The sequence below is a fragment of the Desulfobulbus rhabdoformis genome (assembly GCF_016919065.1).
GTDB classification, from domain to species: Bacteria; Desulfobacterota; Desulfobulbia; order Desulfobulbales; family Desulfobulbaceae; genus Desulfobulbus; species Desulfobulbus rhabdoformis.
Map to the genome: position 1 here is coordinate 1 of NZ_JAFFQA010000039.1, position 48260 is coordinate 48260.

42 protein-coding genes, 2 tRNA genes and 2 pseudogenes are annotated in these 48260 nt (G+C 51.5%); 29 read left to right on the top strand and 17 right to left on the bottom strand.

The window, feature by feature from the left end; genetic code table 11:
* Positions 1-212: pseudogene (locus tag JWJ90_RS17325) on the top strand (IS256 family transposase); the annotation flags it as partial.
* 203 nt (positions 213-415) lie between these two features.
* Entirely contained in the window at positions 416-748 is a 333-nt protein-coding gene (locus tag JWJ90_RS17330) for a hypothetical protein (protein ID WP_205228476.1), read from the top strand.
* 215 nt (positions 749-963) lie between these two features.
* Here JWJ90_RS17330 and JWJ90_RS17335 read toward each other — a convergent pair whose 3' ends face one another.
* Positions 964-1710, bottom strand: a complete 747-nt coding sequence (locus JWJ90_RS17335) for a TorF family putative porin (protein WP_205228477.1) — start codon at positions 1708-1710, stop codon at positions 964-966.
* Positions 1711-2118: 408 nt separating this feature from the next.
* Positions 2119-3549: a diadenylate cyclase gene (locus JWJ90_RS17340; protein WP_205228478.1), complete on the bottom strand. Its 1431-nt coding sequence runs from the start codon at positions 3547-3549 to the stop codon at positions 2119-2121.
* Between the two features lie 451 nt (positions 3550-4000).
* Between JWJ90_RS17340 and rpmB the strand changes: the two genes are divergently transcribed.
* Both rpmB and JWJ90_RS17350 read left to right on the top strand, forming a co-directional pair.
* Positions 4001-4195 carry a 50S ribosomal protein L28 gene (gene rpmB, locus JWJ90_RS17345; protein WP_205228479.1) on the top strand — a complete coding sequence of 65 codons (195 nt, stop codon included), beginning with the start codon at positions 4001-4003 and terminating at the stop codon, positions 4193-4195.
* Positions 4196-4306: 111 nt separating this feature from the next.
* Positions 4307-4564 (top strand): hypothetical protein, encoded by a 258-nt coding sequence (locus JWJ90_RS17350; RefSeq protein ID WP_205228480.1) that lies wholly within the window; start codon positions 4307-4309, stop codon positions 4562-4564.
* Positions 4565-4587: 23 nt separating this feature from the next.
* On the opposite strand, the gene JWJ90_RS17355 is transcribed toward JWJ90_RS17350, so the two are convergent.
* On the bottom strand, positions 4588-5415 hold the full coding sequence (locus JWJ90_RS17355) for an SDR family oxidoreductase (protein WP_205228481.1): 828 nt from the start codon (positions 5413-5415) through the stop codon (positions 4588-4590).
* A 92-nt stretch (positions 5416-5507) separates the two neighbouring features.
* Between JWJ90_RS17355 and JWJ90_RS17360 the strand changes: the two genes are divergently transcribed.
* On the top strand, positions 5508-8396 hold the full coding sequence (locus tag JWJ90_RS17360) for a M16 family metallopeptidase (protein WP_205228482.1): 2889 nt from the start codon (positions 5508-5510) through the stop codon (positions 8394-8396).
* 40 nt (positions 8397-8436) lie between these two features.
* Here the strand turns inward: JWJ90_RS17360 and JWJ90_RS17365 are convergent, their stop codons facing one another.
* The gene (locus JWJ90_RS17365; RefSeq protein ID WP_205228483.1) at positions 8437-9360 is read right to left on the bottom strand and encodes a universal stress protein; all 924 of its coding nucleotides are present in this window, start codon (positions 9358-9360) and stop codon (positions 8437-8439) included.
* 121 nt (positions 9361-9481) lie between these two features.
* Positions 9482-10450 carry a hypothetical protein gene (locus JWJ90_RS17370; protein ID WP_205228484.1) on the bottom strand — a complete coding sequence of 323 codons (969 nt, stop codon included), beginning with the start codon at positions 10448-10450 and terminating at the stop codon, positions 9482-9484.
* Positions 10451-10645: 195 nt separating this feature from the next.
* Here JWJ90_RS17370 and JWJ90_RS17375 point away from each other — a divergent pair, with 195 nt between their 5' ends.
* A complete protein-coding gene (locus tag JWJ90_RS17375; RefSeq protein WP_338032342.1) occupies positions 10646-11800 on the top strand; it encodes an RtcB family protein in 1155 nt (384 codons plus the stop codon).
* A gap of 47 nt (positions 11801-11847) precedes the next feature.
* Here JWJ90_RS17375 and sppA read toward each other — a convergent pair whose 3' ends face one another.
* From sppA to JWJ90_RS17390, 3 genes are all read right to left on the bottom strand, one after another.
* Complete coding sequence (gene sppA, locus JWJ90_RS17380) at positions 11848-13713, bottom strand: signal peptide peptidase SppA (RefSeq protein ID WP_205228486.1); 1866 nt, start codon at positions 13711-13713, stop codon at positions 11848-11850.
* Positions 13714-13994: 281 nt separating this feature from the next.
* Positions 13995-15926, bottom strand: coding sequence for a hybrid sensor histidine kinase/response regulator (locus JWJ90_RS17385; RefSeq protein ID WP_205228487.1), 1932 nt, complete (start codon positions 15924-15926; stop codon positions 13995-13997).
* Positions 15927-16295: 369 nt separating this feature from the next.
* Positions 16296-18431 (bottom strand): HDOD domain-containing protein, encoded by a 2136-nt coding sequence (locus tag JWJ90_RS17390; RefSeq protein ID WP_205228488.1) that lies wholly within the window; start codon positions 18429-18431, stop codon positions 16296-16298.
* 362 nt (positions 18432-18793) lie between these two features.
* On the opposite strand from JWJ90_RS17390, the gene mtnA reads away from it, so the two are divergent.
* Both mtnA and JWJ90_RS17400 read left to right on the top strand, forming a co-directional pair.
* Positions 18794-19885: an S-methyl-5-thioribose-1-phosphate isomerase gene (gene mtnA, locus JWJ90_RS17395; RefSeq protein ID WP_205228489.1), complete on the top strand. Its 1092-nt coding sequence runs from the start codon at positions 18794-18796 to the stop codon at positions 19883-19885.
* Positions 19882-20517 (top strand): class II aldolase/adducin family protein, encoded by a 636-nt coding sequence (locus tag JWJ90_RS17400; RefSeq protein ID WP_240195011.1) that lies wholly within the window; start codon positions 19882-19884, stop codon positions 20515-20517. The genes mtnA and JWJ90_RS17400 overlap by 4 nt, the downstream gene beginning before the upstream one ends.
* 4 nt (positions 20518-20521) lie before the next feature.
* Here the strand turns inward: JWJ90_RS17400 and feoB are convergent, their stop codons facing one another.
* From feoB to gltX, 6 genes are all read right to left on the bottom strand, one after another.
* Entirely contained in the window at positions 20522-22690 is a 2169-nt protein-coding gene (gene feoB / locus JWJ90_RS17405) for a ferrous iron transport protein B (protein ID WP_205228490.1), read from the bottom strand.
* A gap of 121 nt (positions 22691-22811) precedes the next feature.
* Positions 22812-22988, bottom strand: a complete 177-nt coding sequence (locus JWJ90_RS23975; RefSeq protein ID WP_205228491.1) for a FeoB-associated Cys-rich membrane protein — start codon at positions 22986-22988, stop codon at positions 22812-22814.
* Positions 22989-23042: 54 nt separating this feature from the next.
* The gene (locus JWJ90_RS17415; protein ID WP_205228492.1) at positions 23043-23366 is read right to left on the bottom strand and encodes a FeoA family protein; all 324 of its coding nucleotides are present in this window, start codon (positions 23364-23366) and stop codon (positions 23043-23045) included.
* Positions 23367-24013: 647 nt separating this feature from the next.
* Positions 24014-24256, bottom strand: coding sequence for a FeoA family protein (locus tag JWJ90_RS17420; protein WP_205228493.1), 243 nt, complete (start codon positions 24254-24256; stop codon positions 24014-24016).
* 2 nt (positions 24257-24258) lie between these two features.
* Complete coding sequence (locus tag JWJ90_RS17425; protein ID WP_205228494.1) at positions 24259-25953, bottom strand: glutamine--tRNA ligase/YqeY domain fusion protein; 1695 nt, start codon at positions 25951-25953, stop codon at positions 24259-24261.
* 119 nt (positions 25954-26072) lie between these two features.
* The gene (gene gltX / locus JWJ90_RS17430; protein ID WP_205228495.1) at positions 26073-27560 is read right to left on the bottom strand and encodes a glutamate--tRNA ligase; all 1488 of its coding nucleotides are present in this window, start codon (positions 27558-27560) and stop codon (positions 26073-26075) included.
* Positions 27561-27765: 205 nt separating this feature from the next.
* Here gltX and JWJ90_RS17435 point away from each other — a divergent pair, with 205 nt between their 5' ends.
* The 15 genes from JWJ90_RS17435 (at position 27766) to murA (ending at position 40112) form a co-directional block, all read left to right on the top strand.
* Positions 27766-28020 (top strand): hypothetical protein, encoded by a 255-nt coding sequence (locus JWJ90_RS17435; RefSeq protein ID WP_205228496.1) that lies wholly within the window; start codon positions 27766-27768, stop codon positions 28018-28020.
* Positions 28021-28345: 325 nt separating this feature from the next.
* Complete coding sequence (locus JWJ90_RS17440; RefSeq protein ID WP_205228497.1) at positions 28346-28657, top strand: DUF1844 domain-containing protein; 312 nt, start codon at positions 28346-28348, stop codon at positions 28655-28657.
* Positions 28658-28667: 10 nt separating this feature from the next.
* Positions 28668-29543 (top strand): 4-(cytidine 5'-diphospho)-2-C-methyl-D-erythritol kinase, encoded by an 876-nt coding sequence (gene ispE, locus JWJ90_RS17445; protein WP_205228498.1) that lies wholly within the window; start codon positions 28668-28670, stop codon positions 29541-29543.
* 38 nt (positions 29544-29581) lie between these two features.
* Positions 29582-29656, top strand: a tRNA-Gln gene (locus tag JWJ90_RS17450).
* A gap of 21 nt (positions 29657-29677) precedes the next feature.
* A complete protein-coding gene (locus tag JWJ90_RS17455) occupies positions 29678-30616 on the top strand; it encodes a ribose-phosphate pyrophosphokinase (protein WP_205228499.1) in 939 nt (312 codons plus the stop codon).
* Positions 30617-30672: 56 nt separating this feature from the next.
* Positions 30673-31230: a 50S ribosomal protein L25 gene (locus tag JWJ90_RS17460; RefSeq protein WP_205228500.1), complete on the top strand. Its 558-nt coding sequence runs from the start codon at positions 30673-30675 to the stop codon at positions 31228-31230.
* Between the two features lie 114 nt (positions 31231-31344).
* Positions 31345-31938, top strand: coding sequence for an aminoacyl-tRNA hydrolase (gene pth, locus JWJ90_RS17465; RefSeq protein WP_205228501.1), 594 nt, complete (start codon positions 31345-31347; stop codon positions 31936-31938).
* Positions 31939-32260: 322 nt separating this feature from the next.
* The gene (locus JWJ90_RS17470) at positions 32261-32740 is read left to right on the top strand and encodes a CarD family transcriptional regulator (protein ID WP_338032343.1); all 480 of its coding nucleotides are present in this window, start codon (positions 32261-32263) and stop codon (positions 32738-32740) included.
* Positions 32741-32756: 16 nt separating this feature from the next.
* Entirely contained in the window at positions 32757-33734 is a 978-nt protein-coding gene (locus JWJ90_RS17475) for an RluA family pseudouridine synthase (protein WP_240195012.1), read from the top strand.
* Positions 33731-34351, top strand: coding sequence for a dephospho-CoA kinase (coaE, locus tag JWJ90_RS17480; protein ID WP_240195013.1), 621 nt, complete (start codon positions 33731-33733; stop codon positions 34349-34351). Before JWJ90_RS17475 ends, coaE begins: the two co-directional genes overlap by 4 nt.
* Positions 34352-34745: 394 nt before the next feature.
* Positions 34746-35993, top strand: coding sequence for a transcription termination factor Rho (rho, locus tag JWJ90_RS17485; RefSeq protein ID WP_205228502.1), 1248 nt, complete (start codon positions 34746-34748; stop codon positions 35991-35993).
* Positions 35994-36295: 302 nt separating this feature from the next.
* Positions 36296-36514: a 50S ribosomal protein L31 gene (gene rpmE / locus JWJ90_RS17490; protein ID WP_205228503.1), complete on the top strand. Its 219-nt coding sequence runs from the start codon at positions 36296-36298 to the stop codon at positions 36512-36514.
* Positions 36515-36836: 322 nt separating this feature from the next.
* Complete coding sequence (prfA, locus tag JWJ90_RS17495) at positions 36837-37907, top strand: peptide chain release factor 1 (protein WP_205228504.1); 1071 nt, start codon at positions 36837-36839, stop codon at positions 37905-37907.
* Entirely contained in the window at positions 37908-38774 is an 867-nt protein-coding gene (gene prmC, locus JWJ90_RS17500; protein ID WP_205228505.1) for a peptide chain release factor N(5)-glutamine methyltransferase, read from the top strand. It begins immediately after the preceding gene.
* A gap of 54 nt (positions 38775-38828) precedes the next feature.
* A complete protein-coding gene (gene murA / locus JWJ90_RS17505; protein ID WP_205228506.1) occupies positions 38829-40112 on the top strand; it encodes a UDP-N-acetylglucosamine 1-carboxyvinyltransferase in 1284 nt (427 codons plus the stop codon).
* Here the strand turns inward: murA and JWJ90_RS17510 are convergent.
* Positions 40102-41796: a two-component system sensor histidine kinase NtrB gene (locus tag JWJ90_RS17510; RefSeq protein WP_205228507.1), complete on the bottom strand. Its 1695-nt coding sequence runs from the start codon at positions 41794-41796 to the stop codon at positions 40102-40104. The genes murA and JWJ90_RS17510 overlap by 11 nt on opposite strands.
* 25 nt (positions 41797-41821) lie before the next feature.
* Positions 41822-43210, bottom strand: coding sequence for a sigma-54-dependent transcriptional regulator (locus tag JWJ90_RS17515; RefSeq protein ID WP_205228508.1), 1389 nt, complete (start codon positions 43208-43210; stop codon positions 41822-41824).
* A 387-nt stretch (positions 43211-43597) separates the two neighbouring features.
* Between JWJ90_RS17515 and tatC the strand changes: the two are divergent.
* The 3 genes and pseudogenes from tatC to JWJ90_RS17535 all read left to right on the top strand — a co-directional run bounded on the left by tatC (position 43598) and on the right by JWJ90_RS17535 (position 45989).
* Positions 43598-44382: pseudogene (tatC, locus tag JWJ90_RS17525) on the top strand (twin-arginine translocase subunit TatC).
* Positions 44383-44532: 150 nt separating this feature from the next.
* Positions 44533-45813, top strand: coding sequence for a class II fructose-bisphosphate aldolase (locus JWJ90_RS17530; RefSeq protein WP_205228510.1), 1281 nt, complete (start codon positions 44533-44535; stop codon positions 45811-45813).
* Between the two features lie 99 nt (positions 45814-45912).
* Positions 45913-45989, top strand: a tRNA-Arg gene (locus JWJ90_RS17535).
* 102 nt (positions 45990-46091) lie between these two features.
* Here the strand turns inward: JWJ90_RS17535 and JWJ90_RS17540 are convergent.
* A complete protein-coding gene (locus JWJ90_RS17540) occupies positions 46092-46733 on the bottom strand; it encodes a flavodoxin family protein (protein WP_205228511.1) in 642 nt (213 codons plus the stop codon).
* Between the two features lie 336 nt (positions 46734-47069).
* Here JWJ90_RS17540 and JWJ90_RS17545 point away from each other — a divergent pair, with 336 nt between their 5' ends.
* The 3 genes from JWJ90_RS17545 to JWJ90_RS17555 are packed head-to-tail and all read left to right on the top strand — an operon-like array spanning position 47070 to position 48052.
* The gene (locus JWJ90_RS17545; protein ID WP_205228512.1) at positions 47070-47303 is read left to right on the top strand and encodes a CopG family transcriptional regulator; all 234 of its coding nucleotides are present in this window, start codon (positions 47070-47072) and stop codon (positions 47301-47303) included.
* Positions 47290-47526 (top strand): type II toxin-antitoxin system RelE family toxin, encoded by a 237-nt coding sequence (locus JWJ90_RS17550; RefSeq protein ID WP_205228513.1) that lies wholly within the window; start codon positions 47290-47292, stop codon positions 47524-47526. The genes JWJ90_RS17545 and JWJ90_RS17550 overlap by 14 nt, the downstream gene beginning before the upstream one ends.
* 52 nt (positions 47527-47578) lie before the next feature.
* On the top strand, positions 47579-48052 hold the full coding sequence (locus JWJ90_RS17555; protein ID WP_205228514.1) for a GNAT family N-acetyltransferase: 474 nt from the start codon (positions 47579-47581) through the stop codon (positions 48050-48052).
* Positions 48053-48260 lie beyond the last annotated feature (208 nt).

Here is a 48260-nt window from a genome sequence, read left to right on the forward strand (position 1 = left end):
CAGTACGGCTAAGAACAGATAAGACCCGGGGCTGTGTTGCCCGCCGAACAATCTTGGCCATGGTCTATAAACTGGGAATGAGTGCAGAAAAAAAGTGGCAAAGGCTACGAGGATTCAAGCTCCTTGCAGAGATTATCCGGGGCGTCAAGTTCAAGGATGGGGAGCCTGTCACCCCTTTAACAGAGGACGAACTGAACAGGGCCGTCATTTGAGAGCTATTCTTAAACACCAGACTTGACCATAACTCGCCGGAGGCGTTCTGCCTGCAGTTCAGTCTTCAGTTGCGCAACTTGATTTTGAAGCTGTGTCGTGGTTCCTGGTGCCGAATCGTTCATGGGCCTTTTCCTCCTGCTGGGGGGCAAAGGTTGCGGAAGGTCCAGATGGTAGTGTCGATAGTGGCAAAGGCGGTCACCCAATGTCGTTTGGGCTAACTCAAGGTATTGACTATGATAAGTCAAAAAATTTTAGCACAGTGCTCAGAGAACAACAAGAGGAACCTTATGAAAAAATAGATGGAAAATTAAATACTGTGGTACCAGTCGACACGGTGTTTGACATCTTCAGCCTAATCGGGTTTTGGCTCAAAATTTCCAAGTTAGGGTGGTTGCTGAGGTTGATGGCAGACTTTGATATGAGGCTTGCTGCCCAGGAGCGAGGCTCTGGAGGAAGGGAAGATCTCTTGGGGGAGGCTTGTGAAAAGATAAGGCGGGGCAAGAATACCCCCCTCCCCGGTATGATGGGGGGCTGACCGGGAAGAGGGGGGGAAGATCTAGAGGGAGTTCTGAGTAATTAGGGAATCTTGAATAATTGCTTTTTCTGCCAATCCCGGCGTCATGCTTAAAATTTTATCCTCGGAATATCATCTATATGCCTGCGGTAAAATTTTGCGCAATCCTTGGCCTTGATTGAAAAATCTAATTATTCAAGACACCCATTAGATTATTATTCTAGACTCCCAAAAGCTTAGAAAGTGTATGACAGACTGACGCCACCGTAGAAGGTGGTGTCCACGGCGTCTTCAACCAAAACGTCGTCGTCCATGGACTCGGTAAAGGCAATGTTGGCACCGATACCAACGGCATCTGTAACCTGATAGCTTAAAGAAGCGCTTAAAATATAGTTGAAAAAGCCTCCGTCAGCGTCCTCATCACCTGTGAAGAATTCAGCATCGTCTTCGCTTGCATAGCTGATGGTACCGCCCAGGCTCAGATTGGTTTTGTCATTGATGTCATAGGAGTAACCCAAGTCAAGGGTGGCATAGACGCCGTTGGCTTCGTCAACGTCAAAGTAGACGGTGCCGCCGATGGTAAAGCCATATCCCAGGCCATAACTGGCTCCAGCGTAAATCTCGGTGGTGCTGTCGGCATCCACACCAGGGAAGGTATAGTGAATCACACCAACATTCATGTCAACGGCGCTTAAGGTGAAGGCGTAATTGGCGGTCAGGTCAATCTCAGAGAATTCACCGTCATCAACAGCGCCATCGTAATCATCGACATCAAAATTGCCCCAGACATTAATGGAAAAACCATTTTCTGCGGCAACATCGATGGAGGGCTGGATAACCATGCCATCATTAAAGGTCATGCCGCGCCATACATAGGCGCTATTAATGTCTACGGCAGCGGTCGCCGTTGCTGCTTCTGCCTGTGATGCTGCTCCGGTCAGGGTGAGTGCGGCCAAGGCGGCCATGGAAAATAAACGTTTCATGGTACTCTCCTTTTTCTGTGTCTGTGAGAAATCTTGCTTGTGCAAAACGACTATGTGGCCCATGGCACGCTCTCCAGGCTGTGTACGGCCCTGTTGCGTGATCTTGGGCAGAGTTCAATCTTCATCCTTTGCAAAGATTAGCATTTATGATGCCAGAAAAGTTTAGCTGGATGTTGCCTGAAAATACCTGTGATTTAATAGGGTTAATGCGGGAATGAGAGAGGGAAGGGAGAGAGCTGTTATTTTTTCGTTACAATTTTATTAGTTTTCTTTGAATATTATTACATAAATGTGTTTAGAGCGAGCGAGGGGCTTGCAAAATGATACCTGAACCCGTGGGCAAACACCCGATGTCACGGATTCAGGTTGTTTTTTGGCGGTCGGCACAGCCACAAGGGCCTGCTTCTTTTACTGCACTTCGAGGAATACTTCGACGTCGGGCCAGCGTTTAGCTGCCGGTTGAATGGTGGGGCGTGCAATTATTTTACAGAAAATTTTGCTGTCCGCGGAGATGGACTCGAGATAGATTGGGGTGGTGAGAACCTCGTCGATTTTTTTGCTTTCTCTGGTCACGGGGACTGTCACCAAGACCGATTCGGGGCTGACGGTGATCTTTTTTATTTTCAAACTTCCCGGCAATTTTCCGATAATCTGGGGGCTGATGGCAACACGTTTTTCCATGACCGCTGCCAGTGTGACCTTAAGTTGCTGCGGGGAGGTGTCAAGCAGCGAGACGCTTTTGGGCAGACGAATGTTTTCACTGGTAATGATGATTGTCTGGGTTCCCTTGGCCATTTTGGAGAGATCGATCTTCACGCTGGGCGGATTCATGGCCAGATTGTCGATATCGGTTTTAGGCCCTGTGATATGCAGTTTTACCTCGTTTGCTTTGTCTCCCACCAAGACAAGTTCATTGGCAGGTGATGTGTAGTCAATACTGACCGGCAGGACCCGTTCAACGACTTCCCGCTGGGAAAGCATCAGGGCCGACCAGAAGGCAATCGAGATGACCAGGCTTGCTCCAGCCTGGAGCAAGGTGCGCTTGCGAATTTTAAAGGAGCTGTCGCGACGAAAAATGCCCAGCTGCATCTGGTGGTTGATGATAGCCTGGGCAATTTCTTCGAGCCCCTGTGCCGGTTGCATGCTGCCGTTGGTAAAGATGGAAACCTGTCCTCGTTCCTCGGAAACAACCAGGACAAGGGCATCTGTTTGCTCTGCAAGGCCCATGGCAGCATGGTGGCGGGTGCCGTACTCCTCTGAGATCCTGGTGGAAAGCGACATGGGCAGACGGACCCCGAACTGAGTGAGCCGATTCCCCTCAATGATGACAGCTCCGTCATGCCCCGGTGAGTTGTGGTCAAATATAGAGCAGATCAGGGGCAGAGAAGGAACGGCGTTGAGTTGATAGCCGCCGGAGATCTTATCTTTAATGGGCTCCTTTCCTGGGAACACAAGAATGGCGCCTGAGCGTTCTTTGGCGAGTTTTACCAGGCTCTCTGCAATGAGCGTCTGGAGACCTGTCTCCATATCTTTTAGTCTATGGGGGGGGGCTGAGACTGCCTTTTCCAGTACTTTACGTAGTTCCGGTTGAAAAATGACAATCAGGCCGAGTACGGCCACATGACTCACGTTTTGATAGATCCATTCAATGCCTGTGAGGTTCAGTGCGTTGGCCAGAATGAACACCAGCAGCGCCAGAAGAATGCCTGCCATGATTTTCCAGGTACCGAGGCGAAGCAGGGTTCGATAGAGGAAAAAGAGGCCGGCGCTGATCAGGAGAATATCAAGAACAGCTCTCCAGCTAATATATTCTTGGATAAGAGCAAGGGTAAGCCCCATGATTATTCCTTCATGGTTAACAGGGTCCTGAATCCGTGAGATTCACAGATGCATTGGGGTCAATGTATGCAACGTGACTAAATTAATAATGATTATACCAAAAACCAGTGCTCTGAAGAAGAATATTTCTCGGGCAGACTGAGTGTTTGCGTCAAATGATGAACACGAGGCTACACAGGGGAAGCAGAACCAGAGCAGGCAAGAGAAGGTCGAGAGGTTGCATGCTTACGGAAAAACTTCTGTGCATTGGCGTGTTGCCCCTTGAAAAAGGCTTGATTTTTCATGGCACACGGGTAATATAACCTGTTGTGGAAAAAAACTTATTTGGTAAACTCGCAAAATAATTTTACGCAACAGGCCATCTTGGAGTGAATCCAAGGGGTTGAAGAGCAGGGGACGAACGTTCTCGACGCTTTTTGCGAGAACGATAATTTATTGAGGAGAGAGAAACATGGCCCGTAATTGTGAAATTTGTGGCAAAGGTCCCGCTACCGGCAATAACGTCAGCCACGCTCATAACAAGACCCGTCGTCGGTGGTTGCCAAACCTGCAGAGAGTTCGGATGGTAACTGAGAATGGTGGTACCGTTCATGTCCGTGCCTGCACCCGCTGCATCCGCTCCGGTGCTGTTGTTAAGCCTGCCTGATTTTCCCGGTTGCTGTATTGGAGGGCGAGTTGATCTGTTCATCTCGCCCTTTTTTTATTGTGCTTGTGATACGTAGGCTTTCAGTAACTCTTTAAAAAAACCGAGAAGACTATGAGCGAAGAAAAAATTCGATTTTTATCCTACGAAGATGCCTCACGCCTTGTCGGAGCCATCCAGGAAGAAGAAGATATCGATAGGGCGAACCACCGCATCCTCACCGTCTACAGTAACACAGACAAAGAACTGTGTTGGTATGACTTTGAAGAGGTGATGCGTGATGCCGGAGTGGACGAGGGGGACCCCGAATCCAAAGAAAAGGTCAGCGAGTATATTTTGCACCATTTACCCGACTGGGTTCTTGATATCTGATTGAGCCCACGAAAGCACAGCCCTCATAAACTGCCTGCTGGCAAGGTTGAGGGCTGATCACCTCCCAGGACGAATCCTCCGTCCAACCGCAGGACCGCTCCGGTCATAAAATCTGCATCCCGTACCAGAAAAAGCACCGCTTGGGCTACCTCCTCCGGCGTCCCGGTCCGGCTAAGAGGGGTATGCGTAAGCAGTGCTTGTTGCTGTTCTTGATTGAGAAGGCCCCAGCCTCGAGTTCCCGGTCCGTGCCGTTGATCGATGAGTCCGAGCATCAACTCATTCACTCGTACCATAGGCGCACCCATGCGTGCCCAGGTCTCCGTCAGTGCGGCAATCCCACGGTTCGCAGCGCTGTAGCCATCGTTGAAAAGCAATCCCGCAGGTCCACTGCGTCCGGTCAATGCGGCAATGGAAGAGATGTTCACCACGGCCGATTGCCTGCTCTGCTTGAGCAAGGGCAGGGCATGGTCAAAAACGAGCCACTTGGCCCGCAGGGTGGTGTCCATTTCCAGTTGCCATTGCTCCCGATTAATCTCCCGGTGGTAGCCTCCGTGTAAAATAGGCATGCCGCCCCGCTCAATATTGTTGATAAGGATATCGAGGCCGCCGAATTTTTCCCGGATGGCGGCCATCAAGGTGGCGACATCGTCTGGGTTGCGTAAGTCGGTTTTCAGGGTGAAGTGCTTGCCTGCCTGCGAGGTAAACTCATGCTCCATGGCTTCTACAGACTCGGGCCAGTCAAACCAGGGCAAAGCCAGGTGGGCTCCTTCGTCTGCAAGTGCTCTGGCGATGGCCAGACCTACTCCGCGGGTGGGACCTAAAACAAGCGCCTTTTTCCCTTTCACTTGCACCTTGTTTTCCTCCTCGTACTCACTATAGTTGAGTTAATTTTTTCATGATTCCTTGAGAATCTTACTCTTACACCAAGCAAACAGGTTCGACAATGCGGTATCCACGGCAACAAACTGCGTTTTTTCTTCTTGTCCTTTTGGGGATGCTCTCAGGCTTGCTTCTGCTCTCTCCCCGACTGCAGGCCGCAAACCAAGCCCCCTGTCTCACCAGCGGCTGGCCCCATGAATCAAGTGAGCTACAGCCCGACCCCAGCCTTGTTTTTGGACAGCTGGACAATGGTTTGCGTTATGTTTTGAAGACCAACCATACCCCCAAAAATCGGGTGGCCATGTACTTAAACGTGCAGTCGGGTTCTCTCCGTGAAACCGAGGCGCAGCGTGGCCTGGCGCATTTTCTTGAGCATATGCTCTTCAATGGTACCACCCATTATCCTCCTGGTACCCTGGTTGAATATTTTCAATCTTTGGGCATGGGCTTTGGTGGGGACACCAACGCCCATACAGGTTTTGATGAAACCGTTTACAACCTCCTGCTACCCACCAATGGTAAGGATGTCATAGCGGAAGGATTTCAGGTGCTTGCGGATTACGCCCGTGGTGCTCTTCTGCTGGAGGGGGAAGTCGATAAAGAGCGCGGTGTGATTCTCTCGGAAAAGCGAAGCAGGGATTCAGCAGCGAGCCGTGTCTCCAAAAAACAGATGCAGTTTGATTTTAAAGGTTCTCTGGTCGCAAAGCGGTTTCCCATAGGGCTTGAATCGGTGATTAAACAGGCTGACGCAAAGCTCCTCAGAAGTTATTACGACCGCTGGTACCGACCGGAGAATATCATTGTTGTTGTGGTGGGCGATATGGATCCCTCCATGGTAGAGCCTCTCTTAGCCAAAGCATTTTCCCCCCTGCGCGGAGTGGGAGAGGTCGGGGAGTGCCCCGATTATGGACAGGTGGCTGAGAAAGGGACCGATGTGTTGGTTCTTCCGGAACAAGAGCTTGGCTATACAGAGCTTAGCCTGGGAACAGTCTTTAACGAGCAGCCGCAGGCTGAGACCAAGGGGTGGGAAGAAAAGCAGCTCAAGCGTTATCTCGGGGTACACCTCTTTGCCAATCGCCTCAAAAAGATGGGAGAAGATCCAAAGAGCCCTCTGGCGCAACTCTCCATCCATGGAGGTAACTTTCTCAATCATTACGGGGTTGCCTCGCTTTCGGGCCGGGTCAATAACGGGCGCTGGCGGGAAGGGCTGCAACAGCTGCATACCGCACTTGCCCAGATCCAGAGGGATGGGTTTGACCAGAAAGAACTTGAGCGAGGCAAGCGTGAGATCATGGCTATGCTCAGAAAAGCGGTGCAGACCAGTTCTACCCGAGATAGTCGTGCGTTGGCTGGAGAGATCATTCAAAAGCTCAACAGTCAGGAAGTAGTCCTTTCTCCAGAGCAGGAAATGCAGCTTTATGGGGACACCCTGAAACAGACCACCCTTGATGATGTCAATGAGGTCATGCAGGCTCTCTGGAAGCATCCTCGTCGTCTGATCGAGGTGGTTGGCATCATGCCGCCCGAACTGCAAGGGGGGGGAGCAGATGATTTGGTTCGGGATGCCTACAAGACTGCGATTCAGGTGGCGCCTGCCCCCTGGGTACGTGAAAAAAGTGGTCAATTTCCCTATCTGACACCTCCGGCGGAGTTACCTGGGAGCTGGAAAAAAGAGCAGGGTAATCCTGCTATCGGTGTGCAGAGTTACCGTTTAGGTCAGGGGGTGACCCTGCATATCAAGCCCACAGAATATCAGGCCAATCAGGTGGCGCTCTCTGTTCTTTTTGGTCAGGGAAAGCTCGCCGCACCGCACAAAGGTATGGTGCTGCTTGCCCAAGATGTTGTCAACGGAAGTGGCTTGGGGCAACTCACCAAGGCGCAGCTGCAGAGTCAACTGGCAGGCAGCAACCTGCAGCTTGATTTCAGGATCGGGGCGGAGAGTTTCGCCTTTGAGGGAACTGCCTTGACCGGTGAGTTCGAGCGCCTGCTGCAGCTTGTTTACCATTACCTTAAAGATCCGGCTTTTCGCGAGGATGCCTACCTGCGAAGTCGAGAAAAACTGGAACAGATGTACCGCCAGATGGAGACAACGGTTGTTGGTACGCAACAGACTTTGGGTGAGCGCTATCTTTCCGGTTCCCGGGCCGAGTATACCCTGGCCACCTGGGATGAGGTTGCAGCTATTGACTTAAATCAGATTCAGTCATGGCTTCAACCTGCCTTGTTTGATGCTCCTTTGGAAATCAATGTGGTCGGTGATATTACCCCCCAGCAGGCCTTGGAACTGATCAACCGATATTTTGGCAATGAAAAGCGTATGTCCCCCCCCATAACACGTACGCCGAAAGCCGATTTTCCCTTTGGAGCGACAAAACATATCCAGGTTGTCAGCTCCATAGACAAAGCTCTGATCACCGTGGCCTGGAAAACCAATGATTTTTGGGATATCAGCCGTACCCGTCGTCTCAGCCTGCTGGCTGCCATTCTTGATGATCGTCTGCGGGTCAAAATCCGTGAAGAACTGGGGGCGACCTATTCCCCGCAGGTGAATAGTGCACCCAGTCGGGCACATGACGGTTTTGGTCTGTTACGCAGTAGCCTGATTGTTGCTCCAGAGCAGGCAGAAACGCTTGCCCAGACTATTAAGGAGGTCGCAGACAGTCTGGTACAACAGGGGGTGGGAGAGGAGGAACTGCAGCGGGCGCTGAAGCCGATTTTGACCTCGATCAAGGATATCAAGGAGGATAACCGCTACTGGATGGAGTCTGTGTTGAAGCTTTCAAGCCGCCATCCTCAGCAATTGGTTTGGCCCGAGTCAATTTTAGAGGAGTATGCCGCTATACAGGCTGATGATGTAACGGCGCTCGCTCGTCAGTACCTGCGACCAGAGTTAGCCGCTACGGTTATTATCAGCCCTGTGGCAGCTGGGAAAACGGACAACCTGAATCCTTGAGGTAACGAAGTCGTCGTCCCGGATTCAGGTTGTGAAAAAATTAGCCAGCGAGCCAGACAGCCACATCCTGCGCCTGTTTGATCGTCTTGTCGGAGACGCCTTTGAGCTGGCCTCGGGAGAGGTCACGGCGTCTGCGACCAATGACAATGGTGCCGCAGTTGTTCTGCTTGGCCTGTTTAAGTAGATCGCTGCTGACATCCAAGTGCATCTGAGCAGGAAGCTGTTTGATGCGATGACGGGAGAAACCGTTTTCTGTCAGCAGTTGCGCGTGGGCATAGAAGAGGAAGTTGTCCAGGTCCAGATAGCGCTCGCACCAGGATTTTCCCCATTGGGCATGAAAATCTTCGGCCTTGGCCGGGGCCTGCTTGCCGAATACCGAACTGGAGTGGTAGAGGCAGATCTCCGCGCTGGGGTGATCTTTCAGAATAAAGGCAAGGTGATCTGCCGCCATGAGGGAGGCGGGATGGCTTTGCACGGCCAGGAGAAAGCGGTTGGCCCGGATCGTCCCATCCACTATCCAGAGCGGTGAGCGGTGGCATTTTGCTATCAGGTCGGTTGAGGTGCTGCCAAAAAAGACGTTGCCCACCGAGCCCAGGCCTCTGCGACCAATCAAAACCGCATCATAGTTGCCCCGCTCGGCATCCTCTCGAATGGCATTGCAAATCCCGGAGCTTTGTTTGGTGCGTGATTGAATCTGCTCTTGGGTGAAGCCGTGGCGCACGAGCCGATCAGTTGCGTCTTTCAACCGTTTTTTTGCAATCAGGGTGCGCGAATCGCTGGCTTCTCCCTGGGCTCGGAGCGGATCGACATCGTACATCCAGTCTTTTTCGGAGCTGCCTGAAGAGACCACGTGCAGCAGGTGGATGTTTAGACTGCGATCATGGGCAAATATTTTAGCCAGGTAATCAAGGCTGTTGGAGCTGTAGACCGAACCATCAATGGCAACGAGTATGGTTTTGTTCATTCGGGGCCTCCTGGGAGTATCCAGAATTCGTGGCTCTGATTGTTACCTGAATCCGTTGGGTGGGCACTGAACAACGTATCCCATCAATGATTCAGATGTTATTGTATGTATCAGTTCGATTTTACATACAAAGAGTATAGTATAAAAAGGCGATCAAGGCTATGCTCAGGGCTCGAAAACTTTGGCTGAAAAAAATGAGCTGGGCCGCTAGACCAGGTTTGAAAATACCGGCATAGTAGGGGTACTGGTGGCGGATGGCCCGAATGGGGGAAGAGAGCACATTGCCGATTAAAAGCACAAGCACAATCTCCTTGGCTTCCATGGCGCCACTGGCCAAAAGGGATCCTGCCGCGGCCAGTCCGGCTGTAAATTCTGCTGCCATCTGAAAGGTGAGAATGGAGAGAGCCTGCGGCGTAAGCCAGCTCATCCAGGAGAGGTGCGCTCCTATAAACTGTTCTGCCACCTGAAAAAAACCTGCCTCATTGAGAAAGTAGAAGAGGATGTAAATGGGCACCGTGTAGGTGACGATCTTACGGATGCGGCGTTTAAATCGTTTCAAGGTATTTTTTAAAGCCGTGCGAAATGGGTTTGCAGGATCAGGGGGAAGCTCACCGGCCTGGGGCTCCCCATTTTGGCGAGGCAGAAGGATTCGGCCGATTACGGCAATGCAGAGGGTGCGAAACAGGGCTGCTGATATGGTGAGACCAATATAGACCACGGCTGCCCCTTTGATTATAGGCGCGGCTATGAAAAAGGTCGTTGGCAGGTGCAGGAAATTGGCTGGCAGGCTGTTAAAGAGGTTGGCCAGGATCAGCTCCTTGCGGCTGATCTTCTGTTGCTCGTAGCCCTCGGCCAGAAGCGTGTTGGCCGCCATGCCAGAGAAAAAACAGAGGGAGAACGAGGCCCCGGTGATTGGGGCGAGGTGGCCAAAGCGGGTGAGTGGGCGAGCCACCACGGCCAGCTTTCGGGTGTAGTTAAGGGATTCTATAAACAGGGCGACTAAAAGACCTATGGCAAGGTAAAGAAGAAGTCGCGTCAGCGGCCAGCCAAGGTGTAGCCAGAGGTCCACAAGAGCATCCTGAGTGATCATACCGTCCTCGGAGAATTAGGTGAAAAATCAATGCGCCTGCCTTCGTGCAGAGAGGAGGCGAGTTTATGTTGTGGTTGAATCCGTGAGCATTCTACGTTGCTTAAACCACCCTTTGTCACGGATTCAGGGAGTGGTTTCAAGGCGGCACTATATACCAGGAAACGCAGAGAGCAAGAGTGTGCTGTGCAACAATGTGTGACAACCGAAAAAATCCCCCTGTGTCTCTGGTCAGATGATCTCGACCCCGAGGCCCTGGCCCAGGCTCGGAACCTGGCGAATCTTCCCTGCGCCTTTCATCATGTGGCGCTCATGGCCGATGCCCATGTGGGCTATGGCATGCCCATTGGTGGCGTTTTCGCCACCGTTGATGCCGTCATCCCCAATGCTGTTGGGGTAGATATCGGCTGTGGTATGCAGGCGGTCCAAACCGGTCTTGCCAGGGTGGCGCCCGCTGCCTGCAAAAAGATCGTTACCCAGCTTCGCAAGAGCATCCCTCTTGGGTTCCAGCACCACAAAATACCGCAACAGCAGGCGTCCATGCCTCGTATTCCTGCAGGGCCGGATCTCCCGGTGCTCGTATCTGAGTTTGAGCGGGCCCGGTATCAGCTGGGGACACTGGGGGGAGGCAATCATTTTCTTGAGCTGCAGCAAGGCAGTGATAACCATGTATACCTTATGGTCCACTCCGGCAGCCGCAATCTTGGCTATCAGGTCGCGACCTATTACAACAAGGCCGCCAGCCGGTTGGCAGGAGAACAACAGGAGATGATCCCCAAGAGCTGGCAACTGGCCCTGCTGCCCCTTTGCTCAGATTTGGGGCAACACTATCTGGCCGAAATGGAATACTGTGTTGCCTTTGCCTGGGCCAACCGCAGGATGATGATGCAGATATTCCAGGAGATCGTGACCGATGTCACCGGTTGTGATCAATTTCATGCACCGCTTGATGTGGCCCATAACTACGCAGCTCTTGAAAAGCACTTTGGCTCCCACGTCTGGGTGCACCGAAAAGGGGCCACCCGAGCAGGCGCAGATGAACTCGGTATCATTCCCGGCTCCCAGGGCAGCAGCAGTTTTATTGTTCGGGGGCTCGGCAATCCCCAGTCGTTTTGTTCCTGTTCCCACGGAGCGGGGCGGGTGCTGGGGAGGAAAGAGGCCAGGCGAAAACTGGATTTCAAGACCGAGGTAGCCAGGCTCAATAGCCGCAAGATACTTCATAGCCTGCGCCGGCAAAGTGACCTGGATGAGGCACCGGGGGCCTACAAGGATATTGGCCAGGTCATTGATAACCAGCGCGATTTGATCACGGTGGTTACTCGGCTGGAGCCATTGGCTGTGGTGAAAGGATAACCTGAATCCGGGCCTTGAGGCATGACCCGGATTCATGGACCTGGGGATTACTGAAGATTGATTCCGGAAGAGTGCAGCAGGCTGTGGGCATAGATGCCGTTAGGATCCTGCCTGCGCAGGCAAAATTCCAGAGGGCCATGGATAACCTGGTCCAGTCCGGTGGACCAGGACGCAGAGGGGGCAAATTGTTGCAGCAAAGCCTCTACCGGTTGTTTGGTCTGTTTGAACCGCTCTAAAAACGAACCCGCCTTATCTTCTATCATATACCCGTTTTCCGGATCAACCTTGGCCAGCCTTGCCGCTTCGGCGACGGCGGTCTCAAGATCACCCAGGGTATCGACAAGGCCCAGCTGCTTTGCTGTGGCACCATCCCAAACACGTCCTTGGGCCAGTGTTTCCACCTTTTCCGGAGACATCTTGCGTCCGTTGGCCACAATCTGGACAAATTGCTCATAGCCCTGGTTGACCCCTATCTGGAGAACAGTTTGTTCCGCTGCACTCATATTGGTGCTGAGGTTACCGAATTGGGCGATCGCAGTGGTGCCGATGCCATCGCTATGGATGCCAAGCTTTTTTAAACTTTTTTCCACGGTGGGGATCGCTCCAAAAATACCTATGGAGCCGGTAAGTGTGGTGGGGGAGGCGACAATGCTATCCGCATTGGCTGCCAGCCAGTATCCGCCGGAGGCTGTCATCGCGCCCATGGAGATCACCACCACCTTGCCCTCTTTTTGGATTTGCACCAGTTCCTGACGGATCTGCTCCGAGGCAAAGGCGCTGCCACCACCTGTGTTGATGCGCAGGACAAGAGCCTTGATGCGTGGATTTTTTCGAGCCCGGCGAATTTTTTTGATCAGGTCCTCGGCGCCAATCTGTCCGACAGAGCCTTCTCCCGGCAGTATATTTCCGCTTGCTGAAATGATGCCGATCAAATCTGCCCCCGGGCTGGGGGCGGAGTAGGAGGGGGGGAGGGTCCGCAGGTAACGGCGAAATTCAATATGCTTAAAACTCTCCCCGTCCTTTGAGGGGCCAACCTGGTCCAGGAGCATGGCTTCGAGCTCCTGGCGTGTTTTCAGCCCATCAACCAGGCCGGTGTGCAAGGCCAGCTTTGCTCTACTGCCACCTACTTTGGCGAGCTGGGCAACCATCTGATTGACATTTTCGGTTAAGACCTCGGGATCAAGATTTCGATGTTTGCTGATGTCATCTGTATATATACTCCAGAGTTTATTGAGCCAGAGGATATTGGCAGATCGATCTTCTTCTGACATGCTGTTGCGCAGCAAAGGTTCCACGGCTGACTTAAAAGTCCCCACTCGAAACACATGCATATCAACGGCAAGTTTCTCAAGGAGCTCTTTGTAGTAGAGTCGGTGCACGGAAAACCCACGCAGACTGACGGATCCCATGGGATTGAGATAGACCTTATCGGCCCAGGATGCCAGATAGTACTGGGCCTGGTTAAAACGATCGCCCAGGGCAATCACTTCTTTACCGGACTGCTTGAACCGCTCAAGCGCCTTGCCCATGGATTGAATTTGGTTAAGATCAACCGCTCCCAGACGATTAAGGTTCAGGACCAGGAGATGGATACGTGAATCTTCACCGGCGGCCTGTATGGTATCAAGTATGTCCTGAAGATAGGTTTCTTCGTGCAGAGGGGTCCCGGTCAGCTCGTTGATCATTCGGGTCGCCGGATCCATGGGAGATCGCTGCTCCACAATATCCCCTTCCGGGGTGATGAGCAGGGCACAGCCATCAGGAATCTTGACCTCCGGTTCGTAGAGAGAGGCGACCAGGACCAGAACAATGCACAGGAGAAAAACAAGGTTGGTGAGCAGAGATAAACCAGAACTGAGAATTTTCCAGAACCAGTAAAAGGGACGAGTGCAAAACCATACTATTTTTTTCATGAAACAACCTTTGTCAAAAGGAGAAAGAGGGCTATCTGAAAGAAAAGCATGGTACAAGCATACCATGTTCCGAAATCAATCGAAACAGGGACCACTCTTTAAGTGGAGCATGAGTATAACCTTGTATCCGTGACGGTGGGGGAAACTGAACAATACGTGAAGTAGTTTAAATATCTCTGCCCTATTAACAAACAAGATGCGTTGTTCAGAAACCACCTGCTGTCACAGGTTCAGATGCAACTCTTGAAGGGAAAGGCGCTTGAGGGGAGGAAAGGACGGGGTCAGGTGGGTTCAGAGAAGGTATTGGGGTGCATTTCCATTTTCAGGGCCTGGGCAAGTTCGTGGAGCGAATAGGGCTTTTTTACAAACTGACTGATCCCCAGGTCCATGGCCCGTTGTATGTCTTGGGCACTGGAATAGCCACTGGTGATAACCGCCTTTTGTTGCGGTCGGTGATGGAGAATTTTTTCAAAGGTCTCGCAGCCGTTCATGCCTGGATCCATGAGCATGTCAAGAATCACCAGATCCACAGGTGTGCTTTTGGTGAACTCCACCGCCTCTTCACCGGACGCAACGGTTATGGGGTTGTACCCCAGGCGGCGCAGGAGTCTGCTTGCGATCTCACGTTGGCTTTTTTGGTCATCCACCACCAGGATGGATTCACCTTTGCCCTGAAAGTGTTGTGTCGCAGGATTTTGTTTGATTGGGAGGTAGCTTCCGGATTTTGAAGCGGGAAAATAAAGCGCAAACATTGAGCCTTTGCTGGAGCTGACCACATCGATGTAACCACCGTGGTCATGGACCGTATTCCAGACCACGGCCAGTCCAAGGCCTGTGCCACTACGGCCCATCATTTTTTTGCTGTAAAAGGGGCTGAAGATCTGTTCGATATCGGTACGTGAGATGCCGGGCCCATCATCTTCAACCGAAATCACGATATAGTCGCCCGGTTCAATGGTTTCATACCCCTGGTGTGCTGAGGTCAGATGAATGTTTTTAGTGGCAACGATAATTTGGCCGGTCTTCTGGATAGCCTCAGCCGCATTGTTGACCAGATTCATGATGGATTTGGAGAGGTGGATGGCGGAGCAATTAATCAGTTTAAGTTTTCCCTCAAGGTAAGGCGTGACCTTGACATCAGGATAGCGTTGCCCCATCTCCCGAAATTCCACAGAGTTGAGATATTCGGTGATCAGGGCGTTGGCATTTTGCAGCTCTTTTTTACAGGTGGCGCCACGGGCAACGGTGAGGAGGTCGTTGACCACGGCAGCAGCACGTTTGCCTGCCTCACGGATCATCATCAGTTCTTCCCGTTGTTTGAAATCAGGGCCGAGATCCATCAAGAGTAATTCCGGGTAGGTGACGATGCCTGCCATGATATTGTTCAGGTCATGTGCCACAGAGCTTGCCATGAGCCCTAGTGATTCCATGCGTTTGGCATCAGCAAGTTTCTCCATCAGCGCCATCTTCTGTTGCAAGGCAAGCTCATTTTCTGTGACATCGCGGATGGATGCAACCTGTACCTGACGTCCTCGAAAGTCGATGTGCTTCACCCTAAATTCCACCGGGAATGTGGAACCGTCTTTACGGATGCCCCGTGCTTCAAATGGCCCTATGGTCTCAGGATCGGCATGGTGTTCCATGGCACGAATGGATGAGCGATCCAGGAGGATGTCAAAGATCTGCTGGCCAAGCAGTTCCTCTGCCTGATACCCAAACATGGTGCAGAGTTGGGTATTTGTCTGCAGCAGTTCCCCGCGTTCATAGATGATAATTCCTTCCCAAGTCGCCTGAGCCAACTGGCGAAACCGTTTTTCACTGTTATGAAGATCCCGTGAGAGCTGTTTGTGGCTAATGGCCTGAGCAAGAGTTCGCAGCAGGCGTTGTGGTGAGCAGGGTTTACGCAGGTAATCGTATACGCCCTGCCTGAGCGACTCGACAGCATTGTCGACGGTGGCATTCCCGGTCATGATGATGATCGCGGTATCCGGGTGGTGCTGCCCCAGATGGGCAGCTATCTGGTTGCCACTGATATCGGGAAGATTGATATCGACAAGAGCCGCAGAGAAATTCTGCTCTTCGAGTAGCACTTCTGCCTCTTGACCTGTGTTGGCTATAGCGACTTGATACCCTTCTGATTCCAGCAGGAACTCAAGACTGCTGCAGAAGCGGACTTCATCGTCAACGAGGAGAACTGAATGCAAATTTTGCATGAAGAAATGTAAAAGGAAACCCTGCTATTAAGGAAAAATCATATTGTCACCTGAATTCGTGAGCATTCAGGTGTGTGTCAGTTTCGTTGTTGGTGACATGTCGATTAAAGTGCACTATATCGGCGTGTTACGGGCAATGAAGGTGGCGTGCCTGGATGCCCCAAGGGGGGAAGCTGAATAGGGAATGTGATTATACATAAATCCTCGTTTATTTCAGTGGATCTACTGTTCAGCGATCACACGCCGTCACGGATTCAGGTGTCAGTCAAAAACTACTTCTACGTGTAAATGACTCACAAAATTTATTCAAGCCTGTATGGCATGAAATGTCCAATGAAAAAAATAAAGAAGTGAATGGTTCCAAGGGATTCAGGGCATTTTTAGCGGCAGACACAGAGTGAAAAGCGTCTGGCCGGGTGTTGAGGAGCAGTGCAGTTGTCCTCCCATCTGTTTTGCAAGAGATAAGGCAATCGAGAGCCCCAGTCCACGATGTGCGCTGTTTTTGGTGGAGAACCCTGAATGAAAAAGTTCTTTTTTGTGTTCTTGCGAGATGCCGGGCCCGGTATCTTCCACGTGGATGTACACCTGGTCATCGCGGAGCTCTGTGTGGATCTTGACAGTCCCGCAAGTGTCAACAGATTCAAGTGCGTTTTTTATCAGGTTGTGCACGATCTGCTGCAGGTAGCCGGGATCCACCATGAACTCAAGGGGCTCATCCGGAGCCTGAAACTGCAGTAGGACCTCACCCTTGGCATCAAGCGTTGCCTGAAAGGGCGCGATGATTTTCTGAAGCGCTTGGGTCAGCTCAAGGGAAACCGGGCTGGGGGGTGGATTGCCTGTACTGAGATCTTCAAGGCCGCGGGTAATTCGGGTCAGCCGCTCCAACTCGTCGTCAATGATCCCAACCTCAGCGTTGATTGGGTCGCCCTTTGCAAGTTTTCGTTCCAGAATATGGAGGTAATTGCGGACAATTGCCAACGGGTTGTTGATCTCATGGCCGATTTTTCGTGCAACCAGGGTGGCGGCAGCCAATCGTTCTGAGACGATACGCTGGGTTTGCACTCGACGCATGTTTTCAAGTTGGAGCGCCATGGCAGCCTGCCCGGCCAGCATCTGTAAGCCATCGAGATGGTTTTTCAGTGAATCATAGGCTTTTGCCTTCAGGCCAATGACTAAAAGCCCTTCAAATTGTTCGTGGCAGAGCAGAGGAAAGACTATCATTCCCTCGGAATGCATGAGGTTGAGCAGCTGTGCATCAAAGAGGTGAGCTGGTTTCTCCTGGGATGTCCGGGCTGCAAAAGAGTGTTGCACGTGCCCGCTCTCCATGGCAAGGGCCAGAAGGCTGTCTGGTGAGTTAAGGGCATCGAATTCAAGCTGTCTTGTGTTTGCGGCCAACATGTTCTCAGTAGAGGGCTGAGCAACAAGTGTTCCTTTCTCTCCCCGGGGAAGCAACAGCAGTGTCTTTTTTTCGTTGAATAGAATTTGCACCCCTTGCTCAACAGCAGAGACGATATGTTGCTGCTCCTCTGCTTTGAGTAGGGTTTCCAGGAGTCCGTTGAGTTGGGAAATATCGCGAATGCGGGTAATCAGCCCCAGCGACGTCTCTCTATGGGCTTCCTCTGTTTCCGGGTCGTTGTCATGTGATGTCTTGTTGAGTTTAGGCAGGCGTACACCAAGGTGATCTGCCAGCTCTGCAACCTGTTCATCGATACCGGCAATCAGCGGCCCTATATCCTCAGGAGCAAGGGAAAAGAGGTGTTTTGCTGCCTCCACACATTCTGGAGCGTCTGGGGGATTATGGCTGAGCAGGTCAGCAAAGCAGATAATTTTGGTGAGGGGGAGCGCCTGTCGCACTTCGGCAACACTGTGGTGGTGGTAGCGGATGGCGTCACCAATGAGTGGAGGAAGCTGCCACTCCTCACAGAGCCAAGCACCGGCCTGGCAGTGGTTAATCTGCAGTTTTTCCTCTTCAAGAAAGGCGAGTCGCGCATTGGTACAACGGATTCCTTTTAAGAGGAGGGGGGCATAACTGCCGGGAAAGGCCATCCAGAGCAGCAGCTTTCCAATATCGTGCAAAAGTCCGGCGAGATAGGCCTCGGATGGGTCTGTCTTGGCGTGAACAAGAGCAAGCTTTTGGGCCAGGAGAGCATTGCTGAAGGAGTGGTGCCAAAATCTGTCCATGTTGAGCAGACCATTGGTCTGAACTCGACGAAATACCTGCTGCACAGAAACGGAAATGACCAGATTGCGTATGGAGTCAATGCCCAGATAGACAACCGCCTGCTCAATAGTATTGATGGATTTTCGTGGACCAATAAAGGCGGAGTTGACCAACTGTAACACCTTGGCACTGAGTGCTGCATCTTTGTTGACAATCTGGGCAACTTCCTGAATATCAACGTCCGGAGCCTGGCATTTGTCGAGCAGACGCACCAAAACCTGGGGCATACTGGGCAGGTTGCCGGAAATTTTCAGATTATAGAGTGCGTCGTGTTGGGTGTTCATGGAGTAACAGTCCGGAAGTTCGGAATTTTATAAAATTCTGTCTCTGTATAGCAGAGCAGTGGGCAAAAATCCAGTGTATCAAGACAAGAAACAGTTTTTACATGGTGAAATATCCCCCAGTTTCCAGGCCCGTCTGTCAGCAGGCTATGAATGGCTCTTGGGGACGGGGTAAAATACGCTTGACCCTACTTATTGCTATTCGTTAGGGTTTATCAGTAAATACCCGTTCAATCCATATCCTGAATTTGTGATGGCTGGTGATCGCTGAACAGCAGACTCACGAATTCTGGCAAGTTTTAATGCAATCCCGCTCCTCCTGAGAGCTATGAGAGTGGGGAAAATAATGTAAGGAGAGTCCTACGGTGAAGGTAAACGGCACAGCATATCGGTCTATCTGGCTGGCAGATGATGGGAAAGGGGTGGAAATTATCGATCAGACCCTGCTTCCTTTTCAATTCAAGGTTGTTCGCCTGGATACGCTTGAACAGGCTATGGATGCCATCAGTCGCATGCTGGTTCGTGGCGCGCCCTTGATTGGTGCGACAGCAGCCTATGGGATTTGTCTTGGTTTACGTGCAGATCAAGGTTCAGAAGCGCTTAAAAAAATGGGTGAGCAACTGATCGGTTGTCGTCCGACCGCGGTCAACCTGCGCTGGGCAGTAGAACGGATGCTGCAAGTGCTGCTGCCGCTTGAGGAAGAGCAGCGACTGCAGGCCGCCTACGCCGAAGCTGCAAAAATCTGCGAAGAGGATGTTCTTACCAATGAGTCCATCGGCCGGCATGGGGCCAAACTGATAGCCGAGGTGTATGCCAGAAACGGCGGTAATCCCGTGAACGTACTGACGCACTGCAATGCCGGCTGGCTGGCGACGGTGGATTGGGGGACCGCCCTGGCACCGATCTTTAAGGCCAGCGAGCAGGGGATTCCGGTGCATGTTTGGGTGGATGAGACCCGACCCCGGAACCAGGGGGCCAGCCTCACTGCCTGGGAGCTGGTGGCAGCAGGGATAGACCATCATCTGATAGTGGATAACGCCGGTGGTCACCTCATGCAGCATGGCCAGGTTGACCTCTGTATTGTGGGCACCGATCGCACCACGGCCAGCGGGGATGTCTGTAATAAGATCGGCACGTATCTCAAAGCACTGGCCGCCGCCGATAATGAGGTGCCTTTTTATGTGGCACTCCCCGGTTCGACAGTTGACTGGGGCGTGGATGACGGTGTGGCTCAGATCCCTATCGAAGAGCGCGGGCAGGATGAGGTTCTGCAGCTTATGGGGGTAGATGCCAGCGGTGGGGTAGGCCGGTTTTCCATTGCTCCGGCGGCGACGCAAGCCGTTAACCCGGCCTTTGATGTAACCCCGGCCCGCCTGGTGACAGGGCTCATTACCGAACGTGGCGTTTGCAGCGCCAGTAAGCAAGGGCTTTTAGGGCTCTATCCGGAGAAAGGATGATGGAGCGGGAGACACTCTGCCAGCAACTATTGGCAACTGCCCGCTTGATGAACAGCCAGGGGCTTAATCAAGGGACCTCTGGCAACGTCAGTGCGCGCGCAGGAAATGGTTTTTTTATTACACCATCAGCGCTGCCCTATGACAAGTGTCAGCCAGAGGATATGGTTTTTGTGGACATGGATGGAGTGATTGAGGGAACGCGCAAACCTTCATCGGAGTGGCGCATGCACCGTGATATCTACGCCTCTTTTCCGGATGCTCAGGCCATTCTCCATGCACACAGCCCCTACTGCACCACCCTTGCCTGCCTGGAACGGAATATTCCCGCCTTTCATTACATGGTCGCCATGGCAGGTGGTGATTCCATCCCCTGTGCCCCCTATGCCACCTTTGGCACCCAGGCCCTTTCTGATACTGCGATTGAGGCACTTCAGGAGCGAAAGGCGACCCTGCTTGCCCATCATGGCATGCTCTGTTTTGAAGCAGATTTGGAGCGGGTCTTTGGGCTGGCCATTGAGGTGGAGACCCTGGCCCGAATGTATCTCCAGGCAATTCAGGTCAGCGAACCACCGGTGTTGTCGGATGAGGCCATGGCTGAGGTGCTCGCACGTTTTGGTACGTATAAGCCCTAATATCTTAAAGATAGATAAGCGCTCCCAGCTGGTAGACACCTACAGCCATGATAAAGGCAAAAAAGGTGTTAAATGCCATGGAAAAGGCTGCCCATTTCCAGGAGCCAGCCTCTTTGGCAATGCAGACCACGGTGACAAAGCAGGGGGCGTAGAACATGATAAAGACCATGACGGCCAAGGCTTTGACCGGATTCCAGCTCGAATCTTTGGCCAGACGATCCGAAAGTGAGGTCGAATCGTCTGAATCCACTTCACCCAGGGAGTAGGCTGTCCCTAGGGTGGAGATGATGACTTCCTTTGCCGCAAAACCACCAATCAAGGCAATATTGGTGCGCCAGTCAATACCGGCATACTGGCTGAACTGCTCAAAAGCAACACCAATTCTGCCACCATAGGAATGCTTGAGCCGCATCAGTGCCTGATCCGCATCGATTTTCCCCAGCGCCTGGTTGAGTTCTTCACTTCCAGACGTGTACGTCTTTTCTGCCTGTTGTCGCGCCGCATCAAAATGCGCAAGATCTTGATCGGAAAGGCCGGGGTAGGTCATCATTGCCCATATCAAGATAGAAATACCAAGAATAACAGTTCCTGCCTTTTTCATGTACTGCCAGGTGCGCTCCCAGGTATGTATGAACAATCCTTTAATGGTGGGAAATCGGTAGGGAGGCAGTTCCATGACAAAGGGGGTTGATTCGCCTCTAAGAACGGTCATACGCAGAAGTTTGGCCGCACAGAGGGCTACGATCCAGGCCAGTAACGTAGCTAGAAACATATATCTGGCCTGATGGGCGGAAAAGAAGGTGCCAATGAGCAGGGTCAGCACCGGCAGCTTGGCACCACAGTTCATAAAGGGGACTGTGAGCAGGGTCGCCAAACGCTCCTTGGGAGAGCGCAGGGTGCGGGTTGCCATCACCCCGGGAACGGCGCAGCCCCCGGCAATGCCGCCGGAAACGATAAAGGGCATAACCGAAGAGCCGTGCAATCCAAAAAAATGAAAGATGCGGTCCATCATAAAGGCCACTCTCGCCAGATAGCCCGAGTCTTCCAGCACAGCAATGCCAAAAAACATGAACATGATGATGGGAACAAATCCCATGACACCTCCCATTCCATCCACGACACCGGAGATAAGCATGGATTTGACCGGGCCGTCAGGCAGGAGACCATCGATGGTGGTGTTGATCAGGGAAAAGAAGGAGGCGAGCCAGTCGACCATGACCGTGCTGTAGCTGAAGGTAAAGGTGTACAGCGCAAAAAGCACAAGGGCCATGATGAGCGGGCCCAAGAGCCTGTGGGTCACCACCTTGTCGATCCTGTCGGAGGTATAGAGCCTGTCCCCAACAAACTTTCGGGTGACAACCCCCTTGTGCATAACTGATTTGATGTAGCCGTAGCGATGGTCGGCAATCATCGCCTCGGGGTAAATACCCAGGGTATGCTGCAGGTGGTTGGCCACTTCATCGCAGCGGGCCAACAGCCGCTTGGCTGCCTCGGGGGAGGTCGCCTGAGCCTTTTGTACAATCTGCTCGTCATTTTCCAGCAGTTTAACTCCGAGCCATCGTTGCGGGTAGATCGCGCGCAGTTCGTCAAGAAGCTCGAGATCCTCCCGCATATCGGCAAGGGTTTCATCCACGTCCGAGCCGTAGCGGAGAAATGCCGGTTGTGGGGTGGTGGTGGCCTCCGAAAGACGCAACACCGCATCTAAAAGTTCATCGACTCCTTTCCCTGTACGGGCGATAATGGGAACCACCGTCACTCCCAAGCGTTGCCCCAGTTCCTCGGTATTGATGGCCAGGCCGCGCTTTTCCGCGACGTCCACCATGTTGAGTGCGATAATCAGGGGGACTCCCAGCTCAAGAAATTGACAACTGAGATAGAGGTTACGCTCCAGGTTGGAGGCGTCGACCACATCAACCACCACATCGGGCTTCTCGTTGATGATAAAGTCCCGGGCGACCAGTTCTTCTACCGAGTAGGCCGTCAACGAATAGGTGCCCGGCAGGTCAACCACACGAAGCCCCTTGCTTTTATGAAGACAACAGCCCTCTTTTTGTTCCACCGTTACACCTGGATAGTTGCCGACGTGTTGCCTGGCACCGGTGAGGTGGTTGAAAAGAGTTGTTTTCCCCGCGTTGGGGTTACCTGCAAGTGCAATGGTCAGAGCGGTTTTCATGGATGGTGGAGCTCTACTGGGCAGAGGTGGAGGGGGATAAGGGGCCTTTGATGCGAGTGGACCGAGTTACTCCACGCGCTATGAGACCTTGGCCATCAAAAAAATATAGGGTCAAGTTTGTTCAAGGCCTGTGCATGGGGAAAGGGCTCTTTAAAGACTTGGATTGGGTTTGATCCAGGCAGCCGGAACAACCACAGCCGCAACCAGGCGTCTGGCCAGAACTGAAAGTCTTGTAGAGTCTTCGGCCGAGAAAAAATATGGCTCCTGCCACAATCACAACAACGATGATCTGTTGCATGTGTGCCTCCTTGTACGAAAGTATACAGTAGACAATGACTGAGCAGTCAGGGGATCAGACCGGTGCAACCATGATGGAAGAGGCGGTGGGGGCATCAAGGCTGATAGTGCCACCGTTGACTTTGACCATGCACTGTTGACCGTTCCCCTTGCAGAGCAACTCTAGCTCACGACCAGGGAGTAGGCCAAGGTTGGCCATTCTGGCACAGGTCCGCCTGTCTCCATTGACCGAGCAGACGCGAAAACGTCCGTGGCAGCAGGACTGGGAAAGCGGAGTGCTTGATTGGGCAGCACGACGACCACATCTTTTCCTGCGCCGACATTTTGAAAAAAAATCGGTGAGAAAAAAGCAGGAATCTTTTGTTTCATTTGTAGCCATAGATCGAACAAACGCCCCGTGGATTGGGTCTCGCACTGTGAAGGTTGTTGGAGAAACAACACTTCAAACTCAAAACATCCTTGCGTCGACAGCCGTACAGCAAAGACCGCTCAAGCTACTGAGCAAGAGGACTTGTGTTGGCTGTTTTGACGTGAATCTTCAGGTGCATCTTTGTGTGGCGGGGAGAACCAACTCACCGCCAACTCCCTTGGCAAAACAGTCATTGTTAGTTATCCCAAACAATGCTCACTGTCAACAGCTTTGCCAAGGGGAAGCCAAAAGATTAAGGATTTTTAAGGCAGCTTGAGAGTGCGTATCGAGTGGTATCTTTTAGACATGGCGAAGTTTTATCGTGCTGTGGAAGAAGACGCGCTGGAAAGAAAAAATATTGGAGGAACAGGTAGCTCTGCCTTGGATACATGCAAGCCCATGGTGTGTGTTTTGTTCCTTGGGGCCCTTTTCCTTAAAAAAAGAAGGATGGATGGAAGAAAAGGGGAGAAGGGCAGGGACGAACCTGCCCATATTCATCGAAATCCGATTCCGTGAAGGGGAAACCGCCGCCACGATTTGAGGTACATGCTTGACTCGTGCGAAGGGCACCCTGAAGGGGAGGGGCCTGTTGAGAAGCTGTGAACTGGTTGTACCTCTCAGGGCCCCAGGTCTACCTCGACCTCGATATAATCGGCCTCGTTGTTACGCAGGGTCAGGGTGCCATCGAGCACGCGCAGGGCAACAGGGTCGTTCAATGGGGCTCGCTGCTTGATGGTGATTGCTGCCCCCGGCACCAGCCCCATTTCACGAATACGTCTGCCCAGCTCACCACCGACCTTGACCGCAACAATCGTACCGCTCTGGTTGATCGCCATCTTGCGCAGGTTGATTTTGGCCATGATCAGGCCCCCTTTTTGGTTATTTTAGCCCAGCTGTCGCGCAGGGTGACGATCCGGTTAAAAACCGGTTTGTCGGCAGTACTTTCACGGGCGTCCAGACAGAAATAGCCCTGGCGTTCGAACTGGAAGCGGTCATCGCCAGTAGCCTGGGCAAGACCAGGCTCCAACATACAGTTTGAGAGCACGGTGAGCGAGTCCGGGTTGAGAAATTCCATGAAATGTTTCTCTTTGTCCGCATCGGGATATTCAACGGTAAAGAGCCGGTCATAGAGGCGCACTTCAGCCTGCAGGGCGTGCTCGGCGGAAATCCAGTGAATGGTTCCCTTCACCTTGCGTCCATCGGGGGCGGAGCCGCCACGGGTTTCCGGGTCATAGGTGCAACGCAGTTCAATCACCTGGCCGTCACCGTCCTTGATGACCTCCTGGCAAGTAATCAGGTAGGCATAGCGCAACCGTACCTCACGACCAACACTTAGGCGGAAGAATTTTTTTGGAGCATCTTCCATAAAATCCGAGCGTTCCACGTAGATCTCTCGGCTGAAAGGAACGACCCTTTCTCCCATGTCCTGATTCTGCGGATGATTTTGGGCGACGAGCTCCTCGCTCTGGCCTTCTGGATAGTTGGTTATGACGACTTTCAGGGGATCGAGCACGCCAAACACCCGGGTGGCATGGAGGTTGAGATCATCACGTACCGCATTTTCCAGTACACCCATGTCAATCCAGGATTCCCGTTTGCCTATGCCTATGGTCTGGCAGAAGCTGCGAATCGAAGCCGGAGTGTAGCCACGGCGTCTCAGACCTGAAATGGTGAGCATGCGCGGATCGTCCCAGCCGGAGACATGGCCCTCGGTGACCAGCTGCAGCAGCTTGCGTTTACTGGTGACCGTGTAGTTGATGTTCAACCGGGCAAACTCAATCTGTCGCGGGTGGTTCGGCGTGTTGAGCGTGTCGAGTACCCAGTCGTAGAGGGCCCTATTGTTCTCAAATTCCAGGGTACAGAGTGAATGGGTGATTTGTTCCTGCATGTCGGAGAGACAGTGGGTGAAATCATACATTGGGTAGATGCACCACTTATCACCGGTACGGTGGTGGTTGCTTTTCAAGATGCGATAGATAACCGGGTCGCGCATGACAATATTGGGCGAGGCCATATCGATCTTAGCGCGAAGGACGCAACTGCCCTCCTCAAATTCACCGGCCCGCATACGCGCAAACAGATCGAGGTTTTCCTCAATGCTTCGATTGCGGTAAGGGCTCTCCTTACCAGGCTCGGTGAGCGTACCCCGGTGTTCCCGAATCTCCTCGCCTGATAACTCACAGACATAGGCTTTCCCCCGTTTAATCAGTTCCACGGCAAAGTTATGGAGTTGATCAAAGTAGTCAGAGGCGTAAAAGAGATTTTCTCCCCAGTCAAAACCGAGCCAGTGGACATCGCGTTTGATGGATTCGACATATTCGGTGGACTCCTTGTCCGGGTTGGTGTCGTCAAAACGCAGGTGGCAGCGGCCTTTGAATTCTTGAGCAGCACCAAAGTTAAGGCAGATTGATTTGGCGTGGCCGATATGAAGAAAACCGTTGGGTTCCGGGGGAAATCGGGTCACAATGCTGCTGTGTTTACCTGTAGCCAGGTCTTCGGCGATAATTTGACGGATAAAGTCAAGGGGCTTGCCGGTGGTCTCTTTTTCGGTGGTCATAAGTAGTGTTCCCTAAAAAAACACGAGAAGGAGGGGCGTTTGTATTGTTTGGCTGAGGTGAAGACTCGCTGAGCGTGTCGAGTCTTCACCTGATGGCACGTTGTGCCTTGCAAAACGGCTTAGGCTTCGGTGTACAGATGATCGATATTGCTTAAACGGGCCACGACGCGTTCTTGTCCAAGGGTTGTGACAATATCAAACATGGATGGTCCTGCCAGCTGGCCGGTGAGCACGGTCCGCATGCCGTTGATCAGGATACCGGGTTTAATTTCCAGCTCGTCGGCGAACTCTCTGCAGAGTTGCTCGGTGGTTTCGGCAGAAAAATCGGCAAGTCCTTTGTAGCGCTCTGCCAGTTGGGGCAACCAGGTTTTCAGGTCCGGATGCTTGAGCACATTTTTTTTCAGCGGTTTGGGATCGACCCCATAGTCCTCGGCAAAATACGCTCGGCCCGCTGTGGTAAAGTCCTTGAGTGTATGAAAGCGATCGCGGATCAGTCCCAGCGTATGCAGGTACCAGTCCTTTTGGGTGGTCGCGTAGGCCTCGTCCCAGAGATCTGCCGCTGCAAGCTCTTTTTGCACCATGGTTCCCAGCGCTTCAAGGTCCATGGAGCGCAGGTAATGCTCATTCATGGCGATGAGCTTCGGGTCGGTGAAAAACTTGGCATCACCCGGGCGAAAGTTAAACACCGAGTTGACCCGACTCATGCGTGAAAGATCAAAGGCCTGGATCAACTCTTCGCGGCTGAAGTATTCCTGCTCGGTACCGGGGTTCCAGCCAAGCAGGCAGAGAAAATTACACAGGGCCCAGGGAATAAAACCGTTGTCCCGATAAAACTGGACGGCAACAATTTCTCCGTGACTGCGTTTGGAGATCTTGCGTTTTTTCAGATCCAGGGTCAGCGGCATATGAGCAAAACTGGGCAGAGGCGCCTCCAGGGCTTCGTAGAGCAATACCTGGCGGGTGGTGTTGGTCATATGGTCCTGTCCGCGAATGATGTGGGTGATACGATCACGTATATCATCGACCACGTTGCAGAGCAGGTAGAGCGGCTTGCCATTGGAGCGAACTATAACGAAATCCTCAAATTCACTGTAGGCGCGTTCAATGCGTCCTAAAACCTGATCGTCGTAAAACAGAGTCCCCTGACGCTCGGGCACCTTGAAACGAATCACGTAGGGAATCCCTTGGGCTTCTTTTTCAGCAATTTCTTCAGCACTCAGGTGGCGACAGGTCCCGTCATAGCCCACATCAGATTTTTTTTGAGCCAGGGCTGCTTCCCGTTTTTGCTCAAGTTCTTCCTTGGTGCAGAAACATTTATAGGCCTGTCCGGAGGCCAGTAAGCGGTTAGCCGCGTCAATATGATCCTGGGAAAACTCGGTCTGAAAATAGGGGCCCTCGTCCCAGTCGATCCCTAGCCATTGCATGCCTTCAATGATGCCGTCAATAGAGGCCTGGGTCGAGCGTTCTTCGTCAGTGTCCTCGATACGCAGGATGAGTTTACCGCCATGCTGCTTGGCAAAGAGCCAGTTGAAAAGCGCGGTCCGTGCTCCGCCGATATGAAGATAACCGGTGGGACTGGGTGGGAAACGCACACGTACTTCTTCCATGAACACTCCTTTGCTTGGTTCGTCTAAATGAGAAAGGTAAGTAGCTTGAAAAATTGTTCAGGGTGTCTTGAATAATTAGATTTTTCAATCAAGGTCAAGGCATGTGAAAAATTTTACCGCAGGCATATGCCTGATATCGGAGTCTTCGCTTACCTCCGAGGATAAAATTTTAAGCATAACGAGGTAAGCGCCAGGCTCCGGGAGATTGGCAGAAAAAGCAATTATTCAAGATTCCCTTCAGCCTTGGCTGGCAACAGGGCCGTTTCATCTGAGCAGTTTTTCAAGGTACCCTAAAGCTTCAAGTTCTCTCCTGGCGATTTGCAAAATTTCTATAGAAAGAAAAAGAGGGGGGAATCGTCAAAATCTGTTTACAAATACCTCAATTAACGACAATACCCCTATTATGCCTGACAGGAATGTCGGAGAGCAAACTTTAAAACCTGAAATATATAGCTCCTAAGTGAGCACTCTTCAAGGCCGATGTGAAAAATGCTGGAAAATGTCCGGCTTGCCACATGGTTTACCCGCTGCGGTTTCACGCAGAGGAATTTAGTGTTGAAGTGTGGGGGGGAATATCGTTATAGTCTTCCGGGCTCGTCTGGCTGTTGTCGGTTGATTGGGTCTGGGGGCAAAAGAAGGGCTGGTAACGAGACTGATTCTGTCCTTTGTTGAAGGAATGATGCATGCAAAGTTTTTGTTGTCTGCTCTGTAATGCGTTGAATTAACGAACAGAAACGCCGTTTTTTTTATATGGTTGTGTAAGCGGTGTCAGCGAGAGGAATAGTATGAGCGATAATCTCTCAAATTGCGGCGAATGCCCTGACGGAAAAGTACGTGATGACTCGGGACGTTGTGTTATGCCCGAGGTGACCTTTGCCTCGTTGGTGCTCTCCTTGAATACCTCGGCGCTGTACCACATGGGCGAGCTTCCGCACCCAGAGACCGGGCAGCGTATAGTGGATCGTGAGCTTGCCAAACACACCATCGATACCCTCACTTTGCTGCAGGCGAAGACCAAGGGGAATCTCGACGCGGACGAGCAGGAACTGGTGACCCGAGTGCTGTATGAGCTGAAGATGCGTTTTGTTAAGCTGTAAGCGAGGCTTGATGTCACAGGATTTACTCACTGTTTACGCTCCGGCCAAGGTTAACCTGTCCTTGAAAATTCTTGGGCGGCGCGATGATGGGTATCATCTGCTGGACACGTGCATGCAGAAACTTGGTTTGTATGACACCCTTACTTTGCATCGTGCCGGGCAGGGGATTTGTTTACAATGCCCAGGGGCCGACATCCCAGAAGATGAGAACAATCTGGTCTACAAGGCCGCCCAATTGTTTCTTGACTGGATGGCACAAAAAAAAGGGGTGAGGCCTAGCGTACGTATCGTTCTGGCAAAGGCTATCCCCGTGGCTGCGGGGTTGGGCGGGGGGAGTAGTGATGCCGCTGCAACCTTACTTGGCTTAAACAAATTGCTGGACGGGGAGTGCCCTGAAGAAGAGTTGTTTACCATGGGGCTCTCTTTAGGGGCGGATGTATCCTTTTTTCTTCATCAAGCTCCGGCTGTGCGGGCACAGGGGATCGGAGAGGAGATGGAGCCGATTGCTTCCCTGCGGGATTGTTGGATATTGTTGGTTAATCCTGGTTTTTCCGTTTCAACCCGTTGGGTGTATCAGAATTTTGCGTTGACAGAAAAAGACGAGTCGGGTACTCTGAAAAATTCACAGCAAGTAGTTGGTGGACTTTATGGCACCGACCTGTCTCTGTTGCTGGTCAATGACCTGGAGCGGGTGACGCTTACAGAGTATCCAGCGCTTGAGCGAATCAAAAACGAGATGCTGGGGCTCGGCGCAGAGGGCGCGTTGATGTCGGGGTCCGGACCAACGCTGTTTGGAATTTTTAAGGATCGGCAAAAGGCCGAGGAGGCTGCAAGAGTGTTTAATCAGCAGTTTTCTCAGGTTTTTTTAGTTGAGCCTTTGCAATAAAAAGAGAGCACTGTCCGCTCAGTGTATCAGAAACGGGTTGGGGCGTCGTCAAGCGGTAAGACACAAGGTTTTGATCCTTGCATTCGGGGGTTCGAATCCCTCCGCCCCAGCCAATCGCTAACAATCAGCTCGTCATGCCCAAACAATTGAAGATATTCACCGGGAACGCTAATCCAGCAATAGCTCAAGAGATTTGTAGTCACCTAAACGTTCCTCTCGGCGCAGCCGAGGTGAAGCAGTTTTCTGATGGTGAGGTATCAGTCGAGATCGGAGAAAATGTTCGTGGTGCCGATGTCTTCATCGTTCAGCCAACCTGCTCCCCGGTCAACGACAATCTCATGGAGTTGTTGATTATGGTTGATGCGGTACGTCGTGCTTCAGCCCGTCGTATCACCGCAGTTATGCCGTATTATGGGTATGCTCGTCAAGATCGAAAGGTGCGGCCGCGTACTCCTATCACAGCAAAGGCTGTTGCTGAGATGCTCAATGTCGTTGGTACACGTCGCGTGCTGTGCATGGACCTGCATGCCGGACAGATTCAGGGTTTTTTTAATGTACCGGTTGATCATCTCTACGCTGCTCCTGTTATCCTGAAACACATTCGGGATAAATTTGAAGATGTGGTTATGGTTTCTCCGGACGCTGGTGGGGTGGAACGCACACGGGCGTTTGCCAAGCGACTTGATGCAGGGCTTGCCATTATCGATAAACGTCGAGAAAAAGCCAACGAGTGCGAGGCAATGCATGTCATCGGTGATGTTGCCGGTAAAACCGCAATACTTCTGGATGATATTGTCGACACCGCTGGTACTTTGTGCGGTGGCGCGGACATGCTGAAACAAGTCGGTGCAAAAGAAGTGCATGCCTGTTGCTCCCACGGTGTCCTGTCTGGACCTGCCATCGAGCGAATTACTAACTCCTGCTTAAAATCGCTCGTGGTCACAAACTCCATACCTCTCAAGGCCGAGGCTGCCCAGTGTGAAAAAATCACTGAGCTTTCGGTTGGAGCATTGCTGGGAGAGGCAATTAAGAGAATCCATACCGAGGATTCTGTAAGCTGTTTGTTTGTTTGATTATTAACTGATTATTTACGAATTGTAATAGGACCCGGGGATAGGGGAGGAAAGGTATGATTCAAGTTAACTTAGATTCGGCAGTGCGCACTGTCTTTGGAAAAGGTCCGATGCGCCAACTGCGCATGAAAGAAATGACACCGGCAAATCTTTACAGTGGCGGCGGTCAGCCTGTACCTCTCCAGTTTGACGCAGCGGCACTGTTCAAAGGGTTGCTTTTTATTCATGGTCGTAATGCCGTTGTGACCCTGAAAATCGAAGGGGACAGCAAACCGGAGCGTAACGTTCTGGTTCAGGAGATTCAGAAAGATCCGATAAGCGGTGAGCTTATTCATGTAGACTTTCTGGAGATCGCCTTGGATAAGCCGATGAAATTCACTGTACCGCTTAAATATACCGGTGTGGCGAAGGGTGTCGATCTGGGTGGTGACCTGCAGATTTTTAAAGACACTATTGTGCTGCAGGGATGTCCCATGGATATTCCTGATCTGATTGAAACAGACATCACTCCACTGGAAAGAGGTGGTGCCGGAATCACGTATGGCGATCTGGCCGTCCCCGAAAAGGTTGAGATGCTGGATAACGCTGCAGCTGTCTGCGTGTCTGTCAGTTAAAAGCAGATTCGTTCAGAGCAGTTTGACTGCTTATTGAGTTGTTTGAGCCGGAAATTTATTTCCGGCTCTTTTTTTTTGCCAGGTATCACCCACTCCTTTTTATTTTTTTCATCTATGGCAGACAATCGATTTCTTCTGGTTGGTCTGGGGAATCCCGGCCCGGAATATGAACAGACCCGTCATAATGTTGGCTTTATCTTTCTGGATTATCTTGCCCAAAAGACAGGGTGTCGCATTGAGGGACAAAAAATGGAAGGCCTCTATGCACAGGCCCGAGGTTTTGGGGGGCAACTTTTATTCCTAAAACCACAGACCTACATGAACAGGTCTGGGGGAAGTGTTCGTGCTTTTGCCGACTATTTTAAGATTCCCAAGGGGCGGATTCTTGTTCTGCATGATGATCTTGATCTTGCAACCGGGCGAATAAAGGTGGTGGGGAAGGGAGGGGCTGGCGGACACAACGGTATTCGCTCTATCGCCCAGCATCTAGGCGGTGCTGATTTCGCCCGGGTAAAAATCGGTATTGGTCGCCCTCCACAAAATGAGCAGGGGCGGGGGCAACCTGTGGATCGTTACGTTCTTTCTCGAATGCATAGTGATGAGATGCAGCTTTTTGAGCAGCGGTTTGCTGTCGTTGAAGAAGCTGTTGAGTTGTTTGTTTGTGATGGGATCGATCGGTGTATGAACAGCATCAATGGGCGTTTTTAATCCTGATCTCCTCCTTGAATTTGCCGGGTGAGGAGTGCTTTGCAGCTTGACGACTCCCTCAGGAAAATTTGTTTCTAAAAAGATGGAAGCAATTCTGAACCGGAATCTGCATCTTTTTGCCAAAGGTGATTGCAGAGGTTTCTGGTGTAATCGCCCGGAGATAACCTGTAGAAAATCACTCCTTTTCCATTATTTGCGATACAGGGGGGGAACCATCCTTTGCGATTATTGAAAAAATATGTTATCGTAACACTTTAGATATTTGCAGTCAAATCAGGGGCGAAATGTAGACTGCCTTTTCTTTTTCGTTTTGGAGGGACATGTGTTCTCAGAAGGTGATATGGCTGTCTATCCGGCCCATGGCGTAGGCCTGATTGAAGCTATCGAAACGCAAACAATTGGTGGTATTGACCAGAGTTTTTATGTCATGCGTATTCTTGATAATGACATGACGATTATGATCCCGACCGCCAATAGCGCCAATGTAGGCTTGCGAGCCATAATTTCAGGTGATGAAGTCACGAAAGTTGTCGATATCCTCAAAGAACGTGACGTGAAAATTACCTCACAGACCTGGAATAGACGGTATCGCGAGTACATGGAGAAAATTAAAACAGGTTCCGTCTTTGAGGTGGCTGTCGTACTCCGGGACCTCTTTTTGCTCAAAGAGGATAAAGATCTTTCCTACGGTGAGCGAAAAATGTTGGATACAGCAAAAAGTCTTCTCGTCAAAGAGCTCTCCTTGGCTCAAAAAACAGACGAAGAAAACATCGAAAAACAGATCGAAAAATTATTCTGCTGATAGGCGACTGTAGTTGATGACCGAGTCGTCGGTACCACATTGCATTCCACCCGAGCACCAACGCGAAAACGACCTCTCGAAAACGTTTTTGGTTGCTGCCAGTGAGGCTGGACTCAGGCTAGATCGGTTCCTGACCAGCAACTTTCCGGAACATTCCAGATCATCGCTGAACAAACTCATTGCCTCCGCCGACGTGCGGGTTAATGAACAAACCGTTAAGGCTGGATACCGTCTTCGAGAGGGGGACTCTGTGTGTATTGAGTTCCCCGTCCTCAAGGATGAGCCGCTTTCCCCGGAGAAGATAGACTTCCCTGTTCTCTTTGAGGATGAGCACCTGCTGGTTATCAGCAAGCCGCCTGGATTGGTGGTGCATCCTGCCTGTGGCCATCAATCGGGTACGCTTGTGCATGGTTTGCTTTACCACTGTCACGAGCTCCCCTCGCTTGATGGCGAACGGCCTGGGATTGTTCACCGCCTGGATAAGGATACCTCCGGCATCATGCTGGTGGCTAAGGATGAGTTCTGTTTGCGCACGCTCATGGTTGATTTTAAAGATCGCCGCATTCACAAGACTTACCAGGCCCTGCTGCTGCGCTCTCCGCGCGATCCGCAGGGGCGCATTGTGCAGCCTCTAGGCCGCCATCCCGTTGATCGTAAAAAAATGGCGGTACGTCCAGCTGATGGTAAATATGCTGCGAGCAACTGGCAAATTACTGAAGTGTTTGCCAATGGCTGGTGTTTCGCCCAAATTGGTATTGAGACGGGGCGGACCCATCAGATTCGGGTGCATATGGCTTGGGTAAAGGCCCCCGTGCTTGGTGACCGCCTCTATGGCGGATCGGTGAGCCAGCAAAGTGGGTATCATGTCGGGCGGCAAATGTTGCATGCCAGTATCCTGCAGTTTACGCATCCCATTCATGGCAAAGCCATGTCCTTTACTGCGCCGCTGTGGAATGATATGCAGACACTGCTTGATACTCTGCGGTGTGCATGATGGCAGTGGCTCCCTTTACTCTTGGCATTACCGGCGGCATTGGTTCTGGAAAAAGCGCTGTGAGTCGCCTGCTGGCCAGTTACTGCCTGGCTCCGCTGGTGGATGTGGACCACTGCTGTAAGACACTTCTTGATGTCGGTGAGCCTGGCTGGGTTGCCTTGAGAAAAAATTTTGGTGAGCAGTTTCTTCTGGCCAACAGGGAGGTGGACCGCGTAAAATTACGTGAGAAGCTTTTTGGCGATCATGATTTTCGCCGCCATCTGGACTCCCTGCTCCACCCTCTTGCCCAAGACCTCATGATGCAACGGGTGCAGCAACTTGGAGGAAATTTGGTGCTGGTTGAGATTCCGCTGCTGTATGAGGCGGGGTGGCAGCATGTGGTGGATGCGGTTTTAGTTGTCTTTGCTCGACGTGGGTGCCAGTGTTACCGTATAATGCACCGTGATCAGGTGTCACGGCTCCAGGCCGCTCAGGCAATTCGGTCCCAGATGGATCTGGGAAAAAAAGCTCGGCTGGCCGACTACTGCATTGATAACAGTGGTGCCTGGCAACAGACCCGTGTGGAAGTTATCCGACTCGGAGACGCGCTCTCTGAACGGTTTGCAGGGAGTTTTTAGGAAGAAAGTGCTTGACAGGCTCGGGCTAAACCAATATTTAGCACAGTAACATCTCAACAGATCGATTTCTACCCATCGGTTTCTTGTTCTGATATTTCACGCGAAAAATATAGGCATTTGATTCTAGTTCGCATCGTGCATGCGTGGCTGAATTAAATTGAGTGGAATTTGCACACCTGAGGGATGCTTCTTTCCCAATTTCCAGTTCAGGGATCGGCAAGAATACAAGCAGTTTCCATTGCGTTTCACTGATTACTCCCGACGGATACTTTCAAAATTATGGCGTTGGGTAGAATCTCGCCGTTAATTCCATTATATTTACATTTGATACTGAAGCCGCAGCCTTGACTGCTGCGGTCTATTTGCACTGACCTCATGGAGGGATGATTGGTCAATGAATCCAACTGAGTTGAAAAACAAAAAAATTAAAGAACTCGTCAGCCTCGCTGCTTCTCTCAATATTGAGGGATACAGCAACATGACCAAGCAGGAATTGATTTTTGCCATACTTAAAGAGCAGGCTGATGAGGATGGCAAATTGCGCGGCAGCGGCGTGCTCGAGATCCTTCAGGATGGATTCGGTTTTCTCCGTGCTCCGGACTATAACTATCTGCCAGGTCCGGATGATATTTACGTCTCTCCTTCACAGATTCGCCGCCTCAACCTCCGCACCGGAGACACAATTGAAGGCGAAGTTCGTGCTCCTAAGGATAACGAGCGCTATTTTGCGTTGCTCAAGGTTGATACCATCAACTACGAGCCCCCCGAGGCAGCTAAGAACAAGACCGCCTTTATCAATCTGACGCCACTGCATCCCGATCAGCTGATCGATCTGGAAACGGCTCCGGATAATCTTTCCATGCGGGTGCTCAATATTGCCGCTCCCCTTGGTAAAGGCCAGCGTGGTTTGATCGTCGCCCCGCCCCGGACCGGTAAAACCATGTTGATGCAGAAGATCGCCAACTCCATTGTTGCCAACCATAAAGAGGTTATCCTCATCGTGCTGCTCATTGACGAGCGTCCCGAAGAGGTGACTGATATGAAACGCAACGTCAACGCCGAGGTCGTCAGCTCCACCTTTGATGAACCGCCCCAGCGCCATATTCAGGTCGCTGAAATGGTTATCCAGAAGGCACAGCGATTGGTCGAGCACAAGAAAGACGTGGTTATCCTGCTCGACTCCATCACCCGTCTTGCCCGCGCCTACAACACGGTGACTCCCGCTTCGGGGAAAATTCTTTCCGGTGGTGTGGAGGCCAACGCCCTGCACCGGCCAAAACGATTTTTCGGCGCGGCCCGTAATATGGAGGAGGGAGGGAGCCTGACCATTCTTGCCACCGCCCTGATTGACACCGGAAGCCGTATGGACGAGGTTATCTTTGAGGAGTTCAAGGGGACCGGTAATATGGAGATCGTCCTGGATCGCAAGATGGCCAACCGCCGCATTTACCCCGCCATTGATATTCAAAAATCCGGTACCCGTAAAGAAGACCTGCTCCTGCCCCCTGACGATCTCAATCGTATCTGGATTCTGCGTAAGCTGCTCTCTTCAATGAACCCTGCCGATGCCATGGAATTTTTGCTGGATAAGATGCGGCAGACCAAAAATAATCAGGAATTTTTTGCCTCGATGAACCGTTGATCCGGTATGCGCATCCCCTTGTCGTAGAAAAGAATTTTTCCACATAAAGAATCGTTTTTTTGCGCACCTTGAGCATTTCTTTTGAAAAAAGAAGGGAATCTTTGCTCGGGCAGGATTGTTTTTTCTTTCAAGAAACGGGGAAAAACGTTATATTGTCATTTTTTGGTTAAAAATTATTGTAGGGTTAATGCCATCCTCGCCGCAATACCATCGGAGGGGATGTTTTGTGCATGTTTCAACTCTTTGTTGTTGTGCACTTTTGAGTTTTTACGAGTCCCACTATTTCACCAGGAGTGTCCCAAATGAAAGCCAATATTCATCCGGAATATCATAAAATCAAGGCAGTTTGCGCCTGTGGCAATGAAATCGAACTCGGCTCTGTAGATACCGAGATGCGTGTGGAGATCTGTTCTGCCTGTCATCCATTCTTCACCGGTAAACAGAAGCTGATTGATACCGCAGGACGTATCGAGAAATTTAAAAAGAAATACGCTGGATACCAGGCAACCAAGAAAAAATAATTTTTGGCTGGAATTTCTTTTTCTCCCTCCTGACCCCCATTCTGGACAAACGCCACACCTCTTGTTGAGAGCGTGGGTGGAGTGTCAGCGTGCGTGTGGTCATGAGGGATTTTCTTTTTCTGGAATCCGTATCATGCCGTTGTCTCCATCGCACCTCTGGGGTAAGGACAGGAGGCAACAGCCTGGCAGTTCGTGATTTCAGAAAGCTGTTCCCCCGTGCATTCTTCCTATTAAAAGCCACGAAATAATCCCTGCCGATATTCTCAGCCTTTCGCTGATGAAGTGTGCGCAATGACGGCTTGCTTCTTTTGACGAGGTGATCATGTTTGAGAATTTACGTGACATTGACGAGCGGTTGAGTTCGCTTGAACGGCAGCTCTCTGATCCTGAGCTTGTCGGGAATCAGAGTAAATACCGTGAGGTGGTGCGGGAACATGCTGACGTTGCAAAAATTGCTGAGCTTTACTTTGAATATAAAAATGTCATTACGCAGATCGCCGATAACCAGGAACTGATTCACTCAGATGGTGAGGATCAGGAACTCGTTGAGCTGGCAAAGCTTGATAATGAGGAGCTGAAGGAACGGGAAGAGGAACTGGAGCAACTGATCCGCCTCCGTCTGCTCCCCAAAGATCCCAACGACGAAAAAAATATTCTGCTGGAAATTCGAGCAGGTACTGGCGGGGATGAAGCGGCCTTGTTTGCTGCTGATCTTTTTCGCATGTACAGCCGCTACGCCGAAAGTCAGAAGTGGAAAGTGGAAATCATGAGTTCCAACCCCATTGGCATCGGTGGTTTTAAGGAAATCATCGCGCTTATCAGCGGTAATGGCGTCTACTCCCGTTTAAAATTTGAATCCGGAGTGCATCGTGTCCAGCGAGTACCTGACACCGAGACCCAGGGGCGCATCCATACCTCTGCGGTGACGGTTGCAATTATTCCTGAGGCCGAGGAAGTCGATCTGCATATCGAACCCAATGAGTTGAAATTTGACGTCTACCGTTCATCCGGGCCTGGAGGACAATCGGTCAACACCACCGACTCTGCAGTCCGGGTGACCCATCTGCCCACCGGCTTGGTGGTTACCTGTCAGGATGAAAAATCCCAGCATAAAAATAAGGCCAAGGCCTTGCAAGTCCTCCGCGCACGTTTGCTTGATCAGGTGGAGCAGGAACGCCACGATCGTATCTCCGAGGAAAGGAAATCACAGGTTGGCTCTGGTGATCGAAGTGAGCGCATTCGAACCTACAACTTTCCCCAGGGGCGGGTGACGGACCACCGGATAAATCTGACTGTCTACCGACTTGACCAGATATTGGCTGGCATGCTTGATGAGGTAATCGTCCCCATCATCACTCATTATCAGACAGAAGCACTGAAAGAAGGCAGTTAAGTGGAACATGCCTCTGCGCCAATAGGTGCGCTGTTGCGCTCTGGGAGCAGGCAGCTGGCTGCTGCCGGTATTAGGGATGCGGAGATCGAGTCCAGGCTTCTGTTGCAGTTTGTCACCGGGCTCAGTCGTACCCAGCTCATGCTTGATGCCGACGTAGTTCAGGAACCTGCTCTTGTTAACCACTATCATGATCTCCTGGACAAGCGTTGTCAGCGGATTCCCCTGCAGCATCTCACCGGCGTTCAGGATTTTTGGTCACTTGAGCTGATTGTTTCCCCGGCTGTGCTTATCCCAAGGCCGGAAACCGAGTTTTTGATAGAACAGGTCCTGGCAAAGCTGCATCCGAAAACCGGGTTGCGAGTCCTTGATATGTGCACCGGCAGCGGAGCAATTGCCCTGGTCCTGGCCCAAGAGCTGGACTGCTCGGTTGTCGGCGTTGATCTCTCGCCTGAGGCCCTGTGGATAGCGCAGCAGAACCGCTCTCAATACCACCTCGAGGAGCAGGTTGCCCTGGTCCAGAGTGATCTTTTTGCCGCCCTGGCACAAGAACGCATTTTTGACTGTATTGTCAGCAATCCGCCCTATATTGCTGACTCGGTGATTGAGCAACTGGAACCCGAGGTGGCTTGCTTTGAGCCGCGTATGGCGCTTTCAGGCGGTCAGGATGGGCTCGACTGTATACAACGCATTATTACCCAGGCACCAAACTATCTCCAGGTCGGAGGCTGGCTTTTTCTGGAGATTGGTTCTGACCAACAAGAAGCGGTGATCAGCCTTTTGCAAGCTGCCACCGTATATGAGCAGGCACAGGTGCTCAGTGACTATGCCGGTCAGCCCCGAGTGGCGCTGGCTCGATTATGTTGCTGAGAGCCTTGTCTTCCACAATGAACCCTTGTTATTCTTCCTTTTTTTGACTGATATATGGACAAGTTACTTATAGACGGCGGTGTGCCCCTGTATGGCACCGTTTCCATTAGTGGTGCCAAAAACGCTGCCCTGCCACTTCTGGCTGCAACCCTGCTTGCTCCTGGTGAGCACGTACTCCATAATGTCCCTGATCTGCGCGATACGCGGACTATGTTGAAATTGCTTGAGATACTTGGTGTGCAATGGGAACGAAGCGGCAAAACGGTGCGGATCAATGCCGATAATCTCACGGGGGTTGAGGCCCCCTACGACCTGGTTAAAACCATGCGCGCCTCTGTGCTTGTCCTGGGCCCGCTGCTTGCCCGCTTGGGCTCTGCCAGAGTTTCGCTGCCCGGCGGGTGTGCCATCGGAGCCCGCCCCATCAACTATCATCTCAAAGGCTTTGAAAAATTAGGGGTCACCACCAACCTGGAACAGGGGTATGTGGAGGCCATTGCAAATGGAAGAATGCAGGGGGCGACCGTTTATTTTGATGTGCCTTCGGTTACGGGGACGGAAAACGTCCTTATGGCTTCGGTGGTTGCAGAAGGGGAGACGGTCATTGAAAATGCCGCACGTGAGCCCGAGGTCGGGAACCTGGTAGATATGCTGGTCGCCATGGGGGCGAATATTGAAGGCAAAGACACCGACCGCTTGGTCGTGCAGGGAGTCTCCGAGCTGCATGCCACTGAATCGAAGATCATCCCTGATCGTATCGAAACCGGCACCTATATGATTGCCGTGGCTGCCACCGGTGGTTCGGTCACCATAACCGACTGTGATCCCAGTCACCTCCTTGCTTTGACGGAGAAGCTGCTGCTCTGCGGGGTTAACATCGAGGAGACCGAGGATTCGATTACCGTCTCCTGCCCGGAGATTGACGGCAGAAGCCTCTGCAGACTGCGTAGTATAGACATTACCACCTTACCCTATCCAGGATTTCCAACCGACCTGCAGGCCCAGTTCATGGCATTGATGGTTCAGGGGGACGGGACCTCTATCATCCATGAGACCATCTTTGAAAACAGGTTCATGCATGTGGCCGAGTTGAAACGGCTTGGCGCTGATATTGCCATTGAAGGCTCACGGGCCATTATACGAGGGATAGGGCGCGATACCCTCTGCGGTGCTCCGGTTATGGCAACTGATCTGCGAGCTTCTGCTTCCCTGGTCATTGCGGGGCTCTCTGCCCTTGGCCGTACAGAGGTTTCCAGGATTTATCATCTGGAGCGCGGCTATGAAGAGATGGCTGAAAAACTGCGGGCTCTGGGGGCTCGAGTGGAAATAGTCAGGGAATAGTGGGCTGGGGCAAGCGTAGAGCCATAAGGCACCCCTGGGGAGAGTTCTCTTTGATGGACAGGCTGCCATGATGGTTTTCAATGATCTGATGGACGATGGACAGGCCTAGGCCGGTACCGTCGGTCCTGCTTGAGAAAAATGGCGTCATGACCTTACTGCGTATAGCCGGATCAATGCCAACCCCTTCATCGCAAATCTCCAGGTAAAGTTCCCCAGTGTCCTGTTCCAGAGCGGTGACGTGTACCTTCCCCCCGGTTGTTTCCACTGCATAACAGGCATTTTCCAGAAGATGGGTGAGCACTGTCTGCATCTGCTGGCGATCTGCCCAGCAGGAAAGCGTCGCATTGATTTCTTTTTCAATGCGGCGGGCAGAGGCCAGTAGAGGGCCGCCCTCCAACCTTTTTATTACCTCATCAACCACGTTACTCAGGTTGAACCACTCGCACTGAACCACTGCGGGCCGTGCAAACTGAAGAAAATCGGTGATGGTTTTGGCCATACGGTTTGATTCACGCTGAATAATTCCCAAAAGGGTCCTGACTGTTGCCTCGTCCATGGTACTCAGCGGTTCCTGTTCCATGGTCAAAATCTGCACAGAACCGGAAATCGCCGCCAGTGGATTTCTAAACCCATGGGCAATGGATGCGCTCAGTTCGCCGATGGCCGCCATCTTCTCCGCTTCCCGCACCTGGTTTTCCATCCGTTCTATCTGGCTGATATCCTGCAGCGTAATCACCTTGCCCCGTGCCCAGGAATCTTTCTCTTCTTGCTGCTGCTCCGGTGTACGGAGAAAACTAAACGAGTAGCCCAGTCGTATGGCCACTCCGTCTGTTCGCTTGTAATCGCAGACCGAGCGTCCCTGCTTCTCCTGAAGACGAATTTCGGGGAAAATACGGGTAAAGGGCTGTCCTAAAAGGACCTGACGGGTGTAACCGGTGATGCGTTCGGCCGCCTGGTTGAACGAGGTGATAAAGTCGAGCGAATCCGTGGTGATAATGCCGGTTGATATGTCGTCGAAGATCTGCTTGTAGAGACTTGAGAGGCGATCATATTCACGTGAGGTCCGATCGAGTTTTTCCTCTGTGACCCGCAGGCGTCTGGCCAGTTGACCGCTCAAGAGGGCTGCGAGGAAAAAGATCAGGCCGTATATGGCAAAGAGATTGGCCGTGGCCAAGGGGTTGGTTGCCGGCTTATAAAGTGAGTCAAGAAAATAGTCGGGGATATGCCCCACCTGTTCAAGGAAGAAGACTCCGGCTAAAAGCAGGGTGGAGCTGGCTGCGAGAAAGAGGGCACCGATGCGGTAGAGAATGAACCCACCGGTGATCACCGGCAACACCATCAACACGATAAAATCCGACTGGCTGCACCCGGTTCCATAGACCAGGACTGCATTGCAGCAGAGATCAAAGAGCAGTTGGACTACGCCAAAACGACGCGCCGACCAGCCAATTCTGGGCATGAGCAGAGCAGAGAGGATGGAAAATCCGTAAATGCCCAAAAGAAAGAAAGAGATGAGCGGCAGGGGAGGCAGTAGGGCTGAGCTCTCTTTTTCCAGCAGATAAACTCCTATGCTGAGCAGCAGGGTAAACAACACCACACGGATGGCGATCCACCAGAGGATATGGCGCCGGATTTCCTGCTCACTGCTGGTTACCGGCGAAAAGAGTCGAAGGAGAGAGCGCATTGGTTTCCTCTACACAGGGGGGCTGTTATTGGCGCTCGTCGTCAATGCCATGTTTTTTGGTTTTATAGCGTAGGCTGCGAAAGCTGAGCTTGAGCAGTTCCGCTGCCCGCATCTTGGAATTGCCTGCCGTGTCAAGGGCATGGCGGATCATGTCTTTTTCTACATTCTGCAGTACCTCTTCAATTCCCTTGTCAAAGAGTTCCTGCTCGCTATGGGCAGCGACAAACAGTGGCGCGTTTTCTTCCTGATAAGCCGGTGTCTTTTTGCCCTGGCGATGCAGTGAGAGAATCAGGTTCTCCGGCAGAATAATATTAGAGGACTCCATGGCCACGCCTCGCTCTATAATGTTTTCAAGCTCTCGTACGTTGCCGGGAAAGTCGTATTGCATGAGCACTTCCATGCCGTAGGATGACATGGTCTGCACTTCTTTGCCCAGCAGGCTGGAGTATTTTTTCAAAAAATGTTCGACTAGAAGTGGTACATCAGAAAGCCGTTCCCGCAATGGAGGAACACGAATCGGTACTACGGCGAGGCGGTAATAGAGATCTTCGCGAAAGGATCCGGAAATAATCTCTTCTTCAAGAATACGGTTGGTGGCGGCAATAATGCGGACATTCACCTGCCGAGTTCGGGTCGAGCCAATGGGCATGAATTCGCGTTCCTGCAAAACCCGGAGAAGTTTAGTCTGGATAATGGGGGTGAGTTCGCCTATCTCGTCAAGGAAGGCGGTGCCACCATCGGCCTGTTGAAAAAGGCCCGCCTTATCAGCAATAGCCCCGGTAAAGGACCCTTTTACATGGCCAAAGAGTTCACTTTCAAGCAGGCTCTCGGGGATGGCGCTGCAGGTGATGGGAACAAAGGGTTTTTTCGAAACCTGGGAGCGGTTATGGATAGCCTTTGCCACAAGCTCCTTGCCCGTGCCCGACTCCCCGTAAATAAGCACGTTGGCGGGAGTAGGCGCGATTTTGGAGATCAGCTCAAAGATTTTCATCATCTCCGAGCTGCGGCCAATGATCTCGGGAAATCCTTGCTCCGGTAAAACCTCTGCCTGGGGACGTTTTTTTAATACAGCCCGCACCACCCGCTTGATTTCATCGACATTAAAGGGCTTGGTGATGTAATCAAAGGCGCCGTTTTTCATGGCGGTTACCGCATCATCGGGAGAGGCGAAGGCGGTGATCATGATGACGCCGATATCGGGCTGAGGCTCTTTTATCTGTGCCAGTAATTCCAGCCCACTCATGCCGGGCATGCGAATATCTGAAATCATCAGATCAAAGGGATGGTCCTGGGCAAGCTGCAGGGCATTGGTTCCATCTGGTGCCACCGTGACCTGGTACCCTTCTTTTTCAAGAAGAATGCGCAAAAATTCGCGCATGCTCAGCTCGTCATCAACAACGAGAATAGAGGACATATTGTACCTTATAAAAATCCTTGCAAATCAAACTTTTGTGAATAATAGCCAGTGTATCCCCAAGGTTACATTGAAGTCAAACATTATCCTCTTTCCCTGATTGCAGGAGCGGCGCCAGGGGGAAGTTTGGGGCCGTAAGACGATAGCGGATCCTTGCGGATAGGGTAAAGGCATATTCCTGAATCCGTGCGCATTCAACCGCCGTCATGATTTCAGGTGCATATCCGGTTTACATCCAGGTGGTGATACGGTAGATAGAGACAATCCTGGATTCGAGAGTAAAAACCCCCGTCACGGATTTAGGGACAAACTTTTTGCTTGAATGCTTGGTTGAGCTTTCCCTGGAAGGCTTGCAACAGGCGTACTTTAAACAAGGATACGCATCGCGTGAAGACTGAAGAACAATTGCAACAACAGGCGCTCACAGAACATCTGGCAGAGCTGCGCTCCTGCCTGCTTATTTCTCTGGGGGCTGTTGCCGCTGGCTTTGCTGTAGCCTATAGTGTGGTTCGCCCACTGGCTGATTATTTTCTCCGGCCCCTGGTCCTGGTCCTGCCTGAAGGCCAACCTCTTATTTTCACCTCATACCAGGAAGGGTTTTTTTTTATCTAAAGCTCGCCCTTGTCTGCGGTATTGTCCTGGCCAGCCCGGTCATCTTTTCCCAAATCTGGCGTTTTATTGCTCCCGGCCTCTACCGCCATGAACGCAAGGCCCTGATTCCCTTCATCCTCATCTCCACCCTCTGTTTTCTCGGTGGAACAGCCTTTGGGTACTTCGTCGTATTTCCTCCAGCTTTTCAGTTCCTGCTCGGTTATTCTTCGAGTTTCCTAGAGCCCATGCCCTCGGTGGATGAATATTTTTCGCTTGCCCTCCGACTCTTCTTCGCCTTTGGTCTTGTCTTCGAGTTACCCGTGTTCATGGTGTTTCTCGCCAAGATCGGCATCGTCAATCCACCGTTTTTAAAGAAAAACAGAAAGTACGCCTTGCTCATGGCCTTTATCATCGCTGCCATTCTCACACCAACTCCCGATGTCGTCAATCAGCTGCTGATGGCTGGCCCACTGGTAGTGTTGTACGAGGTAAGTATTGTGGCGGTGTCGTTTTTCGGGCGCACAACCCTGGCGAGTTTCTCACAGCCTACTGAAGAGGAAAGTGAGGAGGACCTGTCGTAAAGCCCATGCCCACATGAACAAAATTTTTTATCGTCCACAGAAGAACTTTCTTGTTTAGTTGTGGGTAACTTGGTTAAAATATAGAACATTATTCTCAACAATTCTTCATAGTTGCCTAGCCGTCAGATCAAACAAGCCAGGAGGATGAGCATGTCGTATATCTGTGATTTTGAAAAAGCTCTGGAGATTGGCCGTCCACCGAATATTCGTTCCCTGTTTCCAAGCTCCCGAGCCTTGCTGGTCAGTGGTAAGGTTATAGATAGAGCCATGCTGGCCAAAGGTGGAGCTATGACCATTGCAGCCAACGGCCGTAATAATCTGGTCATTCGGGGGGCTTTGCAGGCCGCCCAACGGGCCCATGCAGCCATTATTATCGAAATTGCCCGTTCTGAAGGTGGCGCAAACGCCTATTGCGCGGTTAATTACTGGAATATTGCCCGCCAGGTCGATGCTCTTTGCAACGAGCTGGGGATTACCGTTCCGGTTGCCATTCACGCCGATCATTACGGGATTAAAAAGCCTGAAGACGTGCCTGTTGCAGCTGTTGAAATTCCCACCATTTTTGAGGCAGGTATCACCTCTATAGCCATTGATGCCTCACACATGGTTGATGACGAGAACCTGTTGGCCAGTGTTGAGCTTTCCCGCTATGTGCCCTCATGGGCAGGTCTTGAGACCGAGGTCGGAGAGATTAAAGGTAAGCTCGGGCTTTCCACCAAGGAAGAGGCGCTCTTTATCATTCAGGGACTCAACGCCCACGATGTCTTTCCCGACTGGATCGCACTCAACAACGGAACCACCCACGGTATAGAGGCTTCGGCCCAGGGCATTCAGGTTGAACTGACCACTGAAATTCATAAGGCGCTGGCCGGTTATGCCGTATCGGGAGCTCAGCATGGTACCTCCGGTAACAACTCCGGGCGATTGCGTGATATTGCTGCCCAGACGTACACCACCAAGGCCAATGTGGCGACCGCCCTACAGATGGTCTCCTGGGGCCTTGAGGTAAACGATTACGGTAATGCTGCTCTTGATGACAAGGGTGACTTCATCAAGGTGCAGGGCGAGGGCGTTACCGAAGAGTTGTGGCAGGAGATGCAGAGCTACGCCCAGGAACAGGGCTGGAAGCAGGGGAATTACAAAAAACTGAACCTGCCCTTTGAAAACAAGATTCTTGGGCAACCCAAGGCTGTCCGTGAACGCATGGCCAGACGTGTGGAGAATTTTATCTACACCATACTGGTCGAGGTGTTTAATGCCGCTGACACCGCCCGCTATGGTGTGGAAGCTATTCTTGAGGCTGGTTCGTATGACCTTGGACCCAAAACAGGTCGTATAGAATCACCGGAGGCTTGGAGCGTGGAAAAAATTCACGAACGGGCAGCGGCCATCAGCTCCGATAAAGGCCCGGAAGGGGACTTTGACGATTAATCCCTGTTGCGCAGGATTAAAAATGAAGGGGGTTGCAAAAAACTTGCACTGATAACGGATTGGTGTATAGTTGTCCTTCCGCATATACAAGGCACTATTGGGCGGGTAGCTCAGCTGGATAGAGTGTTGGCCTCCGAAGCCAAAGGCCGCGGGTTCGAATCCCGCCTCGCCCACCAGTAATATCAGCCACTTAGCAAGTTTTTGCTAGGTGGCTTTTTTTGTTTTGAGCCCCAGCTTTAAAAAAACTCGCCTTCGCCTTTTTTTACTCAGAAAATATTTTACCCAACCAATGCTTGGCCCAGCTGAAAGGCCCTGTCCAGGTCTTTAGGGAATTGCTCCTTCCTGGATTTTGCCTTTGCTATGGGATCGACACCATCAGAAATGATCCTTGTATAGTCCTGTACCTGCATGGTGTCGCAAACCGTCATATATTCCGAGTGGCCGAAAATCCGTTCAAAATAGTCCTTGTTCATCTCAAAAGTATGTGCATAATTTCTGGCCGTCATGCCCTGTTCATCCACATTCATATTATAGATAAAGGCGGTTTTCATCTCCCCCTTATACTTTGATGAACAGGTTTTGCTGTATAGAAAAAATGGATAGGCAAACCGTTCAATGATGGCTCTGGTATAAGCGGTAACATCACCGAAATAAATGGGCGAACCAAAGACAATGGCATCGGCTTGGGTCATCTTCGCCAACAGAGGCGTGAGTTCATCCTTCACGGCGCACAATCCGTTTTCCCTGTTCTTAATTGTTTTGCAGGCCAGGCAGCTGATACACCCCTTGAAACGATAATCGTAGAGGTGAATCAACTCTGTCCGGGCACCTTTTGATGCGGCTCCTTTAACGGTGCTGTCCAAAAGACTGGCGGTGTTGGATTGCTTTCGGGGGCTGCAGTTAACGGCATAAAATTTCATGTGGTGTCCTTAAAATAAAATTAGCTTAAAGTGCCAACAATAGGCATTCCCCGTGGTATTTCAACGGTTCTGCATCATATCCATAGAAGACTTTTGAATAAGGCACTTCTTTGATAGAGCGTTGAGAGGGGCGTTATGCTCGAAAGTTGTGTTTGAGGGGGGCGCTAAAGGAAAAATGGCGTAAAATAAATGAATGGGGGCAGGTCACGATTTTTGAGTTGACGGTATCCCTGATATCTCCCGGTACTCAACTTTCGAGGAACCATAACATTTCCGCTCGATTGACGTCGTGACTTCAAAACGTTATAGTTTCTAGCATCTAAAGGGAGTTATGTTATGGAACCTGCACTGAAACGCGCAACTATTTACCTTGATTCACAGTTACACAAAGCTCTCAAACTTAAGTCCATCGAAACCTCGAAATCTATTTCAGCCTTGGTCAGCCAAGCAGTGAAAGATTCTCTTGCCGAAGATGCTACCGACATTGAGGCCTTTGAGGAACGGACAAAGGAATCCGTTTTGAGTTTTGCCGAGATGGTGGCGAGGTTAAAAGCCGATGGCAGGATCTGAAGTCCTCTTCAAGGATTCGGTCTACAAAGATCTGCGTCGTATTCCGAAAACCGATTTAGAGCGAATCCTCGCTAGGATTGAGCAGCTTGGACTTGATCCCCTGCCACCAGGAAGCCTGAAACTCACCGGTGCTGAATTATGCCGAGTCCGTCAAGGCGCAACTGCCGGATTGTCTATAAGTGATAAGAGGGCGGACCTTTGCTTGGCTTTTTTCTTGTTTTAACCTGAAGACACCCCGAAAAAACCGGTGATCATTGTGTGAGAGGGCAAGAGTAATGACTGAGGTGAGTATTCGCTTAGCCGAGTTACAAGACGCACCTGCCATCCTCCAGTTGCAGAAACTTGCCTATGAATCAGAGGCGAGGTTGTACAACGACTGGTCAATTCCTCCCCTGACACAAACGCTGGCATCTTTGGAGGGAGAGTTTCAAACGCACACTGTCCTTAAGGCAGCTCTAGGTGAACAGCTTGTTGGTACTGTGCGTACGATTACCGAACATGCGGTATGCTCCATCGGCCGCCTGGCTGTGCTTCCCGAATTTCAGGGGCAGGGCATTGGCTCTAAGTTGCTACGTGCGGCAGAAAATGAAGCGAAAGATACAGGAAAATTTGAACTCTTTACTGGCGCCAAAAGCGAGGCAAACATTCGGCTGTACCAACGTCATGGTTATAACGTTGTCCGCACCGAGGTTCTTTCGCCTGCTGTTTCATTGGTTTTCATGGAAAAGCGAGTGCATGATACCCTCTAATGAATCATTGCAGCGAACACGTACATGCACCGCTGTAGAATAATAGGTGCTGGCCACGTTTTGGCTCTATATACTAAATAAGGCTCTTCCGCCGAATCCGTGGGTAGAAATCTGGAATTTTGAAAATTTCGAGCAAAGGGTAGTCCGAAATATCTCTCCTTATCGCCTCCCCCTTTTTAGTGAGGGGAGGTGATAAGGAGAGATATTT

Excerpts from the sequence above, each read along its gene's own strand:
- JWJ90_RS17420 (WP_205228493.1), bottom strand. The coding sequence starts at position 24,256 with ATGGCCAAAATCAACCTGCGCAAGATGGCGATCAACCAGAGCGGTACG.
- JWJ90_RS17360 (WP_205228482.1), top strand. The coding sequence starts at position 5,508 with ATGCGGTATCCACGGCAACAAACTGCGTTTTTTCTTCTTGTCCTTTTG.
- JWJ90_RS17330 (WP_205228476.1), top strand. The coding sequence starts at position 416 with ATGTCGTTTGGGCTAACTCAAGGTATTGACTATGATAAGTCAAAAAAT.
- JWJ90_RS17550 (WP_205228513.1), top strand. The coding sequence starts at position 47,290 with ATGGCAGGATCTGAAGTCCTCTTCAAGGATTCGGTCTACAAAGATCTG.
- JWJ90_RS17530 (WP_205228510.1), top strand. The coding sequence starts at position 44,533 with ATGTCGTATATCTGTGATTTTGAAAAAGCTCTGGAGATTGGCCGTCCA.
- JWJ90_RS17335 (WP_205228477.1), bottom strand. The coding sequence starts at position 1,710 with ATGAAACGTTTATTTTCCATGGCCGCCTTGGCCGCACTCACCCTGACC.
- JWJ90_RS17350 (WP_205228480.1), top strand. The coding sequence starts at position 4,307 with ATGAGCGAAGAAAAAATTCGATTTTTATCCTACGAAGATGCCTCACGC.
- JWJ90_RS17340 (WP_205228478.1), bottom strand. The coding sequence starts at position 3,549 with ATGGGGCTTACCCTTGCTCTTATCCAAGAATATATTAGCTGGAGAGCT.
- pth (WP_205228501.1), top strand. The coding sequence starts at position 31,345 with ATGGCAGACAATCGATTTCTTCTGGTTGGTCTGGGGAATCCCGGCCCG.
- ispE (WP_205228498.1), top strand. The coding sequence starts at position 28,668 with ATGTCACAGGATTTACTCACTGTTTACGCTCCGGCCAAGGTTAACCTG.
- JWJ90_RS17455 (WP_205228499.1), top strand. The coding sequence starts at position 29,678 with ATGCCCAAACAATTGAAGATATTCACCGGGAACGCTAATCCAGCAATA.
- JWJ90_RS17515 (WP_205228508.1), bottom strand. The coding sequence starts at position 43,210 with ATGTCCTCTATTCTCGTTGTTGATGACGAGCTGAGCATGCGCGAATTT.
- JWJ90_RS17425 (WP_205228494.1), bottom strand. The coding sequence starts at position 25,953 with ATGACCACCGAAAAAGAGACCACCGGCAAGCCCCTTGACTTTATCCGT.
- JWJ90_RS17510 (WP_205228507.1), bottom strand. The coding sequence starts at position 41,796 with ATGCGCTCTCTCCTTCGACTCTTTTCGCCGGTAACCAGCAGTGAGCAG.
- JWJ90_RS17555 (WP_205228514.1), top strand. The coding sequence starts at position 47,579 with ATGACTGAGGTGAGTATTCGCTTAGCCGAGTTACAAGACGCACCTGCC.
- JWJ90_RS17400 (WP_240195011.1), top strand. The coding sequence starts at position 19,882 with ATGATGGAGCGGGAGACACTCTGCCAGCAACTATTGGCAACTGCCCGC.
- rpmE (WP_205228503.1), top strand. The coding sequence starts at position 36,296 with ATGAAAGCCAATATTCATCCGGAATATCATAAAATCAAGGCAGTTTGC.
- gltX (WP_205228495.1), bottom strand. The coding sequence starts at position 27,560 with ATGGAAGAAGTACGTGTGCGTTTCCCACCCAGTCCCACCGGTTATCTT.
- JWJ90_RS17415 (WP_205228492.1), bottom strand. The coding sequence starts at position 23,366 with ATGGCTACAAATGAAACAAAAGATTCCTGCTTTTTTCTCACCGATTTT.
- JWJ90_RS17545 (WP_205228512.1), top strand. The coding sequence starts at position 47,070 with ATGGAACCTGCACTGAAACGCGCAACTATTTACCTTGATTCACAGTTA.
- JWJ90_RS23975 (WP_205228491.1), bottom strand. The coding sequence starts at position 22,988 with ATGCAACAGATCATCGTTGTTGTGATTGTGGCAGGAGCCATATTTTTT.
- JWJ90_RS17390 (WP_205228488.1), bottom strand. The coding sequence starts at position 18,431 with ATGAACACCCAACACGACGCACTCTATAATCTGAAAATTTCCGGCAAC.
- murA (WP_205228506.1), top strand. The coding sequence starts at position 38,829 with ATGGACAAGTTACTTATAGACGGCGGTGTGCCCCTGTATGGCACCGTT.
- JWJ90_RS17365 (WP_205228483.1), bottom strand. The coding sequence starts at position 9,360 with ATGAACAAAACCATACTCGTTGCCATTGATGGTTCGGTCTACAGCTCC.
- rho (WP_205228502.1), top strand. The coding sequence starts at position 34,746 with ATGAATCCAACTGAGTTGAAAAACAAAAAAATTAAAGAACTCGTCAGC.
- JWJ90_RS17385 (WP_205228487.1), bottom strand. The coding sequence starts at position 15,926 with ATGCAAAATTTGCATTCAGTTCTCCTCGTTGACGATGAAGTCCGCTTC.
- sppA (WP_205228486.1), bottom strand. The coding sequence starts at position 13,713 with ATGAAAAAAATAGTATGGTTTTGCACTCGTCCCTTTTACTGGTTCTGG.
- JWJ90_RS17460 (WP_205228500.1), top strand. The coding sequence starts at position 30,673 with ATGATTCAAGTTAACTTAGATTCGGCAGTGCGCACTGTCTTTGGAAAA.
- JWJ90_RS17440 (WP_205228497.1), top strand. The coding sequence starts at position 28,346 with ATGAGCGATAATCTCTCAAATTGCGGCGAATGCCCTGACGGAAAAGTA.
- JWJ90_RS17475 (WP_240195012.1), top strand. The coding sequence starts at position 32,757 with ATGACCGAGTCGTCGGTACCACATTGCATTCCACCCGAGCACCAACGC.
- JWJ90_RS17540 (WP_205228511.1), bottom strand. The coding sequence starts at position 46,733 with ATGAAATTTTATGCCGTTAACTGCAGCCCCCGAAAGCAATCCAACACC.
- feoB (WP_205228490.1), bottom strand. The coding sequence starts at position 22,690 with ATGAAAACCGCTCTGACCATTGCACTTGCAGGTAACCCCAACGCGGGG.
- coaE (WP_240195013.1), top strand. The coding sequence starts at position 33,731 with ATGATGGCAGTGGCTCCCTTTACTCTTGGCATTACCGGCGGCATTGGT.
- prfA (WP_205228504.1), top strand. The coding sequence starts at position 36,837 with ATGTTTGAGAATTTACGTGACATTGACGAGCGGTTGAGTTCGCTTGAA.
- rpmB (WP_205228479.1), top strand. The coding sequence starts at position 4,001 with ATGGCCCGTAATTGTGAAATTTGTGGCAAAGGTCCCGCTACCGGCAAT.
- JWJ90_RS17370 (WP_205228484.1), bottom strand. The coding sequence starts at position 10,450 with ATGATCACTCAGGATGCTCTTGTGGACCTCTGGCTACACCTTGGCTGG.